A 54,281-nucleotide genomic window follows, 5' to 3' on the forward strand; every position below is an offset into this window, starting at 1 on the left:
AGGAGGTCGGCACGGTGCGGACGGGTGACCGCCCGCACGAGAACGTCTTCAGCCCCGACGGCAAGCACCTGTGGACGATGTCCATCGGCAAGGTGGAGAACGACCACGACGACCCCGACCAGCAGCGCGACGACGTGCTCAAGGGCAAGCGCTACGTGACCGTGACCGATGCCGAGACCTTCGAGCCGGTGCGCACGATCGACATGCGCGACCGCCTGGACGCCGCGGGGCAGGAGGGCCTGTCCGACGCGGTGCGGCCGGTGGCCTTCACGCCGGAGTTCGACAAGGCCTACTTCCAGGTGTCCTACTTCAACGGCTTCCTCGAGTACGACGTGCAGGCCGACCGCATCACCCGCGTGCGCGAGCTGCCGAAGAACCCCGACACCCCCGCCGACCGGGGTGAGTGGGTCAACGACTCGCGGCACCACGGCATCACCATGAAGCCCGACGGCAGCCGGCTGTGCGTGGCCGGCACGATGGACGACTACACGACCGTGGTGGACCGCGAGACCCTGGAGCAGGGGCCGCTGGTGACGACGGACAAGCCGTACTGGGCCACGGTCAGCAACGACGGCGAGCGCTGCATCGTCTCGGAGTCCGGCGCCGACGCGCTGACCGCCATCGACTTCGAGACCGGTGAGAAGAGCGCGAGCATCCCGGTGGGCGACCACCCGCAGCGGGTCCGCCAGGGCGTCGTGCCCGAGGGGTGGGCCGGCCCGCAGGGCTGAGTCAGTCGGCCTGCTCCAGGGCCCGTTCCACCGCCGCGGTGGGCGGGCCCTGGAGCACCTCCATCACCTTGCCGCCGTCGCAGGTGAGCAGGTGCACCGTCACGGTCTCGTCGGTGCGGTGGGCGACGTGCAGGTGGCCGCCTGAGGCGTCCCAGCGCTCCAGGCGGGCGGCGAGCTCGTCGGGGTCGGTCGTCTCCGGGGTCACGTGCGTGCCTCCTGTGTCGGCGTCCCGGCTCACGGGATCCGCCGCGTCCACTCCTCGGTGCGGAACTTCGTCTCCACCAGCTCGCGCGCCGCGGCCAGCTCGTCCTCGCTGTACTCACGGCGGCTCACGTCGTACTGGCCCTCGAAGAAGCGCATGAAGCCGTCGATGATCTCCTCGCGCGGCAGACCGCTCTGCGAACGCATCGGGTCCACGCGCTTCGTGGCCGAGCGGGTGCCCTTGTCAGACATCTTCTCCCTGCCGATGCGCAGCACCTCGAGCATCTTGTCGGCGTCGATGTCGTAGCTCATCGTCACGTGGTGCAGCACCACGCCGCCGGCCAGGCGCCGCTGGGCGGCGCCGCCGATCTTCCCCTGCTCGGAGGCGATGTCGTTGAGCGGCACGTACTTCGCCCGGATGCCGATCTCGGCGAGCGCCCCCATCACCCAGTCGTCGAGGAACTCGTAGGCGCGCTGGAAGCTCAGCCCCTCCACGAGCGACTCGGGCACCACCAGCGAGTAGGTGATGCAGTTGCCGGGCTCCATGAACATGGCCCCGCCGCCGGTGATGCGGCGCACCACGTCGATGCCGTGGCGGGCGCGCCCCTCCTCGTCGATCTCGTTGGCGTACGACTGGAAGCTGCCGATGACCACCAGGGGGCTGTCCCACTCCCAGAAGCGCAGGCTGGGGCCGGCCTCGCCACGGGCCACCCGTCGGGCCAGCACCTCGTCGAGCGCCACGTGCATGCGCGGGTCCATGCTCACCGGGCCGATGAGGTCGAACCGGTGGTCCTCCCAGCTGGTGGCCTTGCCCAGGGCGCGGCGCACGGCGATGCCGACCGCCTCGGGGGAGAAGCCGATCATCGAGACGTCCGCGGCCAGGCGTTGGCGGATGGCGGTGGCCAGGTCGTCCACGGAGGCGTCGGTGGGCAGGCCGGTCAGGGCGCCGTTGATGTCCTCCAGGGCCTCGTCGGGCTCGAGGAAGAAGTCGCCGGAGACGAACGCCCGGCTGATGCGGTCCCCGGTCGCGCCGGGCTCGGTCTCGATCTCGACGGCGACCAGCTTGCCGCCAGGCACCTTGTACTCACCACGCATGCGGCGAGCGTAGACCGCGGGCGTCAGGCTCCGAGGTCCCGGCGCCGTCGCCGGATCACGCGGGCCAGGTCGCGGCGTCGCCGTGGGTCCCAGTGGATGCTGCCGGCCTCGATGTCGTCGGCGACGGAGGCGGTGGCTCGGAGCGCTTCCTCGAGGACGGCGTCCACGGCTCGGGTGGGCAGGCCACCATGGGCTCCGAGGGCGTGGAAGGCCTTGGTGGAGAGGTTGTCCCTCCGCCCCGCCACGGACAGTGCCATCGTCGTGTCCCCGTAGGGAACGGTTGCGGGGATGTCGTAGACGGGCGCCACGCGGCGGTCGTCGTCATCCAGCACCGAGATGTTCTTGGCGTGCAGGTCGCCGTTGCCCGTGAGCCACGCGAAGGCCACCTGCTGCAGCACCGCCCGGACCGCCACGGGGCGTGAACGCGCCACTCGGGCCACGGCCTCGAGGAGGTCCTCCGTGGTGACGCCGTACTTGTCCGCGGGGTGGCGATCGAGCAGCTGGGCCCCGTCCTCCACCGCGAGGCGACGGAGGCCCCGGGGGGTCACGGTCCGGTCGAAGCGGGTGACGAGGAGGCCCGGTCGACCTTCGACGTCGTGGATCACCTCGGCATCGGCCACGTCCATCCTCATGCGCCGCGCGATGCCGAGGAAGTAGGCCTCGTTCGACACCACCTGGGAGAACTCCGGGACCTCGAACTTCAGGAGGTGCGCACGGCCCGCGTGCTCGAGCGGGAGTGTCAGCATGCGGCCCGAAACCTTGTCCTGGACGCCGGCGAGTGCCGAGGGATCCCCGATGCCGCGCCGTTTCAGGAGGGCTGCGAAGTCCAGTTCTGCGAGGTCTGGGACGTCGTGATCGGGTGCCGCCTCGCCCGAAGGCTCGGGGGTGGCGAGCACCTGCACGTCACCGACCGGGTCGGAGCCCACGGCGACGAGGAGCGACAGCTCGTCGTCGGCGCTGGTCTTGGTCGCCCTGCGCAGTGCCGTCAGGCGACGCCCCTCGGGAAGGAGGTTCGCGAAGAAGGCCGGCACCGCGCCGCCCGGGGCGAGGGTTCACGGCGTCTCCCTAGGGGTCAGGGCCAGCTGGAGACCCAGGACGTCGAGCACCGCTTCGAGCTTGTCGAGGCGCAGGGACGACTTGCCGGTCTCCACCTCGCGCACGAACCGTTCGGAGACGTCGGCCAGCAGGGCCACCTCGTGCTGGCTCAGTTTCATGGCCCGGCGTCGTGTGCGGACCTCGTCGGCGAGTGCCATCTGCCCTCCTCGATCCGGCACGATCGTGCCGGCTGGCCCGATGATGGATCTCGAACCCGCGGCGTGCAAGCCAAACCGGCGCGATCGTGCCGGTCAGTGGAGCGTCAGCGGGTCGACCAGCTCGAGGTCGTGCTGGTCGGTGCCCAGGGCCGCTTGCAGTGGTCCCCGGTGGGAGCGGCCGACGAGCGCCAGCACGCGCCCGCCAGGGTATTCGCCGACGACCCGACGGAGATGGCCCGCCATGAGGAGGTTGCGTGCACGCCATCCCCCCAGCTGTCGTCGTGCTGCCGCCTCGGGCTCGGGGGCGTCGGCGCGCCCCAGGTGGGTGCAGCCGCGCACCATCAGGCAGGTGGGGCTGATCATTCAGTCATTGGGCCCCCGCGGAGCGGTTCCCCGAACCGGCTCGGCTCAGCGTCCGAAGCCGGCCAGCACGGCCCGGGCGTCGTCGGGCTCGTCGACGGGCGCGGTCCCCAGGGCGTCGACGGTGCGGCGGGCGATCCCCAGCGCGCTGACCGGCGGGGACGGCGCCCCGGCCGGGAGGTCGAGGTCGAGCTGGTGCACGACGAGCTCCACGGCCCAGGTCGCCAGGAAGTCCCCGGCCGTGAGCACCAGCCCCTGGAAGGCGATGCGGTCATCGGGCAGCGTGGGTGCGTGGCGTGCCCACCCGGTGCACACCTCCTCGAGGTGCTGCAGGGCGTGGCGGGGGCGCGTGTACGCCGCCGCTGTGCGGCGCGTCAGGAGGATGCCGGGCACCGGGTCGTCGTCCTCCTGTGCGGCGAAGGCCGTCCAGTACGACGCGGCGTCGGTGTCCGCTGGGGCCCGCGTGCCGGCGCAGGCCCCGGCGAGCATCTCCTGGAGCCCCGTCCGCACGTGCACGATGCAGTCCAGACGTGACCATCCGTGGGCCCGGCTCGGGGCCAGCAGGGCGAAGTCATCCAGCGAGTCGCACCCGGCCCGGAACGTCTGGAGGGCCTCGAGGAAGGCGCGGCGGCCCTCCTCGAGCGGGATGCTGAGCGGACGGGGCATGCCCGCAGCCTGCCACGCCTGTCGGTCGTCCCCGGGCACACCGCCTCGATGCAGGGGTTCCGACCCCGTGCCTCAGGCCGCCGGGCGGTCCCGCGCGCTGCGCGCCACCAGCACCGCGAGCACGCCGATGCCGGCCAGCCCCGCGTAGGTCCACGCGAGACCGTCGCCGAGGTGCACCTGGGCGGCGCCGCCGAGCGCGAGGGTGGCCGCGACCGCGCAGGCCTCACCCAGCTGGAGGCTCGACCCGACCCGGCCGTGCTCGCGCCGGGGGCTCAGGGCCAGGGCCTGCGAGGAGATCTGCGGGTAGGCCACACCCATGCCCACCCCGGCCAGCGCCACGCCCACCGAGACGGGCCACCACGCCCAGCCGGTCGCGACCACGAGGCCGGTGGACACCGGGCCGCAGAGCACCAGCAGCGCAGCCGGCAGCAGCGACGGCGGGCCGGGCCTCCTCGGGCGCGCCTGCCACCAGGCCCCCACCGCCCAGCCGACCGCCGAGCCGGCCAGCGCCAGGCCGGAGAGCACGATGGACACGCCCCGGTCCCGCTGGAGGAAGAGCGGGACGTAGGTCTCCGTGGTGTAGGCGCAGGCGGCCAGCAGGCTCCGCATCGCGACCAGCCGCGGAACCCCCTGCCGGGCCCGCAGCGCCCCGGGCGGGAGCAACCGCGTCAGGACGGCGAGGACCGCCGCGGTGGAGAGCGCCAGCGCCAGCAGGCTCCACGCACTCCGGTTGCCGCCCGAGAGGCTCATGGCGAGCACCGCGGCCGATGCGGCGACGGCCCAGCCCCACGGGATGCGTACGTTCCCGTCCCCGGCGGGCCGGGTGTCCCGGCCGCGCAGGCCGACCAGCAGGCCGGCCGCCGAGAGCACGGCGACCACCGCCACCGATCCGTAGACCCAGCGCCACCCGAGGTGCTCGGTGAGCAGCCCGGACACCACCGGCCCCGCGAGGGAGGGCACCACCCAGGCCGCGTTGACCACGCCGAAGAGCGCCGGGTGGTGCTCCTGCGGGACGGTCGCCGAGGCGATGGCGTAGATGGTCACGGCGGCCATGCCCACGCCGACGCCCTGCACGAGCCGGCCGAGAACGAACACCGCGATGTGCGGGGCGAGCGCGCACATCAGCACCCCGACGACGAACAGCCCGATCGCGGTGAGCAGGGGCGGCCGTGCCCCGACCCGGTCGCACCACGGCCCGGCCAGCACCATGCCCGTCACGGAGGCAATGAGGGTGCCTGAGAAGGCCGCCGAGTACCAGGCCGGGGCGGACAGCGCGTCGACCACCGAGGGCAGCGAGGTGGTCACCGCGTAGGTCTCGAAGGCGATGGTCGCCTCGAGGCCGGCCAGACCCGCCACCAGCAGGATCCCGACGGTCGCGAGCAGTCCGGGGCGGCGTGCGTCCGTGGTGGTCAAGGGGACCTCCCTCCAGGTGGCTCGGCGGCGGCGTCTCGGCCGCCGACGGTAGCGGTCCGCCGGTGGCCCCGTCCGCACCGCTGCATCCGCCGTGTGGGCCGGGCTTGACCTCATGTCGACTTGAAGCGATGGAGTCCCCCGCATGACTGCTGCCGCACCCGTGCTCCTGACCGACTCCGACCTCACCCGCCTGCGCCCCCGCGCTGCCGTGGACAGGATGGTGGCCGTCCTGGACGGCCGCGTCGCCGGCCGCACGGTCAGTCCACCCCGCGTGTCGGCCGACCTGGGCGAGGGGCGCGCCGTCCTCACCGCAGGGCGTGGCGACGGCTGGTACGGGTACCGCGTCTACGACACCCTGCCCACCACGGTTGCCGACCAGGTGGTGGTGGCCCACGATGCCGACGGCCGTGTGGCGGCGGTGCACGTCGGAGAGCGCCTCGGGGCCCTGCGGACGGGAGCGCTCGGTGGGGTCGCGGCGCGGGTCCTGGGGCCCGCGGGTCCCACCCGGGTGGCAGTTGTGGGGGCGGGCCCGCAGGCGTGGGCCCAGCTCTGGGCCGTCTCCGGGGAGCTCGACGTGACCGCGGTGCGCGTCGCCTCACGGGCCTCAGCCAGTCGTGAGGCCTTCGCGCGGCGGGCTCGTCTGGAGCTGGGCCTGGACGCCGTGGCCGCGCCCTCACCGCGCGAGGCGGTGGAGGGGGCTGGCGTGGTGGTCCTGGCCACCACCTCCCCGACCCCTGTCGTCGATGCCGGGTGGCTGGCCGAGGACGTCCTCGTGCACACCGTGGGGCCCAAACAGGTGGAACGTGCCGAGTTCCCCCTCGACCTGGTGACCGGGGCCGCGCTGGTGGCCACGGACTCCCCGGAGCAGCTGGCCGCCTACGAACCCCCGGCCCTGGTGGCCGCCCGGGGCGATCTGGCGCGGGTCGTCGACCTGGCCGACGTGGTCGGCGGCCGTCACCCCGGTCGTCGGACCCGTCGACGCGTGTACCTCTCCGTGGGGCTCGCCGGCAGCGAGGCGGCGCTGCTGCACCACCTCGCCACCGAGGGCTCCTGAGGTTCAGGCGAACCGGGTCGTCAGGCGCTGCCGGATGCCGTGGGCGTCCAGCCCGTGGGCGGACACGTGCTCGGCCGGCGTGCCGTACCGGCGCAGCTCCTCGCGCCCCACACCGAGGAACTCGAACCGGAGCGGCCGGTCGGACAGCGCCTCCTGCACGGCGTGGGCGGAGGTGCCCCTCAGCCAGGGTTCCACCACCACGACGTCGGTGCCGGTCACCAGCTGGCGCAGACCCACGGCATCGAGGGGGCGGATGCGATGGGTGTAGGCCACGGTGAGGTCCAGTCCCTCGGAGGCGGCCAGCGCGGCATCGAGCACCGGGCCGAGCGCCAGGACAGTGCCGCGCGATCCGCGGCGCACCACGTGCCACGTCGGGGCGGCGGTGACCGGGAAGGACTCGGTATTGGTCTGCTCCACCAGGCGCACGTAGTGAAGGCCCTCGCCCGCGGTGGCCAGGCGGACCGCCGCGTCGGCCTCCTCCACGGTGGACGGCGCGTGCAGGTGGGCGCCCGCCACGGTGTCCATGAGGGCCATGTCACCGGGGGCCTGGTGGGTGCGGCCACCGGAGGAGATGTCGAACGACCCGCCTGCGGAGACCAGGACGCCGCCGACTCCCTGGTGGGGGAAGTCCAGTTTGACCTGCTCGAAGGCACGCTCCACCAGGAAGGAGGCGAAGGTGTGCGCCACAGGGCGGATGCCGGTGAGGGCCAGTCCGGCGGAGGCGCTGACCAGCAGCTGCTCGCGGATGCCCAAGTTGAGCACCCGGTCGGGATGGCGGGCAATGGCATCGGTGAAGAAGCGACCGCCGATCTCGGCGTAGACCAATGCCAGGTCGTCCCGCTCGTCCAGGAGGTGGGCCATGGTGCGTCCGAACTGCTCGCGGGTGCTCATCAGGCGGCCTCCACCCGGGCGATGACGGCGGTGGGGGTCTCGGGCACCCGGTGCGAGAGGGCGGCCTCCAGCTGGACGTGGTCCCTCCCGCTGACGGTGGTGGTGTGCCAGCCGTTGACGGCGAACCGCTCGGCGATGCGGCCACGCACCGCGTAGCTGGAGGAGTGGTTGTCGATGACGACCGCGGTCAGCCCACCGAGCCCGGCGGCGGCCGCGAACTCGATCGCCTCGGTGTTCGAGCCCTCGTCCAGCTCCGCGTCGCCCACGAGTACCACGGTGCGTGCCGCCGTACCCTGCACGCGCAGTCCCAGTGCGGTGCCCACGCCGAGGGGCAGCCCGTGGCCCAGGGATCCCGAGGAGATCTCCACGCCGGGCACCAGGGTGCGGTCGGGATGGTGCCCCAGTGGGGAGTCGAAGGAGGCGAAGTCGTCCAGCCACTCGGTGGGGAAGTACCCGTGGCTGGCGAGCACGGCGTAGTAGGCCATCGGGCCGTGTCCCTTGCTCAGCAGGAAGCGGTCGCGGCCCGGGTGGTCGGGGCGTGCCGGGTCGTGGTGGAGCACGCGGTCGAAGAGCACCTCGAGGACGTCGAGGGTAGAGGTGGCCGAGTGGTCGTGCTTCTCGTCACCGGTGAGGCGGGCCATGAGTCCGCGGCGGTCGGTGGTCCCGGGCGGAGGCGGGGAAGGGCGGCGTGAGGCTGTCGATGGTGTCGTCATGGGCTCAGGCTGTAGGTTGAAGTGAACATGAAGTCAAGGAGGTCGTGGTGGACGAGCTCACCATCGGCGAGGTGGCGCGCCGCTCAGGGGTGGCTGCCTCGGCCCTGCGCTACTACGAGGGCCGCGGCCTCATCAGTGCCGAGCGCACGGCCGGCAATCAGCGACGCTTCCCCCGCGCCGTGCTGCGCCGAGTCGCCTTCATCCGGGCCGCGCAACGGGTGGGGCTCGGCCTGGACGAGATCGAGCAGGCACTGGCCACGCTGCCCGAGGGGCGCACCCCCACCAAGGCCGACTGGCGCCGTCTGAGCCGGTCGTGGCGGGCCCGGCTGGACGACCAGATCACCCGGCTGGAGCGTCTGCGAGACGACCTGGGCGGCTGCATCGGGTGCGGCTGCCTGAGCCTCAAGGCCTGTGCCCTCTACAACCCCGATGACGTGATGGCCGAGCGGGGCACGGGCGCTGTGGCCCTCGAACCCGCCGAGGACTGATGCTGCGGTATTGGTGGTCCGTGGAGCGGCCCGTGGTGGCCGCCCCACGGATGATCAGAGACCGGCCTGGGTGGCTCCGTGGGTGGCTTGGGCGGTGGTGAAGCCGTCGAACTTGAGCTGTTCGATCAGGCCCGAGCGGGAGAACGACGAGTAGTCGAGGTAGTCCTTGGCCTTCTTGGCCGCCTGCTCGTCGTAGTCGACCGAGAGGCTGTCGACGGCGGCGCGGGCCTCCTGTGACGTGAAGCCGTCGAACTTGAGCTGTTCGATCAGACCCGAGCGGGAGAAGGCCGAGTACTCGAGATAGCTCTTGGCCTTCGCCGCCGCCTCGGACCCCTGCTTGATGCCGGAGTTGTCGGCTCCGTAGGTGGCCTGGGCGGTGGTGAAGCCGTCGAACTCGAGCTGCTCGACCAGCCCCGTGCGAGAGAACTCGGAGTACTCGAGGTAGTCCTTGGCCTTCTTGGCTGCCTGCTGGTCGAAGTCGACGGTCAGGCTGTCGACGGCTGCGGTGGCCGAGGCCTTGCTGAAGCCCTCGTACTCGAGCTGCTCGATGAGTCCGCTGCGGGAGAAGGCGCTGTACTCCAGATACTGCTGGGCCTTGCCCACGGCGTTCTCGAACTCCGCTCCGCCCGGTGTGGTCGGTGTGGGGGTGGGCTTCTTGCTCTCGGTGGGCTCCGGGGAGGGTTCCGCGCTCTTGGTTGCTGTGGGGGTGGGCTTCTTCGCCTTGGTGGGCTCCGAGGAGGGCTCCGGAGTCGGAGCGGCCGTCGCCGGCTCCGTCGGAGTGCTCGGCTCGGTGGTGGAGGGGGTGGGTTGCGACGAGGAAGGTGCCTCCTGGGGTGAGCTCGACGTGGTGGCCGGTGCGCTGCTCGCGGTGGGCGAGAGCGTCGAGGTAGTCGGCGACGTCGCCTCGGAGGAGGGGGATGACGCGTCCTCGGACGTGCTGGAGGGGGTCGTGCCCGACGTCGTGGTCGTGGTGCTGCTGGAGGCCGGTGTGGCAGCCTCCCCGTCCGAGCCGCAGGCGGTCAGCAGGGATCCGACGAGGGCGACGGTCAGGATGCGTGAGACGTGCGAGGTGTTCACGGAGAGTCCTTCGTGTGTGTGATGTGACCCTCCGAACCTAGGGCTGGGGTCCGACAACATCCCTCCCTGTGCTGAAGCCTTGCTGCCCCTCACTCCTGCGGCGCCCAGCGCATCCCCATCGAGTGCGGCATGGCGTCCACGAAACCCATCGAGGAATAGAGCCGTCGGCCCGGCCCGTCGCCCATGAGCGTCACGTACGGGCGCTCCGGGGCCTCGGCCGTGATGCGGTCCAGCAGCCGCTGCAGCACCGCGCGCCCCAGGCCGCGCCGCTGGTGGTCGGGGTGGGTGGCCATGTCCGCCACGTGGAAGCACCACCCGCCGTCGCCGATGACGCGACCCATCGCCGCGAGCCGGCCGTCGGGGGCACGCACGGTGGCCCACGCCCACGAGCCGGTGAGGGCCGGGGCGCCCTGCTCCGCCGTCACCGGGGAGAGCCCCGCGGCCGGTCGCATGTCCAGGTACTCCGCCAGGGTGGGCGCCTCGTCGCGGACGGGCCAGGGGGTCGTCATGGCGGCGAGCGTAGAGGGGTCCCGCGGCGCCCCGGCGCGCGGGTGGTCCTAGGACCCCCGGGTGCGGATCTCGGTCCGCGACCGATGGTGCCGCGGCCTGGAGTGCGGCACCGTCGAGGGCGTGGCAGGCAACCGCCCGCCGATCCGCACCCCGCGATCGAGAGGACAGGCCCATGAACACCCACACCCGCTTCACCACCTCGCTGGCCGGACTGGCCGCCTGCAGCGCCCTCGTGCTGGGCGCCGGCGCCCCCACCCAGGCCGCCCCGGCGCAGGCCCCCGCCGCCGAGACCGCCGCCCAGCCGGCCGCCACCGCCTCGCCCTTCTCCGCCGATGCGGCCGCCGGCGAGCTGGTGCCCATCCGCCAGGCCAACAGCCAGGTGAGCACCTGGTACGACTGCGGACCGGTGTCCCTGCTCATGTCCCTGTTCGACCAGGGCGTGACCCCGGAGAAGTGGAGCGGTGACCCCGCCGACCCCACCGAGGCCGTGCGCGACATGCGCGGCGCGATGGGCGCCGCCCCCACCGGCAACACGAACGTCGAGCAGGTCCGCAACGGCTTCGCCGCCTACGGCTTCGACACCCACTGGGTGGCCACCGCCGACGAGGCCGAGGCCGCCGCCCGCGAGGGCAAGACGGTCATGGTCCTCGGCGACGCGCAGGTGGCCGGTCAGTACTGGCAGGAGGACCTCGCGGGTTCGCAGTCCGTCTCCCACTGGGTGGTCCTGGCCGGGTACGACAAGGACTCCGGCAAGTACACCGTCCTCGACCCGCTCTCGGGTCCCGATGCCAACGAGCCCCACTCGGTGGGTGCGGACTGGACCAACCAGTTCCACGACGTCTACGGCTACGGCGCCGTCGTGGTCGACTGACGGCCGGTCCCCGGCGCGGCTGGTCCGTGCCCCCTCCGCTCCGGGCCGCCCCCTCCACCGTCGAGGGGGCGGCCCGGCGCGCTGCGGGGGCTCAGTAGCGTGCCCCCGTGGACGGCGAACCCGGCACCCAGGACGACACCCCGCCCCTCGACGGGGCCACGAGCCGCGCGCTGCGCCGCACCGCCCGACGCCTGGACGTGCTGGGCCCCGACCGCGCACAGGACCGCTACCGGTGCGTGCACCACGCCGTGCGCACCCTCACCCCCACCGACGCCCTCGTCATCGCCTACTTCCACGAGGACCACGTGGTGGCGCCGTTCGTCATCGAGGGCGACCGCCTGGAGGGCCCCGACGTCATGGACTCCCCGCCCGGGTCGGTGACCGAGTGGGTGCGTGACCACGGGCGCCCGTACGTCTTCCGCCAGGACGCCGGGGCCCTGCTGGGGGACGCGCTCCCCTTCGGCGATGCCGGGGAGCCGACCCGCGATGCCGTGTGCGCCCCCATCCTCTCCCCGGAGCGCGAGGTGCTCGGTGTGCTCGCCGCGCACTCCCTGCGGCCGCGGGTGTACACCGACGATCACGTGCGGGTGGTGGAGGCGCTCGCGGTGATGCTGGGCCGGGAGGGCCACGACGCCTCCGACCCGCGGGACACCGAGCTGCACCGCGCCTTCCCCGAGCTGGCCCCTGATCCCCGCGACCTCGTGGACCAGCTCCACGACCTCACCGCCCTGGTGGGCCGGGCGCGCACCGGCCTGGAGGGGCTCGACGGGCTCGTCGAGGGCGAGGTCGCCGAACGGGTGCGGGAGGCCGCGGGGATCTGCGAGCGGGTGGAGGGCCGCCTCGCCACCCTCGTGACCGAGGCGCCGCCCGCCCCGGCCGGCCCCTCGACGCCGTTGACCCCCAGGGAGGCGGAGGTGGCCGACCTCATCGTCCGCGAGCAGCTCACCAACGCGCAGATCGCCGAGCGCCTCGTCATCAGCGAGAAGACGGTCAAGACCCACGTGGGTTCGGTGCTGCGCAAGTGCGGGCAGAGCCAGCGCTCTGGCATCGCGCTGGTGCTGGGCGCGCCCTCCTGACGCGGCGGCCCGTCAGGCGTGCACGTCGACCTCGTGCCCGGCGTGTGCAGGCGGCTCGAACTGCACGGTGGAGTGCGTGATGCCGAAGTCCTCCCGGAGGCACTCCTGCACCCGGTCGAGCAGGCCGGTCATGTGGCCGTCGTGGAAGCAGGACTCGTCGGCCACCACGTGCGCGGTGAGCACCGGGACGCCCGTGGCCACCTGGCTGGCGTGCAGGTCGTGCACCCCGCGGACGTGCGGCAGGGCCTCGATGTGGGCGCGCACCTCGCTCAGGTCCAGACCGCCGGGCGTGGCCTCCAGGAGCACGCGCAGCACCTGCCGCAGCAGCACCAGCGTGCGCGGCACGATGAGGGCCACGATCACCAGCGAGGCCACGGCGTCGGCGCGCTCCCACCCGGTCCACCGCACCGCGAGGGCCGCGGCGAGCACGGCCACCGACCCGAGTGCGTCGTTCAACACCTCCAGGAAGGCAGCCCGGAGATTCAGGTTGGCCTCCCGGGCCCCGGCGAGCACGAGCAGGCCGATGATGTTGCCCACCAGGCCGACGGCGCCGAACACGAGCATCGCCCCGGGGGCCACGGGCTCGGGTGAGACGAGGTGCTGCACGGCCTCGACCAGCACCACCACGCCCACCACGAGCAGCAGCAGGGCCTGCGCGCCGGCGCCGAGCACCTCCGCGCGCAGCCAGCCCCAGGTGCGCTCCGGGGTGGCGGGGCGGCGGGCCAGCTGGGCGGCCACCAGGGCCATGACCAGGCCGGCGAGGTCGGTGAGCGTGTGCCCGGCATCGGCCAGCAGGGCCACCGACCCCGAGACCCAGGCACCCACCAGCTCGGCCACGAGGACCGTGGCGGTGATGCCCAGGACCACGGCGAGCCGCCCACGGTGGGTACCGGCGCCGTGGGGCAGGTGGTCGTGGTGGTGGCTCATCGCCGGCGATCGTAGGGGACCGCGGCGACGCGCTGACTTCATGCCAAGTGCTGACCGTTCCTTGACCCGAGAGGGGTACCCGGCGCGCGTGGTGCGCCTACTGTGACAGCACCCCTCCCCTCCTCACACCACAGGAGCACATATGCGCGCACGCACCCGCCTCACCGCCCTCGCTGCCGGACTCACCCTGGCCCTGGGCGCGCCGGCCGCCACCGCTGCCACCGCGGACCTGGCCCTGCCCTCCGCCAATGCAGCCTCCGAGCACGGCCCGGCGCCGACCAAGGAGTCCATCGGTGTGGACGGCACCTTCGAGGTGGCCAGCAAGAAGGTGCCGGTGGACCTCTCCAAGGGGTTCTACGGCGGCACCATCTACTACCCGTCCAACGGCGCCGAGGGGGAGACCTTCGGTGGCGTGGTGACCATGCCCGGTTTCCTCGAGCCCGGTGCGGTGATGGACCTGGTGGCCAAGCGCCTGGCCTCCCACGGCTACGTGGTGATGATGGCCGAGGCCCTGACTCCCATGAGCCAGCCGGAGTCGCGTGCGCAGGCGACGCTCTCCGCGCAGAAGGTGCTGCACGCCGACGAGACCGTCGCCCCGCTGCTCGATGACGAGCGCACGGCCCTGGTGGGTCACTCGATGGGTGGCGGTGGTGTGCTGCACGCCGCGGCCAAGTCCGAGCAGGACGCCGTCATCCCGATCCACCCCTGGGCCCAGCGCGGCTTCAAGGACGTCACCGAGCCGACCCTGACCATCGGTGGCATGCTCGACAACGTGGCCCCGATGGCGCAGTACACGCTGCCCATCCACGCCTCGATCGGCTCGGAGACCAAGGGCCTGTTCACCGACCTGGCGGGCACCCACTGGGCGGGTCTGGTGGACAACAAGGTCATCCAGGGCCGCATCCTGAGCTTCCTCAAGGTGCACGTGGACGGTGACACGCGCTACGAGCAGTTCGTGTGCGCCCCGGCCGAGCAGGGCTTCGTCTACAAGTCCCCCTGCTGAGCCAGCCACACCAGCGCACGAGGGGCCACCGTCACGCCGACGGTGGCCCCTCGCGGTGTCATTGGTGGTGGGCAGCCCCTGGCGCGCGCCGTGGTGGGACGCCGCTCAGGCCGGGTCCACCGTCCGGCTCACGATCCACGCGTGCTTGCCCACCTGGCGCACGCGCGTGAACCCGAGGTCCTCGAGCAGCTCCACGGTGCCGCTGAACAGGAAGCGTCCCTGCGCCTGACGGCCGTCGGTCACCTCGCTGATCGCCTCCACCAGGCCGCCCCCGGCCTGCCCGATGAGGTCGAGCGCCCCCTCCACGGCGCGCCGCGCCACGCCCTGCCCGCGGTGGCGCCGGTCCACGAAGACGCAGGTCAGCCGCCAGTCCGGCCGTGGCGGGGCGTCCTTCTGGTAGGCGCGCAGGTGCTTGATGCCGGCCAGCTCCTCGGGCGATCCGTACTGTGCCCACCCCTGGGCCACCCCGGCGCCGTCGAGCACCAGAGCGGCGTGCGCGGCATCGGACATCACGCGGGAACGCTTGGTCTCCCGGTGGTCCACGGGCTGCCCGCACTCGGGGTGGTAGCCGATGCACCAGCACCCGCCGTACACGCCGTTGTTGCGCTCCACGAGCTCGGCGAACAGCTCCCACGTGTCGGGCCCCAGGGGCACCACCGACCAGTTCCCGTCCATGCCGCGGACACTAGCGGCGGGCCCGTACAGTCTGGCCATGCGCACCCCGAGGCGATTCCCCAGGACCCTGCCGTCCCGCCGGTCGTGGGGGCTGGCGGCGGTCAGCGTCCTGACCCTCGCCGCCTGCGGGGGGCCGGAGCCCGCCGGGCAGGACGGGTCCGGGGCCGACGGCGAGCCGACCGGCGAGATCACCGTGCTGGCCGCGGCGTCGCTCACCGAGGCGTTCGAGCAGATCGCCGCCGACGTGGAGCGCAACCACCCCGGCTCCGACGTGCGCCTGAGCTTCGGGGGCTCCTCGGCCCTGGCCACGCAGGTCACCCAGGGGGCACCGGCCGACGTTCTCGCCACCGCCTCGACCGCCACCATGGACACCGCGGTGCGGGCTGGGGCGGTGCAGGAACCCTCGGTGGTTGCGCGCAACCGCCTCACCCTCGCCGTGCCCCGGGGCAATCCCGCCGGCATCGACGGTGTGGAGGACCTGGCCCGCGAGGAGGTGCGCCTGGCGACCTGCCTGCCCGAGGTGCCCTGCGGTGCGGCGGCCCAGCAGCTGTCCGACGCCACCGGCACCACGCTCCACCCGGTCACCCAGGAGCGCGACGTCAAGGCGACCCTCGCCAAGGTGCGCCTCGGCGAGGTGGACGCGGGCCTGGTCTACGTGACCGACGCACGCGCCGCCGACGGTGCCGTGGACGAGGTGCCCCTGCCGGAGGCGCCCACCACCGACTACCCCCTGGCGGTGGTGGGCGCCTCCGCCAATCCCGCCCTGGCCCGGGCGTTCGTCGATGCCGTGCAGTCAGACCGCGGCCGCGCCGTGCTGCGCGAGGCGGGGTTCACCACTCCGTGACGACCGACCGTCCCGACCGCGCCCGCCGTCGGCCCCCCGTGGCACTCGCGCTGCCCGCCGCGGTGGGCGCGCTCCTGCTGCTCACCCCCCTCGTGGCGATGGTGGTGCTCGCCCCGTGGCGCGACCTGCCCGCCCTGCTGGCCCGCCCCGCCGTGCTCGACGCGCTGCGCCTCTCCCTGGTGACGGCCAGCGTGTCGACCCTGCTCTGCCTGGCGATGGGGGTGCCGCTGGCGTGGGTGCTCGCCCGGGCCGACGCCCACCCCGGCGGCCCGACGGGCCCCGCGCGTGCCGCCGCCGTGCGCCTGCTGCGCGCCGTGGTGACCCTGCCCATGGTGCTGCCCCCGGTGGTCGGCGGTGTGGCGCTCCTCCTGGCCTACGGCCGCACCGGCCTGGTGGGCCGCTGGCTGTACGAGGCCACCGGCTGGCAGGTGCCCTTCACCGCCACCGCCGTGGTCCTGGCGCAGACCTTCGTGGCGCTGCCCTTCCTGGTGGTCACCGTGGAGGGGGCACTGCGCTCCACCGGCACCGCCCTGGAGGAGGCCGCCGCCACCCTGGGGGCCGGGCCGCTCACCACCTTCCGCCGCGTCACCCTGCCGGCGCTGGGGCCCAGCATCGCGGCCGGGGCCGTGCTCGGGTGGGCCCGGGCGCTGGGGGAGTTCGGCGCCACGGTGACCTTCGCCGGCAATCTCCCGGGCGTCACCCAGACCATGCCGAGCGCCGTCTACCGCGCCTTCGAGACCGACCCGCCCGCCGCCGTGGCCCTGAGCCTCGTGCTGCTGGCGGTGTGCGTGACCGTGCTGGTGCTGCTGCGGGACCGCTGGACGCCGGGGCTGCCCCGATGACGGGCGCCACGCCCGCGCTCGAGGTGGACGCACGCATCCGCCGCGGCACGCTGGACCTGCGCGTGGCCTGCGCCGTGCGGCCCGGGCGCACCTTGGCCGTGCTCGGCCCCAACGGGGTGGGCAAGACCTCGCTGCTGCGGGCCGTCGCCGGGCTCGATGCCGTGGCGTCCGGCCACGTGCGCTGCGCCGGCCGGGTGTGGGACGACGCCGCGACCGGGACCTTCGTGCCGCCGGAGCGCCGCCGGGTGGGGGTGGTCTTCCAGGACCACCGGCTGTTCGGCCACCTCTCCGTGCGGCAGAACGTCGCCTTCGGGCCGAGTGCGCGTGGGGCCGGGCGCCGCGCCGCCGAGGCCCGGGCTGATGCGGTGCTGGCCGCCCTCGGCATCGAGCACCTGGCCGCCCGCCGCCCGGCCGAGTTGTCCGGTGGGCAGTCCCAGCGGGTGGCCGTGGCCCGGGCGCTGGCCACCGACCCCGCTGCCCTCCTGCTCGACGAGCCCCTCTCCGCCCTGGACACCACCGCCCGCGGCGAGGTGCGCACCTGGCTGCGTGCCACCCTCGAGCGCCTGGCCTGCCCGGTGCTCCTGGTGACCCACGACCCGGCCGACGTGGACGCCCTGGCCGACGACGAGCTGCGCCTGCCGGCAACCCGTACGGACTCCTGACCGCTCCTTGACCCGCAGGAGGGGGCCGCGTCACCTGCTCTCCCTAGCGTGGGGGGCTCCCCTCAACAACAGGAGCAGATGATGCGTTCTCTGACCCGCACCACCGTCCTCGCCGCCGGTCTGGCCCTCGGCCTGGCCGCCCCCGCGACCGCCGGCCCGGTCGCGCCGGCCGCGTTCTCGGCCCAGGACGTGCAGCCCGCCGCCGAGCACGGCCCGGCCCCGACCAAGGACTCGGTCGGCGTGGACGGCCCCTACGAGGTGGCCAGCAAGAAGCTGGAGGCCGCCCCGGACGCGGACTTCTACGGCGGCACGGTGTTCCACCCCTCCAACGGCGCCGAGGGGGAGACCTTCGGCGGCGTGGTGACCATGCCCGGGTTCACCGAGCCCGGGTCGGCGATGGAGTTCGTGGCCAAGCGCCTGGCCTCCCACGGGTTCGTGGTGCTCATGGCCGAGGCCCCCACCGTCATGAGCCAGCCGCAGGCCCGTGGCAAGGCGGCGCTGGGTGCGCAGAAGGCGCTCGCGGCGGACGCCGACATGGCCCCGCTGCTCGATGCCGAGCGCACGGCCCTGGTGGGCCACTCGATGGGTGGCGGCGGCGTCCTCTACGCCGCGCAGGAGTCCGAGCAGGACGCTGTGGTGCCGATCCACCCGTGGGCGCAGGAGGGATTCAAGGGCGTGAGCGAGCCGTCGCTCACCATCGCCGGGGGGATCGACAACGTGGCCCCGGCCGGTGAGTACGCGGTGCCGATCCACGAGTCGATCGGCTCGGAGACCAAGGGCCTGTTCACCGACCTGGCGGGCACCCACTGGGCGGGTCTGGTGGACAACAAGGTCATCCAGGGCCGCATCCTCAGCTTCCTCAAGGTGCACGTGGACGGTGACCAGCGCTACGAGCAGTTCGTGTGCGCCCCCGCCGAGCAGGGCTTCGTCTACCGCAGCCCCTGCTGATCCGCCCCTCACCCACAGGGGGCCGCTGCCGGTGTGGCAGCGGCCCCCTGTGGTGTCACACGGTGGGGTGGGTCACTCGCCGGAACCCAGGCCCTCCACGGCCTTGACCACGTTGGGCAGCGGGCCGATGTGCGTGCTGTCGTCCCCGGCCTGCGGGGTGCCGGTCTCCATGAGCAGTGTGCGCATGGCGGCCGGGTCGAGCTCCACACCCTTCTCCTCGGCGATGGAGGAGACCAGGGCCACGGCACCGGTCACGATGGGGGAGGCCGAGGAGGTGCCCGAGAACTGGTCGGTGTACTGCACCGTCTCGTCACCGCCCTGCAGGTCGCCGTAGCCGGCGCTGGCCACCATCTCGCCCCAGCCCTGCACGTTCACGCGCGAGCCGTAGGTGGAGTAGCTCAGGACCTCGCCGGGCGTCCGGCCGCTGCGGGAGCTGGCGCCGGCGCCCACGATGATGGCGCCGGAGTCGCCCTTGCCGTCGGGGAAGCCCTCGCCGCCGTAGCACGAGTCGTCCAGGTCCTGGGCTCCGTTGCCGGCGGCCTCCACCACGTGGATGCCCTTGGCCACGGCGGTCTTGATGGCGTCGTAGGCGGCCGGGTCGATCTCCACCGGGGCGAAGCCACCGCCGCAGCCGGTGAGCTGCTGCTCGAGGAGGATCACGTCGCCGGGCTCGAGCACCTCGGCGGCGCCGGCGATGGCGGCGCCCGGGGTGAAGCCGCCCTCGTTGCTGACGGCGTTGGCCACGTACCCGGTGGCCTCCGGCGCGATGCCGGTGACGCCGAACTCGTTGGCGTCGCCGATGATCTCGCCCATCACGGAGGTGCCGTGCTCGGGGTAGCTGTACGAAGGGGTGCCGTTGGCGATGAGGGCGTCCTCCCGGGCCAGCTGGGTGAGGTCCTCGTGGTCCATGGTCCAGCCGAACTCCACGTCGGCCACGGCCACGTTCTTGCCCTTGCCACCGGGCATCTCGTGCGCCGCCAGGGCCTCGATGCCCTGCTCGGAGGCCGGGCCGCGGTAGGTCTGGCGGTCGGTGAAGTCGGGGGTGGCCAGCGGGTTCACCGGGTCGGTGGCGTCGGTGCGCAGGGCGGCCAGCGGAGTGGTCACGGGTGCGCCGGCGCGCGGCGGCTGCACCGGCAGCGGGGCGGCCATGGCCACCTCCACGGCCGGGTCGGCGTTCAGCTCGTCCAGGGTGGACTGCATCTCGCCCTCGGCCACCTCGGCCACCAGCCACAGCGACATGTCGGCCTGCTCGTCGCCGGAGCGCTGCTCGGCGGTGGCCTTGAGGGCCTTCAACGAGGAGGCGGGGGCGTCCACCATCGGACGCACGTCACGCAGGGTGCCGGAGCGGCCCAGGGCGGCCACGCGGGAGTCGCCCTCGCCGGAGAGCGCGGCGGCGCGCACCGCGGAGGACGAGCCCTCGGCGAGCTTCACCTGGATGCGGGTGGCCGAGCGGCCCTCCGTCTGGTGCAGGGCGGAGGGGGTCGAGTCGGCCGACGCGGCGACGCGCGGCGTGAGCTCGGCCTCGGAACGGTGCTGGGTGGCGCCGGCGGCGACGGGCACGCTCAGCGCGCCGGCCATGGCGGCCGCGACGGCGGTGGTCAGGAAGCGGGACATGGGCTCTCCTCGGGCCAGTGTGTGATCTGAAAGGGGCTCCTCATCGTGGCCGCCGGGCAGTCAGGGACGGACCAAGGAAGCCTGAGGATTGACCCAGTCCTGGTGAGGTGGCCCTGCGCTGAGAGCCGGGCGCCGATGCGGCACACTGGGAGGGTGAACCGTCACGCACGTCTGGTGGGGGGCCTGCTCGCGGCCGCTCTCGCTGCCCCCACCGTGCTCACCTCCGCACCGGCCGCCGAGGCACTGCCTCCCGTCTCCATCTCGCAGATCGTGTACGACTCCTACGGGGCCAAGCGCGACGACTACTCCAACGCCAGCCTCAACGCCGAGTACGTGGTGCTGCGCAACAACACCAGCGTGCGGCGCACCATCACCGGTTACACGGTGCGCGACGCGATGGGCTTCACCTACAGGCTGCCCACCACCGTGGTGCCGGCCAAGGGGACGGTTCGCATCATGACCGGCCGGGGCACCAACACCGCGGGTGTGCGTTCCACCACGCTGCGCTACTGGGGCAAGACCTCCTACGTGTGGAACAACACCGGCGACACGATCACGCTCAAGAGCCCCAAGGGCGCGGTGCTCGACACCTGCACCTACAAGGACCGGAGCACCAAGGGCGACATCAAGTCCGCCGCCTGCTGACCCGACGACCTCCTGGACCCCGGTGCCCCCTGGCGCCGGGGTCCGGTCGTCTCCCCGCCACCGGCTGGCCGCGGACGTGGTCTCGCCCTACGGTGGCCGCATGGCCAAGAACGTCGCGGAACAGCTCGTCGAGCAGCTCGTGGAAGCGGGCGTGCAGAGGATCTACGGGGTCGTGGGGGACAGCCTCAACCCCATCGTCGATGCGGTGCGCCGCACCGGGGGTGCCGCCCGCGGCGGCATCGACTGGGTGCACGTGCGCCACGAGGAGGTGGGGGCCTTCGCCGCCGCCGCCGAGGCCCAGCTGACCGGGAGGCTCGCGGTGTGCGCCGGCTCCTGCGGCCCGGGCAACACCCACCTGGTGAACGGCCTGTACGACGCGCACCGGTCCGGGGCGCCCGTGCTCGCCATCGCCAGCCACGTCCCCAGCAGCCAGATCGGGCAGGGCTACTTCCAGGAGACCCACCCCGACCGCGTGTTCACCGACTGCTCCGACTACTGCGAGCTGGTCTCCACCGCCGAGCAGGCCCCGCGGGTGGTGCACGCCGCCGTGCGCCACGCCGTGCAGAACAAGGGGGTGGCGGTGGTGAGCCTGCCCGGTGACATCGCCGACCTGGACGTGGCCGCCGAGGCGCCCCGGTACGTGCCGGTGCGCCGGGGTGTGGTGGTGCCCACCGTCGAGGCCGTGCAGGAGCTGGCCGACGAGCTCAACCGCGCCGAGAAGGTGGCCCTGTTCTGCGGCGAGGGCGTGCGCGGCGCCCACGCCGAGGTGATGCAGCTGGCCGACACCCTGGCCGCCCCGGTGGGCCACTCGCTGCGCGGCAAGGACGCCATCCAGTTCGACAACCCCTTCGACGTGGGCATGACCGGCCTGCTCGGGTACGGCGCCGCCGCGGCCGGCATCGAGGACGCCGACCTGCTGGTGATGCTCGGCACGGACTTCCCGTACGACCAGTTCCTCCCCGGTACCCGCACCGTGCAGGTGGACACCGACGCCGCCGTCATCGGCCGCCGCACCGACGTGGACCTGCCGGTCCAGGGCGACGTGCGCTCCGTCATCGAGGCCGTCCTCCCGCTGCTGCAGCGCAAGGACGACCGCCGCTTCCTGGAGAGGATGCTCGAGAAGCACGAGCGGCTCATGACCAAGTCCGTGGGGGCCTACACCCACGACGTGCTGGACATGAGGCCTATCCACCCCGAGTACGCCGCCGACCTGCTCGACCAGGCGCTGGACGACGACGCCGTGGTGACCGCCGACACCGGCATGTGCAACGTGTGGTCCGCCCGCTACCTGCGGCCGCTCGGCACGCGGCGCCTCATCGCCTCGTTCCTGCACGGGTCCATGGCCAACGCGCTGCCGCACGCCATCGGTGCCCAGCTCGCCGACCGTGAGCGCCAGGTGGTGGCCATGTGCGGTGACGGCGGCCTCTCGATGCTGCTGGGCGACCTGCTCACGCCGGTGGCCTACGACCTGCCCATGACGGCGGTGGTCTTCAACAACTCCACGCTGGGCATGGTGAAGCTGGAGATGCTCGTGGACGAGCTGCCCAGCTTCGGCACCGACGTGCCCGAGGTGGACTACGCCGCCATCGGCGCCGCGATGGGGTGGCGGACCTGGCGGGTGGAGGACCCGCGCGACCTGGAAGCCGCCTACCGCGAGGCGCTGGCCCACGACGGGCCCACGCTGGTGGACGTGGTGACCGACCCGAACGCGCTCTCCATCCCGCCCAAGGTCACCAGCGACCAGGTCTTCGGGTTCGCCACCGCCATGAGCAAGATCGTGCTCAACGGCGGTGTGGGCGAGGCGGTCTCGATGGCGCGCTCCAACGTTCGGAACATCCCCCGCCGCTGAGGTGCTCCCTCGACCGAACCGGCCGGGCCCCGCGACGCACCGTCGCGGGGCCCGGCCTCGCCGTGCGGACGGGGGTCAGACGATGGTGACCTCCACGGTCGTCTCCGGGCAGGAGGCCGCGAGCTCCTCCATCGTCGCCTTCTCCGTCTCGTCCACGTCCAGGCGCCAGCGCACCTTCATGGCGGACCAGTCGGCCACGTAGGTGCACTCGTCGCGCGGCGGCAGCCACTCCTCGGGACCCTTGGAGCCCTTCTCGGAGTTCAGGGCCGAGGTCTGGGCTGTCAGGAAGCGCTCGTCGCCCAGGTCGTTGGCGTAGGCCTTGCGGCGGGTGTCCTCCCAGTCCCGGGCGCCGGAGCCCCATGCCTCGTGGAGCGGCACCGTGTGGTCGATCTGCGTCTCGGAGGCCTTCTTGTGCTCGACGCCGTCCCAGGTCGTGGTCCACGTGCCGCCGTCGACGGTGCACTCCTCGGGGGTGGTGAAGGTGACCTCGGTGCTGCTCTCCTCGATGAGCACCTCGGCACGGGCGTTCTGGCAGTCGCCGTCCTCGTCGGCCCAGCGGCCGAAGTGCTTGTCGCGGTCGTAGCCGTCGTTCTGCTCGGCCGACACGGGCAGGTCGGCCACCGCCTCGGTGAGCGGGGCGCTGTAGTCGGTGGTGCCGGCGCTGGCGGTCGTGGGGGCCAGCGAGGTCACCAGGGCGGCGGCGGTGGCGACCTGGCCGAGGGTGAGCAGGGGGCGGGTGCGGGCAGCGGTGCGCACGTGTGACTCCGTTCGGGCTGTCTGTGTGTGGGCGCGCGGGGCGCTTCTGGGGACGCTAGGGGCGGGGCTGCCTCGCGACCACCAAGGAACGGTTCGGAGTTGCTCTGCGGGAAGGACTCTCCTGGTAATGAAATGCTTCTCCTGGGTGCGTTCGGGGCTCGCGTGGGGCGGAGTGCGGCCGGACCACGCCCACCGACGAGGTCCTCGCGGGGCAGGTCGTTCGTGGGCATGCTGGCCCTCCGAGGAGTTCAACGAAGGGGGAACCATGCAGCAGCAGGCCACGCCGATCCTGATGGGTGTGTACCGCTACCCGCGGGTCATGACGTCGAGGTCCGAGCCGTGCATCCTGGGCGTCGTGCCCGGGCGGGTCTGGCTGACCGGGCAGGGCGGCGTCTTCTTCGACGCACCTGCCCAGCAGATCCAGGCCAAGGCCAACAAGATGGTCGGCCACGTGACGCTGACCGTGGACGGCACCAAGCACGTGGTGGCCGGCGTCGGCAGCGCCAGCGGGGCCCCGTTCAGCGCGCAGCAGCTGCAGGAGCTGGAGGCCTCCCGGTCGGCGATCGCCGCCGACCCGTCGACGCAGTCGCTGATGGCCGGTCGCGAGCTCTACGTCGGCTCCGCGGGCAAGGCCGACGGCACCTACCAGGGGGCGTTCCGCTCCGTGGGCGCCAACGAGATCGGCCAGCAGCGCAACGCCGGGGAGGCGATGCGGGAGCTGCTCACCGCGGTCGGAGTGCGTCTCTGACGGTGCCGCGCGGTCTGCACCCGTCGAGGAGGTCCGCGGCCCGCCGGGTGCGGTCCGTGCGCTGACCCCGGCGGGCCGCCTCAGGCCACGAGCGCGTCCGCGGCCATCGCCCCGAGCGGCAGCACGGGCCCGATCGAGGTGACGGTGGTCATCGTCTTCAGGCCACCTCGGGGCGTCAGGCCGAGCAGCGAGGTGAACATCCAGAAGAAGTTGCTGTTCATCTGCAGCGTGCACATCGAGCCCGAGGCGATCGCCAGCGCGACGGCCATCCGCGCCACGTCCATGGAACCCATCGCCGGGGCGAACGAGGCGTGATCAGACGCGGTTGACCGTCACCGTGACGTTGGAGCAGCCGGCCGCCAGGCGGGTGAGGGCGGCCTTCTCGGTGGCGTCGACCTTCAGGCGCCAGCGCAGCTTCACGGCCGTCCACTCCTGCACGTAGCGGCAGCGGTTGGTCGGCGGCAGCCACTGCTCCGGGCCACGGGCGCCCTTGGACGAGTTGAGGGCGGAGGTCTGCGCGTTCAGGGAGCGCTTGTCGCCGAGATCGTTGTAGAACGCCTTGCGACGCGTCTGCGTCCACCCCTTGGCGCCGCTGCCCCACGCCTCGTGCACCGGCACGGTGTGGTCGATCTGCACGGTGGTCGGGTAACGGTGGGTGCGGCCGTCCCAGCTGGTCACCCACTTGCCGGCCTTCACGGTGCACCGGCGGCTGGAGTAGGTGGGAGCCACCTTCGTCTCCTGGACGAGCACCTCGTGGCGGGTGTTCTGGCAGTCGCCGTTCGTGTCGCGCCAGTCACCGAAGTAGCGGTCGCGGTCGTAGCCGGAGTTGCTCTCCGCCGCCACGGGCAGGGACTTCACCGCGGTGCGCAGCGGGGCTGAGTAGGTGCTGGCCGTGCCCGCGGAGGCGGTGGTCGGTGCCACCAGGCCGGCCGCCAGGGCCAGACCGGTGGCCATCGAGGTCGCCAGCCGGGTCGCGCGACGGCGGGTGGGCAGGGCAGGGGAGGGGCGACGAGACATCGGGGGAACTCCGCTCACGGAAGGGGCCCGCACGATCGGGGCCGCAGTGAGCTGAATCTAGAGCCGGGTGGTGCTGTCGGGCTGCAAGGACACGAACGAGTTGGTCACGGCGTGTTCCGGCCCGGGCTCCGGCACGATGGGGGCATGAGTTTCCCAAGTGCCCGCCCCCTGGACGACGCCGATCGCGAGCTGGTGGCGGCGGCGACGCGCACCATCGAAGCGCACAGGGACACCACCGAGCCCGAGTCCGACGGGGTGCACACGGTGGGGGCGGCCGTCCGCGACGGCAGCGGGCGGGTGCACGTGGGGGTGAACCTCTACCACTTCACCGGCGGCCCGTGCGCTGAGCTCGTGGCGCTCGGGGCGGCACGCGCCCAAGGTGCCCGGGAGGTCGGCGCCATCGTGGCGGTGGGTGACTTCGGCCGCGGCGTGCTGGCCCCGTGCGGTCGGGACCGGCAGGTGCTCAGCGACTACCACCCGTGGTGCCGGGTGATCGTGCCCGGGCCCGAGGGTGGGGAGCCGGTGTCGGTGGCCGTTGCCGACCTGCTGCCCGGCTCGTACCGGGCCAGTTCCGCCCAGGAGGTCTGATGCCCGTCCTCCCGCACGACGCCACCGCGACGATGCGGAGTCGCGCAGGTGACTGCGGCACCTGACGCGGACAGGTGCGGGTCAACGCGGTGAAGGGTGGGGTGACGCGCCCTCGACGGCGCGTCACTCCACCCTTCACCGAGTCGGCCAGCAGTTGAGCGCGTCGGGTCGGCGGCTGCGGCCCTCGTGGCCTGCCCGCCGCGTGGACGACCCCTGGCACGTGGCCTCCCTTCGTGCCCGGCGCGCAGGCGTGGACTGAACACCCCTTGTCCACGGGCTCCCCCTTGGCGAGGCTGACCGGCATGACCTGCTTCGTGTCGCACACCAGCGTCGACTGCCTCGACGCCTACGCACTCTCCGAGTGGTGGCGCACGCTGCTCGGGTACGAGACGGACCCCGACGACCCGAACGAGCCGGGCCACGAGGAGCGCGCGATCCAGGACCCGGACACCGGGCACGTGATCCTGTTCCTCGAGGTGCCTGACGCCAAGCGGGTGAAGAACCGCCTCCACCTCGACCTCCGCCCGCGTGACGGCGTCACCCGCGACGAGGAGATCCAGCGCGTGCTCGGACTGGGCGCCACGGCGGTCGAGGACCACCGCACCCCGGACGGCCTCGGCTGGCTGGTGCTGGCCGACCCGGAGGGCAACGAGTTCTGCATCCTGCGATCACCCGCCGAGCGCGAGCGGTCCTGACACCCACCGAGAGGAGTTCCCCATGCGCGTCCTGGTCACAGGAGCCGTCGGCACCTTCGTCGTGGAGGGCCTGACCACCCCCGACCCGGGCTTCGCCGTGCTCTACGGCACCAGCGCCAACACGCGTGCCTGGTGGGACCTGGAGCCCGGCCGGGCACTGGGCTACGAGCCACAGGACGACGCGGAGACGTTCGCCGACCGCATCGAGGCCCGGCCCGAGGACGCCGAAGAGGCCGCCCACGTGGGCGGCCCCTTCGCGACCGGGCGGTTCACCCGGCCGGCGTTCGACGGCTGAGCCGCGCTCAGCCCCGGCTCGGTCGGCTCACTCCTGGCCGCCGCCCTCGCCCAGGCTCTCGGCCGCGGCCTTGACGTTGGGCAGCGGGCCGATGTGGGTGCTGGTGTCACCGGCCTGCTCCGTGCCGGTCTCCATGAGCAGCTTGCGCATGGCGGCCGGGTCGAGCTCCACGCCGCGCTCCTCGGCGATGGAGGAGATCTGCGCGACCGCCCCGGTCACGATCGGGGAGGCCGACGAGGTGCCGGAGAACTGGTCGGTGTACTGCACGGTCTCGTCGCCGCCCTGCAGGTCGCCGTACCCGGTGGTGGCCACCATCTCGCCCCAGCCCTGCACGTTCACGCGGGAGCCGAAGGTCGAGTAGTCCAGGCGCGAGCCGGGCTCGTAGCCGCTGCGCGAGCTGGCGCCGGCACCGACGATGATGGCGCCGGAGTCACCCTTGCCATCGGGGAAGCCCTCACCGCCGTAGCAGGAGTCGTCCAGGTTCTGGGCGCCGTTGCCGGCGGCCTCGACCACGTGGATGCCCTTGGCCACGGCCGCCTTGATGGCGTCGTACGCGGCTGCGTCGATCTCCACCGGGGCGAACCCGCCGCCGCAGCCGTTGAGCTGCTGCTCCAGCAGGATGACGTCGCCGGCCTCGAGCCTCTCGGCCGCGGCCGTGATGGCGGCGCCGGGGGTGAAGCCGGCCTCGGCGCTCACCGCGTTGGCGACGTGGGCGGTGGCCTCCGGGGCGATGCCGGTGACGCCGAACTCGTTCTCGTCGCCGACGATCTCGCCCATCACGGCCGTGCCGTGCTCGGGGTAGCTGTAGGAGGGGGTGCCGTTGGGGATCAGGGCGTCCTCGCGGGCCAGCTGGGTCAGGTCCTCGTGCTCGTACGTCCAGCCGAATTCCACGTCGGCGACGGCCACGTTCTTGCCCTTGCCGCCGGGCAGCTCCTGGCCGGCCAGGGCCTCGATGCCCTGCTCGCTGGCCGGGCCGCGGTAGGCCTGGCGGTCGGTGAAGTCCGGGGTGGCCAGCGGGTTCACCGGCGTGCTTGCGTCGCTGCGCAGCCCGGCGGCCGGGTCGGTCACTCCGGCACGCGGCGGCTCCACCGGCAGCGGCTGCGGCATCGCGGCCTCGACGGCGGGGTCGGCCTCGAGCTCGCGGAGCACCTCGTCCATCGAGCCCTCGTCCACGGTGGCGACCAGCCACAGGGACATGTCCGCCTGCTCGGCACCGGAGCGCGCCTGCGCGGTGGTCTTCAGGTCCTTCAGCGTGGAGGCGGGCAGGTCCACCATCGGGCGCACGTCGGTGAGGCGGGAGTCGCGGGCCAGGGCGGCGACGGCGGAGTCACCCTCGGCCGCCAGGGCGCTGGAGCGCGCCTCGGTCGAGGTGCCCTCGGCCAGCTTCACCTGGATGCGGGTGGAGGACTGGCCCTCGGGGGCCATCGCCTCGGAGGAGGCGCTCACGCGGGGCTGGAGGGCGGTGGTGTCGGTGCCGTCCGCGCCGGTGGGGGCGGCGGTGGCCGCCGGGGCGCCGGTGGCGGCCAGGGCGAGGAGGGTGGTGACGGCGAGTGTGCGACGCATGGATCTGCTCCTGTGGAGAGGGCATGTGTGGGGACCCTCTGATGATGATCCGCCGCGCCGCCGGGCGGACCAAGCCCGACTCAGGAGTTGCCCAAGATGTGGGAACGGTCCGGTTTCCCGCCCCGTGGGGCGGAGAACCGGGCCGTCGCGGTGGGCCCTCAGCCGCCGATCTCGAGCAGGCGGGTGATGTCCCCGCCCATCTCCGCCGGGATGGTCTTCGGCGAGTAGCGCTTCACGAGGTTGCCCTCGCCGTCGACGAGGAACTTGGTGAAGTTCCACTCGATGTCCTCGCCGCCGGACTGCTCGCGCAGCCAGGCGAAGAGCGGGTGGGCGTCCTCGCCGTTGACGTCCACCTTGGCGAACATCGGGAAGGTGACGCCGTAGTTCTTCTGGCAGAAGTCGGCGATCTGCTCCTCGCTGCCGGGCTCCTGTGCGCCGAACTGGTTGCAGGGGAAGCCCAGCACCTCGAAGTCGTCGTCCGCGTGCTCGCGGTGGAGCTCCTGGAGGTCCTCGTACTGCGGGGTCAGCCCGCACTCGCTGGCGGTGTTCACCACCAGCACGAGCTGGCCGGCGTAGTCACCCAGGGAGCGCTCCTGCCCGTCGATGGTCGTGGCCGTGAAGTCGTGGAGGGTCGTCATGCCCTCCAGTGTCCTCCAGTCCTGCCGGGACGCACGAGGGGGCCGCTGCCGGGGGGCGGGCAGCGGCCCCCTCGTGGGCGGGAGGGTCAGATCACTCCTGGCCGCCGCCCTCGCCCAGACTGTCGGCCGCGGCCTTGACGTTGGGCAGCGGGCCGATCTTCCCGCTGTCGCCCTCGGGCTGCGGGGTGCCGGTCTCCACGAGCAGGTCGCGCATGGCGGCCGGGTCGAGCTCCACGCCGCGCTCCTCGGCGATGGAGGAGATCTGCGCGACGGCGCCGGTCACGATCGGGGAGGCCGAGGAGGTGCCGGAGAAGCCGTCCGTGTAGTAGGTGGTCTGGTCCGACCCGTGGAGGTCGCCGTACCCGGCGCTGGTCACGGTCTCGCCCCAGGCCTGCACGTTCACGCGGGAGCCGTAGGTGCTGAAGTCCAGCCGCGAGCCGGGCGTGGCGCCCGAGCGCGACCCGGCGCCGGCTCCGACGATGATGGCGCCGGAGTCGCCCTTGCCGTCGGGGAAGCCCTCGCCGCCGTAGCAGCCCGAGTCGAGGTCCTGCGTGCCGTTGCCGGCGGCCTCGACCACGTGGATGCCCTTGGCGGTGGCGGTCTTGATGGCGTCGTAGGAGGCCGGGTCCAACTCGACCGGGGCGTACCCGCCGCCGCAGCCGTTGACCTGCAGCTCCAGCAGGATGACGTCGCCGGCCTCCATCTTCTCCGCGGCCAGCGCGATGGCGGCGCCCGGGGTCCAGCCGTTCTCCAGGCTGATGGCGTTCGACATGAACGGGGTGGCGCTCGGGGCGATGCCGGTGACGCCGAACTCGTTCTCCTGCCCCACGATCTCGCCCATCACGGCGGTGCCGTGCGAGCCGTACTGCGGGTCGGGGGTGCCGGTCTCCAGCAGGGCGCCGTCGCGGGCCAGCGGGGTGAGGTCCTCGTGGTCGCGGTGCCAGTTGTACTCCACGTCGACCACGTTGACGTTCTTGCCCTTGCCGCCGGGCAGCTCGTGGCCGGCCAGGGCCTCGATGCCCTGCTCGCTGGCCGGGCCGCGGTAGGCCTGGCGGTCGGTGAAGTCCGGGGTGGCGAGCGTGTTCACGGGGTCGGCCCCGTCGGCACGCAGCCCCGCCAGGGGCGTGGTGGCCACGGCCTGCTGGTCGACGAGCGGCTCCTGTGCCGGCAGCGGCTGGGCCATCGCGACCTCCACGTCCGGGTCGGCATTCAGGTCGGCGAGCGCCTCGTCCATGTCCGCCGCGTCCACCTCGGCCAGCATCCACAGCGACATGTCCGCCTGCTCGGCGCCGGAGCGCTGCGCGGCGGTGGCCTTCAGCGCGCGCAGGTCGGAGGCGGGGCGGTCCACCATCGGGCGCAGGTCGCGCAGCGTGCCCGCGGCCGCCAGCGAGGAGACGGCGTCGTCACCGGCGGCGGACAGGGTGCCGGACAGCGCCTCGGGGGAGGTGCCCTCGGCCAGCTTCAGCTGGATGCGGGTGCTCGAGCGGTGGTCGTCGGCCAGCCCGCCGTCGGTGGTTGCGGCCACGCGCGGCTGCAGGTCCGCCTGGACGGGGGCGTCGGCGGCGGTGGCGGCCGGGGCGCAGGTGGTGGCCAGGGCGATCAGGGTGGTGAGTGCGAGGGTGCGACGCATGGAGTCCTCCTGAGGAGCGTGTGAGGGGTCACCTGATGGTGACTCCTCACGGCCACGGAGCGGACCACGCGTTGGTCAGGATCTTCCAAGGTGTTGGGCAGCGTCGGGTGTGACCGACCGGGGACTGACCACGGTCGGTCGTGACCGCTAGCGTGGCGAGTGATGGGACCCGGGCCCGCCGCCCCGGGAGCTCGACCACTCCGAGGAGCCGCTGTGACCGCACCCTCCACCTGGCCCGACCGACCCTCCACCCCTCTCGACGCCGCGGAGGCCGAGCGCATCCACCAGTGGTGGCGCGCGGCCAACTACCTCTCTGTGGGGCAGATCTACCTGCTGGACAACCCGCTGCTGCGCGAGCCGCTGCACGAGGACCACGTGAAGTCCCGCCTGCTGGGCCACTGGGGCACCACCCCGGGGCTCAACTTCCTCTACGCCCACGCCAACCGCGCCATCCGCCAGCGCGGGCTGAACGCCTTCTACGTGACCGGCCCCGGTCACGGCGGGCCCGGCCTGGTGGCCTCCTCCTACCTGGAGGGCACCTACAGCGAGATCTACCCCGGCATCACGCAGGACGCCGACGGCATGCAGAAGCTGTTCAAGCAGTTCAGCTTCCCCGGCGGCATCCCCTCGCACGTGTCCCCGGAGGTGCCCGGCTCCATCCACGAGGGTGGTGAGCTGGGCTACTCGCTCTCGCACGCCTACGGCGCCGTGTTCGACAACCCCGACCAGCTGGCGTTCACCGTGGTGGGCGACGGCGAGGCCGAGACCGGCCCCTTGGCCACGGCGTGGCACTCGAACAAGTTCCTCAATCCGCACACCGACGGCGTCGTGCTGCCGGTGCTGCACCTGAACGGCTACAAGATCGCCAACCCGACGGTGCTCGCGCGGATCCCCGACGAGGAGCTGGCCGCCCTCATGAAGGGCTGTGGTCACACGCCGCTGTTCTTCGAGGCGGGCTTCGACGACGAGGACCCGATCAGCGTCCACCAGCGCTTCGCGGCCGTGCTCGACGAGGCGCTGGACATGATCGCGCGCTTCAAGGCCGAGGCCGCCGAGCGCGCCGCGCAGGGCCAGGACGCCGGCGCCGCGGACGGGTCGGTGCCGGAGTCGCACCGCCCGGCCTGGCCGATGATCGTGTTCCGCACCCCGAAGGGCTGGACCGGCCCCAAGGAGGTGGACGGCAAGCAGACCGAGGGGCACTGGCGCGCCCACCAGGTGCCGCTGTCGAACGCCCGGGACACCCCCGAGCACCTGGCTGTCCTGGAGGACTGGCTGCAGTCCTACGGTCCGGAGGAGCTGTTCGACGAGTCCGGCGCACTGCGCCCGGAGATCGCCGGGACCGCCCCCGAGGGCACGCTGCGGATGTCGGCCAACCCGATCACCAACGGCGGCGCCGTGCTGCGCGACCTGCGCCTGCCCGACTTCCGCGACCACGCCGTCGAGGTGCCCGAGCGCGGTGCCGAGGTGGTGGAGCCCACCCGCCGCATGGGCGCCTGGCTGCGTGACGTGATGGCCGCCAACCTGGACAACTTCCGCCTCTTCGGCCCGGACGAGACCGCCTCGAACCGCCTGCAGGACGTGTACGAGGTGACGCAGAAGCAGTGGATGGGCAGCTACCAGGCCAACGACGCCGGCGAGCCGATGGGGCCGTCCGGGCGCGTCATGGAGATGCTCAGCGAGCACCAGTGCCAGGGATGGCTGGAGGGCTATCTGCTCACCGGCCGCCACGGGCTCATGAGCAGCTACGAGGCGTTCATCCACATCGTCGACTCGATGTTCAACCAGCACGCCAAGTGGCTGAAGGTCACCAACGACATCGAGTGGCGGAGGCCGCTGGCCTCGCTGACCTACCTGCTCAGCTCGCACGTGTGGCGGCAGGACCACAACGGGTTCTCCCACCAGGACCCGGGCTTCATCGACCACGTGGTGAACAAGAAGTCCGAGATCATCCGGGTGTACCTGCCGCCGGACGCCAACACCCTGCTCTCGACGATGGACCACTGCCTGCGCTCGCGGCAGTACGTCAACGTCGTGGTCGCCGGCAAGCAGCCCACCCCCACGTGGCTGTCCATGGAGGAGGCCATCGCGCACTGCACCCGCGGCATCGGCACCTGGGAGTGGGCCGGCTCGGTGGAGGACGGCGAGCTGCCCGACGTGGTGCTCGCCAGCGCCGGTGACATCCCCACCATCGAGGTGCTGGCCGCCGCCCAGCTGCTGCAGGAGGAGCTGCCGGAGCTGAAGGTGCGGGTGGTGAACGTGGTGGACCTGATGCGCCTGCAGGACGAGAGCGAACACCCCCACGGGCTCTCGGCGGAGGCCTTCCGGGCCCTGTTCCCGCAGGGCACGCCGGTGGTCTTCGCGTACCACGGCTACCCGTGGCTCATCCACCGGCTGGTCTACCGCAACGACACCACCGAGGACTTCCACGTGCGCGGCTACGTCGAGGAGGGCACCACCACCACGCCCTTCGACATGCTCATGCGCAACGACCTCGACCGGTACCACCTGGTGATGGACGTGCTGGACCACGTGCCGGGCCTGCGCGCCCGGTACGGCGGGCTGCGTCAGCGGCTGGAGGACAAGCGCCTGCAGGCCCGCGCGCACGCCTACGAGCACGGGGTGGACCTGCCCGAGGTCGCCGGCTGGCAGTGGGCCGACGTCCAGGACGAGGCGGACGTCGACGCCAACGCGGCCCGGATGGACGACACCGGTGGTGACAACGACTGACGCGTCACACCCACCACGAGGCCGCTCCCACCCGGGGGCGGCCTCGTGCCACGCTGGGGCGATGACCGACATCACCGTCCGCGACAACACCGCCGAGCAGCGCTTCGAGGGGCTGATCGGCGACGAGCTCGCCGGCTTCACCGAGTACGAGATCACCGACGGCGTCCAGGTGATGCCGCACACCGTCACGCTGTCGGACTTCCGCGGCCGGGGCGTGGCGCGGGTCGTCGTCGAGGCGGGCCTGCAGGCCGCCCGGGAGGCCGGCCGCACCGTGCGCCCGGACTGCTCCTACGTCCGCAGGGTGGTGGAGGAGGACCCCCGGTACTCCGACCTGCTGGTCGGCTGAACCGGTGCCGGGCCGCGGATGCGGGGCAGCGCCGCGGTGGCCGGTAAGTTCCTCCCCATGAGTGCACAGGCCCCCTCGAGCGTCATCCTGATCCGCGCGCTGAACTTCACGCCCAACCCCTCCACCGCGGCGGACAACGCCTTCCAGTCCGAGGTCGCCGCGGGCACCGAGGCCTCGGCGGTGTCGCAGCAGGCCATCGCCGAGATGGACGCCCTGGCCGCCGCGCTGCGGGAGGCGGGCGTGACCGTCCACGTCTTCGAGGACGACGAGCAGACCCGCCCCGACAGCGTCTTCCCGAACAACTGGGTCTCCACGCACGCCGGTGGCTACGTCGCGGTCTACCCGATGTACGCCTCCAACCGCCGCCTCGAGCGCCGCACGGACGTGCTGGAGATGCTCAAGAGCACCTACCGCGTGCAGACGATCGTGGACTACTCGGGCCTGGAGCCCGACGGCATCTTCCTCGAGGGCACCGGCGCGATGGTGCTGGACCACGTCTCCCGCGTGGCCTACACCGCTCGTAGCCACCGCGCCGACGAGATGGTGCTGGAGCGCTTCTGCGCCGACTTCAACTACGAGCCCATGGCCTTCGACGCCGTCGACTCCGCGGGCGTCCCCGTCTACCACACCAACGTCATGGCCGCGATCGGCACGGACGTGGCCCTGTTCGCCATGGACATGATCCCCGACGAAAGGCGCCGCTGGGCCGTGGGTGAGCGCCTCACGGTGAACGGCCGCAGGATCGTCGAGATCACCGAGGAGCAGGTGCGCGAGTTCGCGGGCAACGCGATCGAGCTGATGGGTCGCGACGCCGAGGGTCGGCCGCAGCGGATCATGGCGATGTCGGGCCGCGCCCGCCGCTCGCTGAGCGACGCGCAGGTGGAGGCCATCGAGGAGTCCTGCAGGATCGTGGCGGTGGACATCCCCACCATCGAGCTGGCCGGTGGGTCGGTGCGGTGCATGATCGCCGGCATCCACCTGGACCGCCGTCGCGACGTGGAGCAGGAGTTCACCGAGGCCGTCCGCGCCATCGACGAGTTCCCGACCACCCAGGACGGCCAGGACGTCGACGGTCCCCAGGCGTGAGCGGGGCCGGAGCCGCCGCCGAGAGGGAGGGGGGTCAGCACGCTGAGGCCCTCACCGTCGACGAGCGCATCCGGATGGGGCTGGGGGAACTCAGCGCCGGTGAACGCAAGGTGGGGCGTGCGTTGTTGTCGCTCTACCCGACGGCCGGTCTCGAGACGGTGGCCGCGCTCGCCTCTAGGGCGGGGGTCAGTGCTCCCACGGTGGTGCGCTTCGTCGGGCGCCTTGGTTTCGCGGGGTATGCGGACTTCCAGAACGCGCTCATGCGGGAGGTCCAGGACCGTATGGGCTCCCCTGTGGAGCAGTATGCGCAGGGGAGGGAGGTGCCCAGGGGAGACGATCTCCTGCCCTTCGTGGCAGGCGCATACACCGCTCGTCTCGAGGAGACCTTCCGGGCGTTGCCGCCGAGTGAGTTCGAGCGGGCGGTCGAGATGTTGTGCTCCCCGGAGATGAGGGTGCATGTGGTCGGTGGACGTTTCAGCCACGTGCTGAGCGACTATCTCGTGGCGCACCTGCGCTGGCTGCGCCCCGGGGTCCGTGCCGTGCCCGGCGACGAGTTCTCGAGGGTGGCCCTCGTAGGGGACGCCACCGATCAGGACCTGCTGGTCGTGTTCGACTTCCGGCGCCACGACCCGAGTACGGTGCGCCTGGCTGAGCAGGCTGCCGCAGGTGGAGCGCGCATCGTTCTGTTCACCGACCCCTGGCTCTCGCCGGTGGCCGAGATGGCCGAGGTGGTGCTTCCCACCCGCGTCGAGTCGCCGTCCCCATTCGACTCCCTGGTGCCGGGCATGGCGTTGGTCGAGGCGGTGATCACCGCGGTCACGGAGAGCCTCGGTGACCGAGGCCGTCACCGGGTGGAGGAGCTGGAGGCCCTGCGGGAGCAACTGGACCCCCAATCACCGTCGGCCATGTCTCCGGAGGGTGGGCCCGGAGAGCAGGCTGCGCCGGGTCGGGAGCCCCCGAGCCCGAAGTAATAAACGTTTCGTAACGGACCATTGACCCAGCGGATGTTGGATCTGTTTCATGTGGTCATGAACACATCCAGCGATCCAGCTCGGACCGCGAGGACCGTCGAGGAGACTCAGCTCGGGGCCACCGGCCGCGGACTGGGTGTCTGGGAGGTCTCCGCCCTGTCCGTCGGCTTCATGGGTCCGGTCATGGCGATGTCGCTCAACGGCATCGGCATCGCGGGGCTCGTGGGCACTGCGGTCCCGTTCACCTTCCTGGTGTCCTTTCTGGGCACGATGCTGGTGGCCTACGCCTTCGTGCGCCTGACTCGCTACTTCACCCACGTCGGGAGTGTCTACGCACTGGCCGGCGTCACCCTCGGTCCGCGCGCCGGCTTCTTCGGCGGGTTCGCGCTGCTGGGTACTTACCTCTTCTTCGCCGCCTGCATCGCCGGCGCGTGCGCGGTCTTCTTCGAGGCGATGATGCAGCAGGTCAGCGTCGCCATGCCGGACCGGGCTTGGCTGCTCGTGCCGGTCGTGGTGGCCCTGCTGACCCTCCTCCTGAACCTGCGTGAGTCCACCGTCACCACGCGGACCCTCTTGGTGATCGGCATGGCCGGCATCCTGGCGATGCTGGCACTCGCCCTCGTGATCGTCACCAAGGTGGCATCCGGGGCCGCACCCGTCTCCAACGGTGTGGACCTGTCCACCCTGACCCCCGGGGAGAACTCGTGGAACGCGGTCATAACGGCCTCGGTCTTCGGATTCCTCTCCTGGGCCGGGTTCGAGTCGGGCACCTCGCTGGCCGAGGAGTCCCGGGAGCCCAAGCGCACCATCCCGCGGGCCCTGCTCATCGCCGTCGTGCTCGCCGGGGTGCTCTACACCTTCGTGATGTTCGCGCAGACCATCGGTTACGGCACCGACGCCGCCGGGCAGGAGGCCTTCGCCGGAGCGAGCTCGACGCTCACCGAACTCGGGGCCACCTACATCGGGCGCTGGTTCGCGATCCTCATCTCGGTGGTGGCCTTCCTCGTGGCCTTGGCCTCGCTGTTGAGCTCGACGGCGGCCGCCGCTCGGCTGCTCTTCGCCCTGGCACGGGACGGCTTCGGACCCGCTGCGCTGGCCCGTGCCGGTGTGCGAACCGGGGTGCCGACCACGGCGACGGTCACCGTGGTCGGGCTGACCCTGGCCCTGGTTTTCCTGCTCGCGCTCCTGGGCGGTGGCTCGGTGGAGGTCTACTACTGGTACGCCACCATCGCCACCCTCTGCATGGTCGTGGCCTACGGGATGACCTCCGTGGGTGTGTTGCGCCACACCTTCCGCCCAGGTTCACCGATCCGGCGCTGGGAGGCCGTCGCTCCCGTCCTCGGCCTCGTCTATCTGGCCTACGTGTACCTCGTGCAGGTCACCGGGCAAGAGGCCCCCTACACCTACTTCCCCTGGCTCGCAGGGGTCTGGTGCCTCCTGGGTGCCGTCGTCATCTTCGTCAAGCCCCGTCTGGCAGAGCGCATCGGCGCTCGCCTGACGGTTGAGGACCTGGAGTGAGAACCGTGAACGAGAACCCGTCAACAGATGCCCTGACCCCACTCACCTTCGTTGCCACCAGCGATCTCACCGCCATCACCAAGGGTCGTGCCCTCCCCACTGACCAGCTCAGGCCGGGCGAGACCACCGGCTGGGTACCGGCCAACATCGGCATCGGGACCGGTGGCCACATCGCAGAGAAGATCCCCTTCGGTTCGACCGGAGACCTCCGGCTCCGGCCGGATTCCACGGCCAGCTACCCGATCACCGGGGTCTCCGGGAAGCCCGACACCACGGTGGTGTTCGCGGATGTCATCACCACCGGTGGTGATCCGTGGGACTGCTGCCCCCGGACCTTCCTCCGCGACACGGTGAAGGCGCTGCAGGCGGAGCTTGGCGTGACTGTGAAGGCCTCCTTCGAGCACGAGTTCATGGATCGAGACGCCAATGACACCCACCACCCCTTCTCCTGGAGGAGTCACCGGGCCGCGGAGCCACTCGGCTCCCGGGTGGTCACCTCGATGCAGGCCGCCGGCCTGGAACCGGAGAACTGGTTGCCGGAGTACGGTCTGCACCAGTACGAGGTGACGATGCGACCGACCGACCCCGTCAGTGCCGCCGACCGGGCGATCGTGGTGCGGGATCTCGTGCGCGACGTGTTCGCCTCGGCCGGTCACCGAGCATCGTTCACGCCCATGCTCATCCCCGGTGAGTCGGGCAACGGCGTGCACGTGCACTTCAGCCTGAGCGACGCCGACGGTCGGAACGTCTTCTTCGACGACTCCCGTCCCGGACGCCTCTCGGAGACGGGTGGTCAGTTCGCGGCGGGCATCCTGCAGCGGGCCCGTTCATTGGCGGCGCTCTTCGCCCCGCTTTCCGCGTCCTACCTGCGGCTGCGGCCCAACCAATGGGCATCGGCCGGCATCTTCGTGGGGCTGCACAACAGGGAGGCCCTGTTGAGACTGTGCCCCACCGTCGAGATCGGAGGCCGCGACCCGGAGCCACAACTGCACCTCGAGTTTCGCGGTGGTGACGCCGGCGCCAACCCGTGGTTGCTGCTGGGCATCGTCCTGCGCGCCGGGCTCGAGGGAGTGCGCCAGGGAGTCGAACCGGCCCTGGTGCGGGAAGGGGAGGTGGACCTTTCCGACTCCTCGGCCGGAATCCCTGACTTCCCCCACTCCCTGGAGGAAGCACTGGAGCTGTTCGCCGGTGACGAGGAGGTCCGTGGGTGGTTCGCCCCGGACCTCGTGGAGACCTTCCTGACCATCAAGCGAGAGGAGCTGGCCGAAGTGGCATCGCTGAGTGACTCCGAGACCTGTGAGTGGTACGCCCGTGTCTACTGAGCAGCTGATGACCCTGGACCTGGTGGATCACCATTGCCACGGCGTGGTGACCGTCTCCCCGGACCGGGCGGGCCTGGAGGACCTGCTCACCGAGTCGGATGCCCCGGCGCCGCCGGGGACCAGCTTCTTCGACACCCAATTGGGTTTCGCCGTGCGCCGCGAGTGCGCGCCGGTGCTGGACCTGCCTCCCTTCGCTGCGCCGGAGGAGTACGTGGCACGCCGCGGGGGGTTGGGGCCCCAGGAGGTCAACCGTCGTCTGCTGCGGGCGGCACGGATCGGCAACTACATCATCGAGACCGGACACCGCTCGGACGACATCCTCTCCCCGGCGCAGATGGGAAAACTGGCCGGAGCAGGCTTCGCCGAGGTCACTCGACTGGAAGTGCTCGCCGAACAGGTCGCCGGCCGGGCCGGGGCCGAGGACTACCCGGCCGCCTTTCGGTCGGCGCTGGACCGGGCCCTGCGGACCTCCGTCGGCGTCAAGACGATCGCCGCCTACCGGGCCGGTCTGGACCTGGACCCGGAACGCCCGGACGAGGCCGAGGTGGTCCGGGCCGTGCAGGAGTGGACCGCTGACGGGAACCGGGGGCTCCGGTTGGAGGACCCGGTGGTCATCCGCTTCGGACTCTGGGAGGCCATCGACCGGGGTGTGCCGATCCAGGTGCACGTCGGCTACGGCGACCCGGATGTCGACCTCCACCGCTGCAACCCCCTGCTCATGACCGAGCTGCTGCGTCGCAGTCGGGGCAGCGGGGCACTGTGGACCCTCCTGCACTGCTACCCGTACCACCGGGAGGCCGGCTACCTGGCCCACGTCTTCGAGCACGTGTACTGCGACGTCGGCCTGGCCGTGAACTTCACCGGGGCGCAGTCGGCGCAGGTCATCGCCGAGTCGCTTGAGCTGACGCCCTTCCACAAGGCGCTCTTCTCCTCTGACGCCTTCGGGGCGGCGGAGCTCTACCACCTCGGGGCCCTGCTCTTCCGGCGTGGACTGGCTGCGGCCCTGCAGTCCTGGGGCGAGCGTGCGGGATGGCCCGTCGACGAGCAGCTCCGGGTGGCTCGGATGATCGGGTCCGAGAACGCCCGGCGCGTCTACGAGCTGGACCGGGTGGCCACCATCACCCGGGTCGGGGAAGCATGAGGGGCGTCCGCACGACCGACCTCGCCGAGTTGCAGACCCGGTGGTTGACGGCGGTGGACGGTGAGCTCGAGGCGGCGCTCCGGTTGCGGCGCGAGGTCCATGCCGACCCGCGGCTCTCGGGCAACGAGGAGGACACCGCGGCCCGGGTGGAGAAGGCCCTCGGCCTGACGATGGAACGCGTCGCCGAGACCGGCCGGGTCGGCCGCATCGGGCCGGCCACGGGGCCCTCGGTGCTCGTGCGGGGTGAGCTCGACGCCCTGCCGGTGGTCGAGGAGACCGGGGCCGACTGTGCCGCGACGAACGGTGCGATGCACGCCTGCGGGCACGACGTGCACCTGGCGGCCCTCATCGCGGTGGTGCGCGCCGCCGCCGGGCTGGACCTGCCGCTGGGGTTGGTTCCGCTGCTGCAGCCGCGGGAGGAGACCTATCCCTCCGGGGCCCGGGACGCCGTCGAGGAGGGGGCCCTGAGCCGTTGGCAGGTCGGCGCGGCCGTCGGCGCCCACGTGCACCCGGCGGTCCCCCCGGGTGCGGTGGCCACGGGGGGTGGGGTGGTCAACGCCGCTGCCGACGAGATCCGGATCGAACTCTCCGGCAGGGGTGGCCACGGCGCCTACCCCCACCGGGCAGCCGACACCGTGGCCGCGCTGGCCCACAGTGTGCTGGCCCTGCAGGAGGTGGTCCGCCGACACGTCTCGCCGATGCGACCGGCGACCCTCTCCGTCGGCCACGTGAGCGCCGGGGCGCAGAGCGCGAACGTCCTGCCCGAACGGGCCCTCGCCCTGGCCACCCTGCGCACGACCGACGCCACGGACCGGGAGGTCGTCCTCCGGGAGGTCCGACGGGCGGTGGAGAGCCAGGCCCGGGTCTTCGGCGTGACGGCCGAGGTGGACGTCGTCGCGGGGGAACCGGTGCTCGAGAACGATCCGGGCCTGGTCGAGTGCATGGACCGTTGGTTGGTCAGGTCGGGGGCTGAGCCCACCGAGCCGATGCGCTCACTGGGGGCCGACGACTTCTCCTACTTCTGCGAGCAGGTGCCCTCGGTCATGGCCTTCGTGGGCGTGACGGTGGCCGGCCACGTCGAGCCCCCGCAGTTGCACACCGCCACCTTCCTGCCCACCGACGACGCGGTGCGGGACGTGGCCCGGGCGATGGTCGCGGGGTACCTGGGTGCGGTGGAACGTCTGGTGCCACCGGAGACGTGATCGTGGGACCCGCTGACCGGAGGAGCAACTGATGACCGAGCCGTGGCAGGAGCCGAGGACCGACGCCCGGTGGTACGCCGCCGACGAGGAACTCCTCGCCGGGGTGGAGAAGCTCCGTTTCTTCCCCCAGGTGGCCGAACACGGGAAGGGGTCTGTGCTCACGACGCCCGAAGGTCGGGAGGTGCTCGACCTCAGCGCCAGCTGGACGGCGACGGGTCTGGGCCTGGGGCACCCCGACGTGGTGGAGGCCGTGAGCCGGGCAGCAGCGCACCCGCCGGGCGGGTCCCTGCTCTCAGGAGCCCACCCGGGCGCGGTCGGCCTCGCCCGGGACCTGCTCGACCTCGTGCCCACGCGCGGTGACGATCGGCAGGTGTACCTCGGTCACGCCGGCTCGGACGCGAACGACGTCGCTGTCGCCGCGACCCGTCACGCCACCGGGCGACGACGGATCGTCGCCTTCAAGGGCGGGTACCACGGCGGGATCGGTCGGTCCCGGGGAGTTTCCGGCGTCCACGTGGAGGCAGGCGTGGAGGCGGAGGAGGGCCTGACACTCGTGCCCTACCCCGATCCCTACCGGCCCTGGTGCCCTGGCGACCTGCTCGAGCGCAGCCTTGCGGTCGTCGCGGATGCGCTCGCAGCGGGGGACGTGGCTGCGCTCATGGTGGAACCGGTGCAGTGCGACGGTGGCGTGGTGCTTCCGCCGGACGGGTTCCTCACCGGTCTGCGTGACCTGGCCGACGAGTACGGCGCACTGCTGGTCGTCGACGAGGTGAAGGCCGGCCTCGGGCGGACCGGGCACCTCCTGGCCCACCAGCACGAGGACGTCGTGCCGGACCTGGTCACCCTCGGCAAGGCGCTCGGGAACGGCCTCCCCCTCTCCGCGGCGGTCGGGCCGACGAGCACGCTGGGGGAGCCGGTGGCCAGTGCCCTCATGACGACGGTCGGCAACCCCGTCTGCTGCGCTGCGGGCCGGGCGGTGCTGGGCCTCCTGCGCGACGGGGCCATCACGGAGCGGGCCGTGCACGCCGGGGAGCGGGTGCGTGATCTGCTGCGGGAGCACGCAGGCTCGGGACGGCCGGGCGCTGGTGCCGTGGGTGACGTCCGGGGGCGGGGGTTGCTCATCGGTCTCGAGCTGGTGGTGCCCGGCACCACCGAGCCCGATCCGGAACTGGCGGCAGCGACCAGTTACGCAGGGTGGCAGCACGGGGTGGTGGCCTACCCGGTGCGGGGCAACGTCCTGGAGATCACACCCGCCCTCACGATGACGGCCGACGAGCTGGAGCGCGCGGTCGGTCGCCTGCTGGACGCCCTTGACTCGGCGGCTCGTGGTGAGGTCGACCCGGCCGTCCTGCGGGCATACTCCGGGTGGTGAACACGGCCCCATCCCCGATCACTGTGCCACCGGCCCCTCAGGGTCGGACTGGTGCCTCGACCACCCGAGGAGTCCCACCGATGCACCCCGACCACGCGTCTGGCCAACACGACCACCACGAGTGCGTGAATCACTTCGACGAACGCGCGGCCGACTGGGACGAGAAGCCCGGCAAGCGGGAGGAGTCGGTCCGCATCGCCGAGGCGGTGGCCTCCGCCCTCCCGCTGCAGGGCGACGAGCGCCTGCTGGAGTACGGCGCGGGCACCGGGTTGGTGGCCACGGCGCTCGCGGACCGGGTCGGTCCGGTGACGCTGGCCGACGCCTCCACCGGCATGGTCGAGGTGATGCGGCAGAAGGCCGCCGCCGGGCAGCTGCCGGGCGGTGCGCGCGTGTGGCAGCTCGACCTCACGCGGGAGGAGTCGCCGGCCGAGCAGTTCGACCTGGTGGTGTGCAGCCTGGTGCTGCACCACCTGCCGGACGTGCCGCCGGTGCTCACGGCCCTGCGCGGTCTGCTGGCCGCCGACGGCCAGCTGGCGGTGCTGGACCTGGACAGCGACCCGGACGGGTCGTTCCACGCCCACCTGGACGACTTCGACGGTCACCACGGGTTCGACCGCGAGCAGCTGGCCGTGTGGTTGGCCGATGCCGGCTTCGTCGACGTGGACGTGCGCGACGGCACGACCATCAGCAGGCCCGACGGCGACTACCCCGCCTTCCTGGCCACCGCCCGCCGGGAGGACTGAGCCCGATCAGGCGATGAGCTGCACGCCGGCGGCGGCGAGCAGTCCGAAGGCGGTACCCCACAGCGTGATGCTCACGCACTGCCAGACGATGACCGCCCGGCGGTCGGCGCCGAGGCCCACCATGAGCGCCGAGGTGATCTGGCTGGGCAGCATCGTCTGCCCGAGCAGGGAGACCCCGGGGACGCCCCAGCGGTCGAAGGCCCGGCGGAACCGGGCCCGGCGCGGGCTCTCGTCGGCCGCGTCCGCCGCCACCAGGTCACGGCCCTTGCCGGCCAGGCTGACGATCACCACCATCGAGAGCGCGTTGCCCACGATCGCCACCGGGATGGCCGCCGCGGGGTGCAGGCCGGCCATGACGCCGATGACCGAGCCGAAGTAGCTCTCGACGAACGGGATGGCGCTGACCAGGGCGACGCCGGCCCACTGCAGCGCGGGCGGCAGTCCTTCGGTGAAGCTCTGCAGGCTCTCCAGCACGGTGACCTCCGGGGGAGTCGGGATGGTGCCCCCAGCCTCACCCCGCGCCGGCCGTGCGGGTGGTGAGCGAGGGCACTCGTCGCACCCCGGCTCCTCACGGGTGACAGGTGACGGATGTCAGGCGCTGCGGCCGTGCGGCCGGGCTCACCGGGGCCGTGCAAGGTCGACGCGCTCAGATCCACCCCTTGGTGCGGGCGACCCGGGCGGCCTCGTGCCGGTTGGAGGTGCCCGTCTTGGCGACGGCCGCCGAGAGGTAGTTGCGCACCGTGCCCTGCGACAGGTGGGCGCGCTGGGCGATCTCCTCCACCGGCGCCGCGTCCGCCGAGAGCTCCAGCACGTCGGCCTCGCGGGCACTCAGCGGGGAGGCCCCGGCGGCCAGGGCGTCGGCCGCGAGCTCCTGGTCCACGTACCGGCCGCCCTCGGCCAGCGTGCGCACGGCCTCCACCAGCGAGCGCCGCCCCACGGTCTTGGGCAGGAACCCGCGCACCCCGTTCTCCAGGGCGCGCTTGAGGTACCCGGGCCGCCCGTGGCTGGTGATGATCAGGCTGGCGGCGTCCGGCTGCTCCTGCGCCAGGTGCACGGCCAGGTCGATGCCGTTGCCGTCGGGCAGCTGCAGGTCCAGCAGGGCGACGTCCACCTGCGTGCTGCGCAGCACCGCGTGGGCCTCGGTGACGGAGCCCGCCCGCGCCACCACCTCGAGGTCGTCCTCCAGGGACAGCAGCGAGGCCAGCGCCTCGCGGATGAGGGTCTCGTCCTCCACCAGCAGCACGCGGATCGTGTCGCCGGGGGAGTGCTCGTCGGTCGTGCGGCGCGGGGTCATCGGGCCTCCAGGGTGGGCAGCTCCGCGGTGAGGGTGAAGCGGTCGGCGGCGCGGTCGGTGGTCACCCGGCCACCCGCCCGGGTCACGCGCTCGCGCAGCCCGGTCAGTCCGGTCCCGGCCCCACCGTGCCCGGCGCCGGTGGAGTCACCGCGGGGGCGGTCGTTCGTCAGGTCCAGCCGCACGGCAGCCTCCTGCGGGCTCACGGCGAGTGTCACCTGTCGGGCGTCGGAGTGGCGCAGGATGTTGGTGACGCCCTCGCGCAGCACCCAGCCGACGGCCTCGGCGGTGGCGGCGGGCCAGTCCTCGTGCGGCCCGAGGCGCTCCTCACCGTCGACCCGGACCTCGGCCCCGGAGGACCGGAGCAGGGCCACTGCACCGGTGAGCTCGGTGGTCGGGTCCATCTGACGGTACCCGCGCACCACCCCGCGCAGGTCGCTCAGGGCGTCGTGGGTGACGCCGCGCACGGCGTCCATCTCACGGGCAGCGGCCTCCCCGTCCCCGCGCCGGGCGAGCTCGGCGGCCAGCTCGCTCTTGAGGGAGACCACCGAGAGGGTGCGGCCCAGCACGTCGTGGAGGTCGCGGCTGAAGCGCAGTCGTTCCTCGGCCACCGCCAGGTCCGCCGCCACCTGGTGGTGTTGGCCCTGCCGGCGCACCACGTCCATGCTCCACGCGCTGAAGTAGCCGATCACCAGCCCCAGGGTCGTCATCAGCGCGGACAGCGCCATGAGCGGACCGAGGAGGTCCGGGTGGGCCAGCGAGGCCAGCAGGGCCCCCGCCACCGGCACCAGGCTCAGGGGCGCGCTCCAGCGCCAGTGCACGGCCAGCCCCAGCACCGTGGCCAGCACCAGGAGGACGTAGCCGAGCACGGGCAGCCCCTGTCCGGGGTCCTGGCCCCAGGCCGGAGCCACCGCCAGGACCAGGGAGGCTGCCACGGCGCCGACGACCGGAGCCCAGGACGCGCCGGTCGTGCGCCGCTCCTCGCGCAACGGGAGGGCGTCCCGGGTCAGCCAGACCGAGCACGCCAGCAGCACCCCCAGCCCCGGGAGGACCACCCAGCGCACGGTGGGCAGGGTGGCCCAGGCCATGAACGCCGCGATGCCCAGGAAGAACACCAGCACGCACGCCATCGAGACCCGCGAGTACAGGGCGAACTGGCGCACGGCCCGGTCGGTGGCCGTCCGGAAGCGAGGGGTGGGAGCGCGCCGGGTCAGCATGGGCACATCCTGCCTGCCGGGCTCACCCGGCCGACGCCCCACCCGGCTGAGGAACAGGCTCACGGGCCCTGACGTTCTCCTCCGGGGTCCGCTGCGAGCGCGGGCCCGTGCCCGGCCTGCAGGAGGCGTCCATCAGCATCCCCACCGCACCGGGCGCCACCCCCGGCGGCCCACCGCCCGGTCGCGGCGCCCGCCGCATCAGCGCGACCGACCGCGCCCAGCTGCGTGAGCGCCCGGTCGACCACCGTCGCGTCGCCGTGCTCTTCCGCCCGCACCGGCGCGCCCTGGCGCTCGTCACCCTGCTCATCGTGGCTGCCTCCGTGGTCTCCATGGCGCAGCCCTTCCTCGTGCGCGAGGCGGTGGACGTCGCCATCCCACGGCAGGACGTCCCGCTGCTGCTCGCGGTGGTCGGCGGCATGGTCGGGGTCGCTGCGGTCACGGCGCTGCTCGGCGTGGTGCAGACCTGGGTGGCCTCGCGGGTGGGCCAGGAGGTCATGCACCACCTGCGCACACGGCTGTTCACCCACCTGCAGCGCCAGTCGTTCGCGTTCTTCACCCGGTCCCGGGCGGGAGAGGTGCAGTCGCGCCTCATCAACGACGTCGGTGGCATGCAGGGCGTCGTGACGACCACGGCCACGTCGATCGCCAGCAACCTCACCACCGCCGTGGCCACGCTGGTGGCGATGTTCGCGCTCTCCTGGCGGCTGGCGCTCATCTCGCTGGTGGTCGTGCCGCCCGCGGCGTGGCTGACGCGCACCGTGGCGCTGCTGAGGCGGAGGATCACGGCCCAGCAGCAGGCGGGGCTGGCCGAGTTGCACCACCGCATCGAGGAGGGGCTGAGCGTCAGCGGCATCCGGTTGGCCAAGACACTGGGCACCACCCGCCGTGACGCCGAACGCTTCGAGGAGGTGAGCCACGGCCTCATCGACCTGGAGATGCGCAGCCAGCTGGCGGGGCGCTGGCGCATGGCCAGCATGCAGATCGTCTTCGCGGCCGTGCCCGCCGCCATCTACCTGGCAGCCGGGCTGCCGGCCACCTCCGGGGGCATGACCATCGGCACCCTCATCGCCTTCACCACGCTGCAGGCCGGCATCTTCCGGCCGCTCATGGGCCTCATGAACGTCGGCGCGCAGGTGGTCAGCTCGATGGCGCTGTTCAGCCGCATCTTCGAGTACCTCGACCTGGAGCCCGAGGTGGCGGCCCCTGCCGACCCGGTGGAGCTCGACCCCGCGTCCGTGCGCGGCGACCTGCGGCTGGAGGCGGTGAGCTTCCGCTACGAGGGCGGAGACCGCGACGCCGTGCACGAGCTCGCCCTCACGGTCCCGGCCGGTCGGTCGGTGGCGCTCGTGGGGCACACCGGGTCCGGCAAGTCGACCGTGGCCTCGCTGGTGGCGCGGCTGCACGACCCGACCTCCGGGCGCGTCACCCTCGACGGGGTGGACCTGCGCGACCTGGACCCCGAGGCCCTCGCGGCGGTCGTCGGCGTGGTGAGCCAGGAGACCTACATGGTGCACGCCAGCATCCGGGAGAACCTGCTGCGGGCCGCCCCCGACGCCACCGAGGCCGAGCTCTGGCGGGCGCTCGCGGCCGCCCAGGTGGCCGACCTCGTCGCGTCCCTGCCCGACGGCCTGGACACCCTCGTGGGCTCCCGCGGCTACCGGTTCAGCGGCGGGGAGCAGCAGCGCATCGCCATCGCCCGCACCGTCCTGCGCGACCCGCCCGTGCTGGTGCTCGACGAGGCGACCAGCGCGCTGGACAACGAGACGGAGCGGGCCCTGCAGACCGCGCTGGACGGCCTGGCGCAGGGGCGCACGACCCTCACGATCGCGCACCGGCTCTCGACGGTGGAGCAGGCCGACGAGATCGTCGTGCTCGACGAGGGGCGGGTCGTCGAGCGCGGGACGCACGCCGAGCTGCTGGCCCGCGGGGGCGTCTACGCCGAGCTCGCCCTGGCGGGCTGACGGCTCAGAGGGGAGTCGCGCCTCCGGTCGGGGCGTCGGGGCGCTGCCACTGCGGGTCGCGGCCGATGAAGGCCATCAGCCGGTCGACCGGGTCCTCGCTGCCGGTCTCCACCGCGGGGCCGTACTGGCCGGACTGGCGCAGCATCCCGTCGATCGGCTGCATGCCCTCCAGCAGCTGCTCGGCGTAGTCGGGCTCCAGGTCCGCCTTCGCGCCGGTGGCCCGGGCGAGGTCCCAGGTGTGCATGTAGATGTCGGAGACGTAGAGGTCGCCGGTCATCTCGGCGATCGTCTGCCCCGCGAACGGCCCGTCACCCAGCACGATGGTGGAGCGCTCGCTGTCGTCCAGCAGCTCCTGCACGTCGTCGGAGCGCTGGCGCCACGCGGTGGCCGGGTCGGCGTCCGGGTCCCGGTCGGGCAGGTCCACGTCCACCCAGTTCTCCAGCACGGACTCGTACCAGTCGATGAGGTGCTCCACGATGTCGCGGGCCCTCCACTCCTTGACGGGGGTGGGCACGTCCCAGTCGGTCACCTGGTCGGCCACCTCCGCGAAGGCTCGCGAGAAGCGGGCGTGCAGGCCGGATTCGAGACTCATCATGACCTCCGGGTCGTCGGGGCTCGCTCGTGTGGGTCCCCATGATGCCGTGTCCCGATGCTCCGTCGCGTGTCGCCTCCGGTGGCGTGAGCAGGAGCCACCGGGACTGCGCGACCGTCGTCCACGGCACGCCCGGCGTTCATCCCGCCCTCACCGTGCGGTCACACCGTGTTGCTTCACTCCGCGCGTACATCCCTCTCTCCCCCTGGAGTACGTCATGCGACCCCTGTGTCCCGCCCTCCTCGTCTGCGCGACCGCCCTGACCGTCACCGCCCCTGCACCCGCGGTGGCCGCACCCGGGGGTGGCTCGACGTCGACGACCGCCCCCGCACCGGTGATGGGCCAGGCACCCCTGCCCCTGGGTGCACCCGGTCTGACCGAGCACCGTGACGTCCGGCAGCTGGCGCCCGGTGTCACCCAGACCGTCATCGAGCGCGGGGAGGAGGACGCTCCGCAGCAGTGGGTCGTCGAGCTCGCCATCCCAGTGGGGCAGGAGACCCGCCCCGTGTCCAGCCGCGCATACGCTGACGCAGTAGTCGCCGACCTGGCGGCGCACGGCATCGACGCCGAGGCCCAGCTGGTGCGTCAGCAGGGGGCGGTCGACGTGCCCGACGGCCCCCTCGGCTACCGCGTCCGTCTTACCGACGTCGTGGACACGGAGGCGCAGGCCGAGTCGGCGCTCGCCGAGGTCGAGGCGACCGGTCACGAGGGGCGTGTGTGGAACGCGGGGTGGGACGGCGGGACGGCCACGAGGGGCCACTGGACGGTGCGTGTCCTCACCATCGACCCCCGTACCTTCACCGGTGACCTGGAGGCCACCTTCGGAGCCGACCTGCAGCGTCGTGAGAAGACCTCCGAGCTGGCCGCGGGGGCCACGGCGGCCGTGAACGGTGGGTACTTCGTGTTCGACCGGGCCCACGGAGCCGAGGGCGACCCGGCTGGTGTCGGCCAGTACGACGGCGAGGTGCTCAGCGAGCCGGTGGGGGAGCGCCCGTCGATCTCCTTCGATGCCGATGCCAGCGAGGTCTCCGTGGAGCGTCCCCGGTGGGGCGGTACGGCGACCGTGGCCGGTCAGCCGCTGTTGCTCGACGGGGTCAACCGGGTGCCGGGCACGGTGCGGAACTGCGGCGGCCACGGAGACCGGCCGACCGATCTGCCGGTGCACGACACGACCTGCACCGACGAGGACGAGCTCGTCGTCTTCACCGAGCAGTGGGGCGGTTCCACGCCTCGCGGAGCGGGGCGCGAGGTGGTCCTCGATGCCGCATCCGGTGAGGTGCTCGCGGTGAGGGACGGCCGGGGAGCCACGCCCCGGCCCGGTCAGTACGTCGTCCAGGCCACCGGTGATCGGGTGGGCGAGCTGGCCGGGGTGTCCGTGGGGGACCGGCTGCCTGTGAGCACCGGCCTGCTGGGCGCGCCCGGCATGGCGCGTGACGGTGCCATGGCGCTCTCGGGCGGGCCGGAGCTGGTCCGTGACGGGCGGGTGCACGTGACCCTGGCGCAGGACGGCTTCGTGCACGCCGGCAATCCCTCGTTCCAGTACGGCTGGGTGCTCCAGCGCAACCCGCGCACACTCGCCGGTGAGGACTCCGAAGGGCGTCTGCATCTCATCACCATCGACGGGCGCCAGCCCGATGAGCTGGGTGCCTCCATCCCGGAGGCGGCTGCAGTTGCCCGGTCCCTGGGGCTCCAGAGTGCGGTGAATCTGGACGGTGGCGGTTCGACCACGATGGTGGTGGACGGCAAGGTGGCCAACGAGCCGTCCGACGAGGAAGGGGAGCGCGCCGTCGGCGATGCACTCGTCATCACGGCGCCCGAGGGCGGACCCATCGTCGACACGGGCCGCATGCCGGCTGACCGCCGCGTGGAGCTCGGTGCCGTCGGCACCGGCCTGATGCTCGCGGGGGCTGCCACGCTGCGGGTGGCCAGGACGCGTCGCGAGGCCTGAAACAGCCGAGGTCCGTCTCCTCGCTGTGGCCACTGTCCCTTCGCGGCAGTGGCCACAGTGTCGTCGTGGCGGCTGTCGGGATGACCTACGGTGGGCGCCGACGCGGGGTGCCCTGTCCGGGCTGAGATCACACCCGTGGAACCTGATCTCGTTGACACGAGCGGAGGGACGTCATCGTGCAGAACCCACCCGGCCCCGCGGACCCGCGGAGCGCGCCGACGGCACCCAGTGGGGCGGAGGTTGACGGCCGGCCCGCGCCGACTGCCGACGAGCTGGCCACCACCTGGGAGGACGTGCGCACCCGTTCACCGCTGGTGCAGTGCGCGACCAACCGGGTGGCCATGACCCTGAGCGCCAACGTGCTTCTGGCCGCGGGGGCCTCCCCGGCGATGGTGGACACGCCCCGCGAGGCACGGCACTTCGCCGGAGTGGCCGACGCCCTGCTGGTGAACCTGGGCACCCCCACCGAGGAGTCGGTGCTGGGCATCCAGCAGGCCGTGCGCGGCGCCCGGGAGGCCGGCACGCCGTGGGTGCTGGACCCCATCGGCGCCGGTGGGCTGCCCTGGCGCAGTGGTGTGGCACAGCGTCTGCTGGAGCAGGGGCCGACCGTCATCCGGAGCAACGCCTCGGAGGTCATCGGCCTGGCCGGGGGGACCGGTGGCCGGGGTGCGGACAGCACCGCTCGCCCGGAGGACGCGGTCCCGGCCGCGCAGGAGCTGGCCGGGCGGACCGGCGGCGCCGTCGCGGTCAGCGGGGCGGTGGACCACCTGGTCGACCCCGCCCGGCTGCTGCGGCTGCCCCACGGTGACGAGATGCTGACCCGCGTCACGGGCGCCGGCTGTGCCCTCGGTGCCCTGGTGGCCGCATGCACCGCCTGCACCGATGACCCGCTGCGTGCCGCCGCGACCGCGACGGCCGCCTACGGCCTGGCCGCCGAGCGTGCCGCCGGCGCCTCCCGCGGACCGGGCACCTTCGCGGCCGCCCTGCTCGACGAGATCTGGAACCTGACGCCCCAGGAGGTGGCTGACGATGTCTCCCTCTGAGACCGCCGCGGGAACCGAACGCCCCGCGCTCGACCTGACCCTGTACCTCGTCACCGACACGGCCCGCTGCGGTGAGCGTGGCGTGCCGGCGGTGGTGCGCGAGGCGGTGGCCGGCGGCGTCACCTGCGTGCAGCTGCGTGACAAGGAGCTGGACGACGAGGCCTTCGTGCACCTCGGGCTGGAGGTGCGCGAGGCCCTGGCCGGCACCGGCGTGCCACTGCTGCTGGACGACCGCGTGCACCTGGTGCACCGCGTCGGCGCCGACGGCGTCCACATCGGGCAAGAGGACATGCCGCCGGTCATGGCACGGCGCGAGCTGGGGCCGAACGCGCTCATCGGGCTGTCCACCCACTCGGTCGAGGAGGTGCGGGCCGCCAACGAGCTCCCCGAGGGCACGCTGGACTACATCGGCATCGGGCCGGTCTGGCCCACGCCCACCAAGGCGGCGCACGCCCCGGCCATCGGGCCCGAGGGCGCGCGGGCGATGCGCGCCGCGAGTCGCCACCCGGGCGTCGCCATCGGCGGGATCTCGCTGGACAGCCTCGCCGAGCTGCGGGACACCGGCGCCGAGGGCATCGCCGTCGTGCGGGCCCTCTGCACGGCCCCGGACGTGCGCGTGGCCACCAGCGCCTTCCGGGAGGCGTGGCGGTGAGCGCGCCGACCGTGCTGTCCGTCGCCGGGTCGGATCCCTCGGGCGGCGCCGGCATCCAGGCCGACCTCAAGACCTTCAGCGCCCTGGGTGCCTACGGGTGCGCGGCCATGACGGCGCTGACGGCGCAGTCCACGCAGGGGGTCACCGGCATCCACGCGGTGCCTCCGGAGTTCGTGCGCCAGCAGGTGACCACGCTGGTCGACGACGTGCGGCTCGATGCGGTGAAGATCGGCATGCTCGGCACGGTGGAGGTGGCCGAGGCGGTCGCCGGGCTGGTGCGTGAGGTGCTCCGGTGCCCGGTGGTGCTGGACCCGGTGATGGTCTCCACGGCCGGTTCGCGGCTGCTGGACGCCTCCGCCGTCGAAGCGGTGTGCGCCCTGGCGCCGCACGTGGACGTGGTGACGCCGAACGGGCCCGAGGCTGCCGTGATGCTGGGGGTCGACGGGGCGCGGGACGTGGACGAGCAGGTGCGGCAGGCCGTCGAGCTGCAGTGCCGCCTCGGGACGCGGGTGCTGCTCAAGGGCGGTCACCTGCCCGGCGACCCGGTGGTGGACGTCTGGGTCGACGAGGGGCAGGTGCACACCCTCGACGCGCCGCGGGTGCACACGGGGAACACCCACGGCACCGGGTGCACGCTCTCCTCGGCGATCGCGGCGCTGTACCCGCAGCGCGACGGGTGGCTCGAGGCCGTGACCGACGCCAAGGCCTGGCTCACCGAGGCGCTCCGCCACGCGGACGAGCTGCAGGTCGGGCACGGGGCCGGGCCGGTGCACCACTTCCACACGATGTGGTGAGGGGCGCGTGGTCCTGCCCGGCCACGGGCTCGGCCGGGTGAGCCGGCGCCCGTTCGTCTTCCGCTCGGTCTGGCACGAGGCCCGCGATCCCGACGAGGTCTGTGCCCGGTGGGCGGACCCCGTCGCGTACCCCGACTGGTGGGTGGGCGCGCGCTCGGTGTGGCTCACGGGGGAGGGCCGTGGGGAACTCGTCGTGCGCGGCCTGCTGCCGATCTCGTGATCCGCCAGGGCGCCAGGCGCTGTCGCCTCCTGGGTCGAACCTCCCGTGCCGGCCGCCGATCCCGGCCGATTCAGCGTGTCCCATCCAGAGCCCCGGATTGACGCCACCCCCGTTCCATGGTTCATTACTCAAGTAACTAACCAAGGAGGTGTGCGGTGGAGTCGTTCGACGACCGCACGCCCATCTACCTGCAGATCGCCGAGCGCATCCGCCGTGATGTGGCCGCGGGCGAGTTGGGGGAAGGGGACCAGGTGATGTCGACCACGCAATACGCAACGACCCACCGCATCAACCCCGCGACGGCCGGCAAGGCGCTGTCCCTGCTGGTGGACGAGGGTGTGCTGGAGAAGCGCCGCGGGGTGGGCATGTTCGTCACCGCCGGCGCCCGCGACCGGGTGCTGGCCACCCGCCGCGAGGCCTTCTGGGGCGAGGTGTTCGACCCGGCCCTGGCTGAGGCGCGGACACTCGGCATCGACGCCGAGGCGCTCGTCGCGCGCATCGCGGACCGGCTGGGGGACAAGCCGTGAGCGCCGGCTGGCAGGTCGACCTGCGTGGCGTCACCCAGCGCCCCGGTGGGAACACCGTGCTTGACGGCGTGGACGTCACCTTCCGTCCCGGCGTGATCACCGGTCTGATCGGGCGCAATGGGGCGGGCAAGTCCTCGCTGCTGCGCCTCGTGGCCGGGCTCCGCCGCCCGGAGTCCGGGCAGGTCCTCGTCGACGACGCCCCGGTCTGGGAGGACGCGACGCGCACCCGTGACGTGCTCTACGCCGACGCCCTCAGCCCTCTCATGGGTGGCGAGAAGTCCGGTCCCTCGCTCTCCATGGTGCGCATGCTGCGCCCCGGGTGGCACGAGCCGACCTTCACGCGCATCACCGAGCGCTTCGGTGTGCCCCTGAACCGGCGGCCCGACAAGCTCTCCACCGGCCAGCGGGCCGCGCTCTCGCTCGCGGTCGCCCTGGCCTCCCGTACTGAGGTCACCCTGCTGGACGAGGTCCACACCGGCCTCGATGCCGTGGCCCGCCGGTGGCTGGTGGAGGAGCTCCTCGCCGAGTACACGGAGCGCCCCCGCACCATCGTGCTGTGCAGCCACCTGCTGGACGAGGTCGAGGACCTGCTCGAGGACGTGGTGGTCCTGCACGGCGGTCGGGTGGCCGCGGCCGGGTCGGTCGACGACCTGCGTGCCGCCCACACCCCCGAGGGCGGCCGGCTGGCCTCCCTCACTGACGCCCTCGCCGACCTGACCGGAGACGACCGATGAGTACTTCCACAGCACCCGTCCCGCGTGGGGCCAGCTCGCCCCGCCCAGCCGACGGCGCACGTTCCGGCCGCCCGCAGTGGCTCGACGTCTCCCTGTGGTGGGTCCGCCGGACCCTCCTGGACTGGGCCCTGGGGTTCCTGCTGATCATGGCGGCCGCGGTCCTCATCGTGGTGGCCATGGAGGTGAGGGGGCACTTCGACACCGAGCCCCTCTACTGGTTCCTGTTCGCGTGCCTCACGGTGGGTGCCGTGGCTGCGGTGATCGGAGCGCTCGCCACCCGGTCCAAGCCGCTGGTGCGGGCCGGTGCGACGCGGGGGTCGGTCATCGCCGGCCACTGGGCGATCGTGCTGGTGGCAGTGTTCCTGTGGGGCGTGCTGATCGGGCTTGCCGTGCTGGCCGAGCCGCGGCTGCCGGAGGAGGCCATCGGCGCGCTCGACCCGCTCCGGAACTGGCTCGGGGCGCTGCCCCTGTTCCTGACGCTGGCGGTGGCCGTGGCGGTCGTGCTCCGGTTCGGCTGGGGTGGTGGTGTGCCGGTGCTG

Annotated in this window: 60 protein-coding genes and 1 riboswitch (2 of these 61 only partly in view); of the genes, 36 read left to right on the forward strand and 24 right to left on the reverse strand. The window is 72.7% G+C overall.

Features of this window, described 5'->3' with window-relative positions; translation table 11 throughout:
• Positions 1-728, forward strand: partial view of a YncE family protein gene (locus tag ACY8FT_RS11010; RefSeq protein WP_462418930.1) — the 3' portion only. 586 nt of this gene lie to the left of the window's left edge; the window shows 728 of its 1,314 coding nt (coding positions 587-1,314); the start codon falls outside the window, past its left edge; it ends in the stop codon at positions 726-728.
• Position 729: 1 nt separating this feature from the next.
• Here the strand turns inward: ACY8FT_RS11010 and ACY8FT_RS11015 are convergent, their stop codons facing one another.
• The 7 genes from ACY8FT_RS11015 to ACY8FT_RS11045 all read right to left on the reverse strand — a co-directional run bounded on the left by ACY8FT_RS11015 (position 730) and on the right by ACY8FT_RS11045 (position 5,716).
• Entirely contained in the window at positions 730-933 is a 204-nt protein-coding gene (locus ACY8FT_RS11015) for a hypothetical protein (protein WP_462418931.1), read from the reverse strand.
• 29 nt (positions 934-962) lie between these two features.
• Entirely contained in the window at positions 963-2,024 is a 1,062-nt protein-coding gene (locus ACY8FT_RS11020) for a lipoate--protein ligase family protein (RefSeq protein WP_462418932.1), read from the reverse strand.
• 23 nt (positions 2,025-2,047) lie between these two features.
• Positions 2,048-3,055 carry a type II toxin-antitoxin system HipA family toxin gene (locus ACY8FT_RS11025; protein ID WP_462418933.1) on the reverse strand — a complete coding sequence of 336 codons (1,008 nt, stop codon included), beginning with the start codon at positions 3,053-3,055 and terminating at the stop codon, positions 2,048-2,050.
• 21 nt (positions 3,056-3,076) lie between these two features.
• Entirely contained in the window at positions 3,077-3,277 is a 201-nt protein-coding gene (locus ACY8FT_RS11030; RefSeq protein WP_462418934.1) for a type II toxin-antitoxin system Y4mF family antitoxin, read from the reverse strand.
• Positions 3,278-3,370: 93 nt separating this feature from the next.
• Positions 3,371-3,640, reverse strand: coding sequence for a hypothetical protein (locus ACY8FT_RS11035; protein WP_462418935.1), 270 nt, complete (start codon positions 3,638-3,640; stop codon positions 3,371-3,373).
• Between the two features lie 45 nt (positions 3,641-3,685).
• The gene (locus ACY8FT_RS11040) at positions 3,686-4,303 is read right to left on the reverse strand and encodes a maleylpyruvate isomerase N-terminal domain-containing protein (RefSeq protein WP_462418936.1); all 618 of its coding nucleotides are present in this window, start codon (positions 4,301-4,303) and stop codon (positions 3,686-3,688) included.
• Between the two features lie 72 nt (positions 4,304-4,375).
• Entirely contained in the window at positions 4,376-5,716 is a 1,341-nt protein-coding gene (locus ACY8FT_RS11045) for an MFS transporter (protein WP_462418937.1), read from the reverse strand.
• 142 nt (positions 5,717-5,858) lie between these two features.
• On the opposite strand from ACY8FT_RS11045, the gene ACY8FT_RS11050 reads away from it, so the two are divergent.
• Positions 5,859-6,770 (forward strand): hypothetical protein, encoded by a 912-nt coding sequence (locus ACY8FT_RS11050; protein ID WP_462418938.1) that lies wholly within the window; start codon positions 5,859-5,861, stop codon positions 6,768-6,770.
• 3 nt (positions 6,771-6,773) lie between these two features.
• Here ACY8FT_RS11050 and ACY8FT_RS11055 read toward each other — a convergent pair whose 3' ends face one another.
• Together ACY8FT_RS11055 and ACY8FT_RS11060 are read right to left on the reverse strand one after the other, a co-directional pair.
• Complete coding sequence (locus ACY8FT_RS11055; RefSeq protein ID WP_462418939.1) at positions 6,774-7,661, reverse strand: transketolase family protein; 888 nt, start codon at positions 7,659-7,661, stop codon at positions 6,774-6,776.
• Positions 7,661-8,302 carry a transketolase gene (locus ACY8FT_RS11060; protein ID WP_462418940.1) on the reverse strand — a complete coding sequence of 214 codons (642 nt, stop codon included), beginning with the start codon at positions 8,300-8,302 and terminating at the stop codon, positions 7,661-7,663. Before ACY8FT_RS11060 ends, ACY8FT_RS11055 begins: the two co-directional genes overlap by 1 nt.
• A gap of 116 nt (positions 8,303-8,418) precedes the next feature.
• Between ACY8FT_RS11060 and soxR the strand changes: the two genes are divergently transcribed.
• Positions 8,419-8,862, forward strand: coding sequence for a redox-sensitive transcriptional activator SoxR (soxR, locus tag ACY8FT_RS11065; RefSeq protein ID WP_462418941.1), 444 nt, complete (start codon positions 8,419-8,421; stop codon positions 8,860-8,862).
• Between the two features lie 54 nt (positions 8,863-8,916).
• On the opposite strand, the gene ACY8FT_RS11070 is transcribed toward soxR, so the two are convergent.
• Positions 8,917-9,465 carry an Ltp family lipoprotein gene (locus tag ACY8FT_RS11070; RefSeq protein ID WP_462418942.1) on the reverse strand — a complete coding sequence of 183 codons (549 nt, stop codon included), beginning with the start codon at positions 9,463-9,465 and terminating at the stop codon, positions 8,917-8,919.
• Between ACY8FT_RS11070 and ACY8FT_RS11075 the strand changes: the two genes are divergently transcribed.
• The gene (locus tag ACY8FT_RS11075) at positions 9,458-9,961 is read left to right on the forward strand and encodes a hypothetical protein (RefSeq protein ID WP_462418943.1); all 504 of its coding nucleotides are present in this window, start codon (positions 9,458-9,460) and stop codon (positions 9,959-9,961) included. The genes ACY8FT_RS11070 and ACY8FT_RS11075 overlap by 8 nt on opposite strands.
• 67 nt (positions 9,962-10,028) lie before the next feature.
• Here the strand turns inward: ACY8FT_RS11075 and ACY8FT_RS11080 are convergent, their stop codons facing one another.
• Positions 10,029-10,448 (reverse strand): GNAT family N-acetyltransferase, encoded by a 420-nt coding sequence (locus tag ACY8FT_RS11080; protein ID WP_462418944.1) that lies wholly within the window; start codon positions 10,446-10,448, stop codon positions 10,029-10,031.
• Positions 10,449-10,621: 173 nt separating this feature from the next.
• Between ACY8FT_RS11080 and ACY8FT_RS11085 the strand changes: the two genes are divergently transcribed.
• A complete protein-coding gene (locus tag ACY8FT_RS11085; RefSeq protein ID WP_462418945.1) occupies positions 10,622-11,320 on the forward strand; it encodes a hypothetical protein in 699 nt (232 codons plus the stop codon).
• Between the two features lie 107 nt (positions 11,321-11,427).
• Entirely contained in the window at positions 11,428-12,396 is a 969-nt protein-coding gene (locus ACY8FT_RS11090; protein WP_462418946.1) for a LuxR C-terminal-related transcriptional regulator, read from the forward strand.
• A gap of 12 nt (positions 12,397-12,408) precedes the next feature.
• Here ACY8FT_RS11090 and ACY8FT_RS11095 read toward each other — a convergent pair whose 3' ends face one another.
• Positions 12,409-13,323 (reverse strand): cation diffusion facilitator family transporter, encoded by a 915-nt coding sequence (locus ACY8FT_RS11095; RefSeq protein WP_462418947.1) that lies wholly within the window; start codon positions 13,321-13,323, stop codon positions 12,409-12,411.
• A 142-nt stretch (positions 13,324-13,465) separates the two neighbouring features.
• Here ACY8FT_RS11095 and ACY8FT_RS11100 point away from each other — a divergent pair, with 142 nt between their 5' ends.
• The gene (locus ACY8FT_RS11100) at positions 13,466-14,326 is read left to right on the forward strand and encodes a dienelactone hydrolase family protein (protein WP_462418948.1); all 861 of its coding nucleotides are present in this window, start codon (positions 13,466-13,468) and stop codon (positions 14,324-14,326) included.
• A gap of 105 nt (positions 14,327-14,431) precedes the next feature.
• On the opposite strand, the gene ACY8FT_RS11105 is transcribed toward ACY8FT_RS11100, so the two are convergent.
• Positions 14,432-15,001, reverse strand: a complete 570-nt coding sequence (locus tag ACY8FT_RS11105) for an N-acetyltransferase family protein (RefSeq protein WP_462418949.1) — start codon at positions 14,999-15,001, stop codon at positions 14,432-14,434.
• Positions 15,002-15,038: 37 nt separating this feature from the next.
• Between ACY8FT_RS11105 and modA the strand changes: the two genes are divergently transcribed.
• The 4 genes from modA (at position 15,039) to ACY8FT_RS11125 (ending at position 18,297) form a co-directional block, all read left to right on the forward strand.
• Positions 15,039-15,845, forward strand: coding sequence for a molybdate ABC transporter substrate-binding protein (gene modA / locus ACY8FT_RS11110; protein WP_462418950.1), 807 nt, complete (start codon positions 15,039-15,041; stop codon positions 15,843-15,845).
• The gene (locus ACY8FT_RS11115; RefSeq protein ID WP_462418951.1) at positions 15,842-16,687 is read left to right on the forward strand and encodes an ABC transporter permease; all 846 of its coding nucleotides are present in this window, start codon (positions 15,842-15,844) and stop codon (positions 16,685-16,687) included. The genes modA and ACY8FT_RS11115 overlap by 4 nt, the downstream gene beginning before the upstream one ends.
• Positions 16,684-17,349, forward strand: coding sequence for an ATP-binding cassette domain-containing protein (locus ACY8FT_RS11120; RefSeq protein WP_462418952.1), 666 nt, complete (start codon positions 16,684-16,686; stop codon positions 17,347-17,349). Before ACY8FT_RS11115 ends, ACY8FT_RS11120 begins: the two co-directional genes overlap by 4 nt.
• A gap of 81 nt (positions 17,350-17,430) precedes the next feature.
• Complete coding sequence (locus ACY8FT_RS11125) at positions 17,431-18,297, forward strand: dienelactone hydrolase family protein (RefSeq protein WP_462418953.1); 867 nt, start codon at positions 17,431-17,433, stop codon at positions 18,295-18,297.
• Positions 18,298-18,369: 72 nt separating this feature from the next.
• On the opposite strand, the gene ACY8FT_RS11130 is transcribed toward ACY8FT_RS11125, so the two are convergent.
• Positions 18,370-19,911: a S8 family serine peptidase gene (locus ACY8FT_RS11130; protein WP_462418954.1), complete on the reverse strand. Its 1,542-nt coding sequence runs from the start codon at positions 19,909-19,911 to the stop codon at positions 18,370-18,372.
• Between the two features lie 153 nt (positions 19,912-20,064).
• Here ACY8FT_RS11130 and ACY8FT_RS11135 point away from each other — a divergent pair, with 153 nt between their 5' ends.
• Positions 20,065-20,556: a lamin tail domain-containing protein gene (locus tag ACY8FT_RS11135; RefSeq protein WP_462418955.1), complete on the forward strand. Its 492-nt coding sequence runs from the start codon at positions 20,065-20,067 to the stop codon at positions 20,554-20,556.
• A gap of 100 nt (positions 20,557-20,656) precedes the next feature.
• A complete protein-coding gene (locus tag ACY8FT_RS11140) occupies positions 20,657-22,405 on the forward strand; it encodes a pyruvate dehydrogenase (protein ID WP_462418956.1) in 1,749 nt (582 codons plus the stop codon).
• Positions 22,406-22,480: 75 nt separating this feature from the next.
• Here ACY8FT_RS11140 and ACY8FT_RS11145 read toward each other — a convergent pair whose 3' ends face one another.
• Positions 22,481-23,161: an HNH endonuclease family protein gene (locus ACY8FT_RS11145; protein ID WP_462418957.1), complete on the reverse strand. Its 681-nt coding sequence runs from the start codon at positions 23,159-23,161 to the stop codon at positions 22,481-22,483.
• A 265-nt stretch (positions 23,162-23,426) separates the two neighbouring features.
• Between ACY8FT_RS11145 and ACY8FT_RS11150 the strand changes: the two genes are divergently transcribed.
• Positions 23,427-23,909: a hypothetical protein gene (locus ACY8FT_RS11150; RefSeq protein ID WP_462418958.1), complete on the forward strand. Its 483-nt coding sequence runs from the start codon at positions 23,427-23,429 to the stop codon at positions 23,907-23,909.
• A gap of 80 nt (positions 23,910-23,989) precedes the next feature.
• Here ACY8FT_RS11150 and ACY8FT_RS11155 read toward each other — a convergent pair whose 3' ends face one another.
• Positions 23,990-24,202 carry a GntT/GntP/DsdX family permease gene (locus tag ACY8FT_RS11155; protein ID WP_462418959.1) on the reverse strand — a complete coding sequence of 71 codons (213 nt, stop codon included), beginning with the start codon at positions 24,200-24,202 and terminating at the stop codon, positions 23,990-23,992.
• Positions 24,203-24,224: 22 nt separating this feature from the next.
• On the reverse strand, positions 24,225-24,926 hold the full coding sequence (locus tag ACY8FT_RS11160; RefSeq protein WP_462418960.1) for an HNH endonuclease family protein: 702 nt from the start codon (positions 24,924-24,926) through the stop codon (positions 24,225-24,227).
• Positions 24,927-25,070: 144 nt separating this feature from the next.
• On the opposite strand from ACY8FT_RS11160, the gene ACY8FT_RS11165 reads away from it, so the two are divergent.
• The 3 genes from ACY8FT_RS11165 to ACY8FT_RS11175 all read left to right on the forward strand — a co-directional run bounded on the left by ACY8FT_RS11165 (position 25,071) and on the right by ACY8FT_RS11175 (position 26,504).
• Positions 25,071-25,514 (forward strand): cytidine deaminase family protein, encoded by a 444-nt coding sequence (locus ACY8FT_RS11165; RefSeq protein WP_462418961.1) that lies wholly within the window; start codon positions 25,071-25,073, stop codon positions 25,512-25,514.
• A 302-nt stretch (positions 25,515-25,816) separates the two neighbouring features.
• On the forward strand, positions 25,817-26,209 hold the full coding sequence (locus tag ACY8FT_RS11170; RefSeq protein WP_462418962.1) for a VOC family protein: 393 nt from the start codon (positions 25,817-25,819) through the stop codon (positions 26,207-26,209).
• 22 nt (positions 26,210-26,231) lie between these two features.
• Positions 26,232-26,504 (forward strand): hypothetical protein, encoded by a 273-nt coding sequence (locus ACY8FT_RS11175; protein WP_462418963.1) that lies wholly within the window; start codon positions 26,232-26,234, stop codon positions 26,502-26,504.
• A gap of 27 nt (positions 26,505-26,531) precedes the next feature.
• On the opposite strand, the gene ACY8FT_RS11180 is transcribed toward ACY8FT_RS11175, so the two are convergent.
• From ACY8FT_RS11180 to ACY8FT_RS11190, 3 genes are all read right to left on the reverse strand, one after another.
• Positions 26,532-28,067: a S8 family serine peptidase gene (locus tag ACY8FT_RS11180; RefSeq protein WP_462418964.1), complete on the reverse strand. Its 1,536-nt coding sequence runs from the start codon at positions 28,065-28,067 to the stop codon at positions 26,532-26,534.
• Between the two features lie 158 nt (positions 28,068-28,225).
• The gene (locus tag ACY8FT_RS11185; protein WP_462418965.1) at positions 28,226-28,705 is read right to left on the reverse strand and encodes a glutathione peroxidase; all 480 of its coding nucleotides are present in this window, start codon (positions 28,703-28,705) and stop codon (positions 28,226-28,228) included.
• Positions 28,706-28,796: 91 nt separating this feature from the next.
• Positions 28,797-30,335 (reverse strand): S8 family serine peptidase, encoded by a 1,539-nt coding sequence (locus ACY8FT_RS11190; RefSeq protein ID WP_462418966.1) that lies wholly within the window; start codon positions 30,333-30,335, stop codon positions 28,797-28,799.
• A 213-nt stretch (positions 30,336-30,548) separates the two neighbouring features.
• Between ACY8FT_RS11190 and ACY8FT_RS11195 the strand changes: the two genes are divergently transcribed.
• From ACY8FT_RS11195 to ACY8FT_RS11240, 10 genes are all read left to right on the forward strand, one after another.
• The gene (locus tag ACY8FT_RS11195) at positions 30,549-33,062 is read left to right on the forward strand and encodes a phosphoketolase family protein (protein ID WP_462418967.1); all 2,514 of its coding nucleotides are present in this window, start codon (positions 30,549-30,551) and stop codon (positions 33,060-33,062) included.
• A gap of 61 nt (positions 33,063-33,123) precedes the next feature.
• The gene (locus ACY8FT_RS11200; protein ID WP_462418968.1) at positions 33,124-33,408 is read left to right on the forward strand and encodes a GNAT family N-acetyltransferase; all 285 of its coding nucleotides are present in this window, start codon (positions 33,124-33,126) and stop codon (positions 33,406-33,408) included.
• 57 nt (positions 33,409-33,465) lie between these two features.
• Entirely contained in the window at positions 33,466-34,494 is a 1,029-nt protein-coding gene (ctlX, locus tag ACY8FT_RS11205; protein ID WP_462418969.1) for a citrulline utilization hydrolase CtlX, read from the forward strand.
• Positions 34,491-35,465 (forward strand): MurR/RpiR family transcriptional regulator, encoded by a 975-nt coding sequence (locus ACY8FT_RS11210; protein WP_462418970.1) that lies wholly within the window; start codon positions 34,491-34,493, stop codon positions 35,463-35,465. Before ctlX ends, ACY8FT_RS11210 begins: the two co-directional genes overlap by 4 nt.
• Before the next feature lie 57 nt (positions 35,466-35,522).
• Complete coding sequence (locus ACY8FT_RS11215) at positions 35,523-36,983, forward strand: APC family permease (protein WP_462418971.1); 1,461 nt, start codon at positions 35,523-35,525, stop codon at positions 36,981-36,983.
• 5 nt (positions 36,984-36,988) lie between these two features.
• Complete coding sequence (locus tag ACY8FT_RS11220) at positions 36,989-38,305, forward strand: type I glutamate--ammonia ligase (protein WP_462418972.1); 1,317 nt, start codon at positions 36,989-36,991, stop codon at positions 38,303-38,305.
• A gap of 7 nt (positions 38,306-38,312) precedes the next feature.
• Positions 38,313-39,446: an amidohydrolase family protein gene (locus ACY8FT_RS11225; RefSeq protein ID WP_462418973.1), complete on the forward strand. Its 1,134-nt coding sequence runs from the start codon at positions 38,313-38,315 to the stop codon at positions 39,444-39,446.
• Positions 39,443-40,648: a M20 metallopeptidase family protein gene (locus ACY8FT_RS11230; protein WP_462418974.1), complete on the forward strand. Its 1,206-nt coding sequence runs from the start codon at positions 39,443-39,445 to the stop codon at positions 40,646-40,648. The genes ACY8FT_RS11225 and ACY8FT_RS11230 overlap by 4 nt, the downstream gene beginning before the upstream one ends.
• 31 nt (positions 40,649-40,679) lie before the next feature.
• Positions 40,680-42,020 carry an aspartate aminotransferase family protein gene (locus tag ACY8FT_RS11235; protein ID WP_462418975.1) on the forward strand — a complete coding sequence of 447 codons (1,341 nt, stop codon included), beginning with the start codon at positions 40,680-40,682 and terminating at the stop codon, positions 42,018-42,020.
• Positions 42,021-42,145: 125 nt separating this feature from the next.
• Positions 42,146-42,763, forward strand: a complete 618-nt coding sequence (locus ACY8FT_RS11240) for a class I SAM-dependent DNA methyltransferase (protein ID WP_462418976.1) — start codon at positions 42,146-42,148, stop codon at positions 42,761-42,763.
• A gap of 6 nt (positions 42,764-42,769) precedes the next feature.
• Here the strand turns inward: ACY8FT_RS11240 and ACY8FT_RS11245 are convergent, their stop codons facing one another.
• The 3 genes from ACY8FT_RS11245 to ACY8FT_RS11255 form a co-directional block, all read right to left on the reverse strand.
• Positions 42,770-43,237 (reverse strand): hypothetical protein, encoded by a 468-nt coding sequence (locus ACY8FT_RS11245; protein WP_462418977.1) that lies wholly within the window; start codon positions 43,235-43,237, stop codon positions 42,770-42,772.
• Between the two features lie 172 nt (positions 43,238-43,409).
• A complete protein-coding gene (locus tag ACY8FT_RS11250) occupies positions 43,410-44,057 on the reverse strand; it encodes a response regulator transcription factor (protein ID WP_462418978.1) in 648 nt (215 codons plus the stop codon).
• Positions 44,054-45,271: a sensor histidine kinase gene (locus ACY8FT_RS11255; RefSeq protein ID WP_462418979.1), complete on the reverse strand. Its 1,218-nt coding sequence runs from the start codon at positions 45,269-45,271 to the stop codon at positions 44,054-44,056. Before ACY8FT_RS11255 ends, ACY8FT_RS11250 begins: the two co-directional genes overlap by 4 nt.
• A gap of 107 nt (positions 45,272-45,378) precedes the next feature.
• On the opposite strand from ACY8FT_RS11255, the gene ACY8FT_RS11260 reads away from it, so the two are divergent.
• Entirely contained in the window at positions 45,379-47,232 is a 1,854-nt protein-coding gene (locus ACY8FT_RS11260) for an ABC transporter ATP-binding protein (protein ID WP_462418980.1), read from the forward strand.
• 4 nt (positions 47,233-47,236) lie between these two features.
• Here ACY8FT_RS11260 and ACY8FT_RS11265 read toward each other — a convergent pair whose 3' ends face one another.
• Positions 47,237-47,824: a maleylpyruvate isomerase family mycothiol-dependent enzyme gene (locus tag ACY8FT_RS11265; protein ID WP_462418981.1), complete on the reverse strand. Its 588-nt coding sequence runs from the start codon at positions 47,822-47,824 to the stop codon at positions 47,237-47,239.
• Between the two features lie 217 nt (positions 47,825-48,041).
• On the opposite strand from ACY8FT_RS11265, the gene ACY8FT_RS11270 reads away from it, so the two are divergent.
• From ACY8FT_RS11270 to ACY8FT_RS11305, 8 genes are all read left to right on the forward strand, one after another.
• A complete protein-coding gene (locus ACY8FT_RS11270) occupies positions 48,042-49,772 on the forward strand; it encodes a phosphodiester glycosidase family protein (protein ID WP_462418982.1) in 1,731 nt (576 codons plus the stop codon).
• Positions 49,773-49,865: 93 nt separating this feature from the next.
• A riboswitch (TPP riboswitch) is annotated at positions 49,866-49,958 on the forward strand.
• Positions 49,949-50,815 (forward strand): hydroxyethylthiazole kinase, encoded by an 867-nt coding sequence (gene thiM / locus ACY8FT_RS11275; protein ID WP_462418983.1) that lies wholly within the window; start codon positions 49,949-49,951, stop codon positions 50,813-50,815. (Overlaps the previous riboswitch by 10 nt.)
• Positions 50,802-51,467 carry a thiamine phosphate synthase gene (gene thiE / locus ACY8FT_RS11280; protein WP_462418984.1) on the forward strand — a complete coding sequence of 222 codons (666 nt, stop codon included), beginning with the start codon at positions 50,802-50,804 and terminating at the stop codon, positions 51,465-51,467. The genes thiM and thiE overlap by 14 nt, the downstream gene beginning before the upstream one ends.
• The gene (gene thiD / locus ACY8FT_RS11285; RefSeq protein ID WP_462418985.1) at positions 51,464-52,261 is read left to right on the forward strand and encodes a bifunctional hydroxymethylpyrimidine kinase/phosphomethylpyrimidine kinase; all 798 of its coding nucleotides are present in this window, start codon (positions 51,464-51,466) and stop codon (positions 52,259-52,261) included. The genes thiE and thiD overlap by 4 nt, the downstream gene beginning before the upstream one ends.
• 7 nt (positions 52,262-52,268) lie before the next feature.
• Positions 52,269-52,481 carry an SRPBCC family protein gene (locus ACY8FT_RS11290; RefSeq protein WP_462418986.1) on the forward strand — a complete coding sequence of 71 codons (213 nt, stop codon included), beginning with the start codon at positions 52,269-52,271 and terminating at the stop codon, positions 52,479-52,481.
• A 155-nt stretch (positions 52,482-52,636) separates the two neighbouring features.
• The gene (locus ACY8FT_RS11295; protein ID WP_462418987.1) at positions 52,637-53,008 is read left to right on the forward strand and encodes a GntR family transcriptional regulator; all 372 of its coding nucleotides are present in this window, start codon (positions 52,637-52,639) and stop codon (positions 53,006-53,008) included.
• Positions 53,005-53,742, forward strand: a complete 738-nt coding sequence (locus ACY8FT_RS11300) for an ATP-binding cassette domain-containing protein (RefSeq protein WP_462418988.1) — start codon at positions 53,005-53,007, stop codon at positions 53,740-53,742. Before ACY8FT_RS11295 ends, ACY8FT_RS11300 begins: the two co-directional genes overlap by 4 nt.
• Positions 53,739-54,281 carry the 5' portion of a hypothetical protein gene (locus ACY8FT_RS11305; protein ID WP_462418989.1) on the forward strand. It continues 219 nt past the right edge of the window, so only the first 543 of its 762 coding nucleotides appear in the window; it begins with the start codon at positions 53,739-53,741; the stop codon falls past the right edge of the window. Before ACY8FT_RS11300 ends, ACY8FT_RS11305 begins: the two co-directional genes overlap by 4 nt.

The sequence above is a fragment of the Kytococcus sp. Marseille-QA3725 genome, assembly GCF_054950055.1.

What these genes read in the sequence shown, in the direction of transcription:
- ACY8FT_RS11020 (WP_462418932.1), bottom strand. Translation starts at nt 2,024, where the DNA reads ATGCGTGGTGAGTACAAGGTGCCTGGCGGCAAGCTGGTCGCCGTCGAG.
- ACY8FT_RS11030 (WP_462418934.1), bottom strand. Translation starts at nt 3,277, where the DNA reads ATGGCACTCGCCGACGAGGTCCGCACACGACGCCGGGCCATGAAACTG.
- ACY8FT_RS11035 (WP_462418935.1), bottom strand. Translation starts at nt 3,640, where the DNA reads ATGATCAGCCCCACCTGCCTGATGGTGCGCGGCTGCACCCACCTGGGG.
- ACY8FT_RS11040 (WP_462418936.1), bottom strand. Translation starts at nt 4,303, where the DNA reads ATGCCCCGTCCGCTCAGCATCCCGCTCGAGGAGGGCCGCCGCGCCTTC.
- ACY8FT_RS11050 (WP_462418938.1), top strand. Translation starts at nt 5,859, where the DNA reads ATGACTGCTGCCGCACCCGTGCTCCTGACCGACTCCGACCTCACCCGC.
- ACY8FT_RS11055 (WP_462418939.1), bottom strand. Translation starts at nt 7,661, where the DNA reads ATGAGCACCCGCGAGCAGTTCGGACGCACCATGGCCCACCTCCTGGAC.
- ACY8FT_RS11060 (WP_462418940.1), bottom strand. Translation starts at nt 8,302, where the DNA reads ATGGCCCGCCTCACCGGTGACGAGAAGCACGACCACTCGGCCACCTCT.
- ACY8FT_RS11080 (WP_462418944.1), bottom strand. Translation starts at nt 10,448, where the DNA reads ATGACGACCCCCTGGCCCGTCCGCGACGAGGCGCCCACCCTGGCGGAG.
- ACY8FT_RS11085 (WP_462418945.1), top strand. Translation starts at nt 10,622, where the DNA reads ATGAACACCCACACCCGCTTCACCACCTCGCTGGCCGGACTGGCCGCC.
- ACY8FT_RS11095 (WP_462418947.1), bottom strand. Translation starts at nt 13,323, where the DNA reads ATGAGCCACCACCACGACCACCTGCCCCACGGCGCCGGTACCCACCGT.
- ACY8FT_RS11100 (WP_462418948.1), top strand. Translation starts at nt 13,466, where the DNA reads ATGCGCGCACGCACCCGCCTCACCGCCCTCGCTGCCGGACTCACCCTG.
- ACY8FT_RS11105 (WP_462418949.1), bottom strand. Translation starts at nt 15,001, where the DNA reads ATGGACGGGAACTGGTCGGTGGTGCCCCTGGGGCCCGACACGTGGGAG.
- modA (WP_462418950.1), top strand. Translation starts at nt 15,039, where the DNA reads ATGCGCACCCCGAGGCGATTCCCCAGGACCCTGCCGTCCCGCCGGTCG.
- ACY8FT_RS11120 (WP_462418952.1), top strand. Translation starts at nt 16,684, where the DNA reads ATGACGGGCGCCACGCCCGCGCTCGAGGTGGACGCACGCATCCGCCGC.
- ACY8FT_RS11125 (WP_462418953.1), top strand. Translation starts at nt 17,431, where the DNA reads ATGCGTTCTCTGACCCGCACCACCGTCCTCGCCGCCGGTCTGGCCCTC.
- ACY8FT_RS11130 (WP_462418954.1), bottom strand. Translation starts at nt 19,911, where the DNA reads ATGTCCCGCTTCCTGACCACCGCCGTCGCGGCCGCCATGGCCGGCGCG.
- ACY8FT_RS11140 (WP_462418956.1), top strand. Translation starts at nt 20,657, where the DNA reads ATGGCCAAGAACGTCGCGGAACAGCTCGTCGAGCAGCTCGTGGAAGCG.
- ACY8FT_RS11150 (WP_462418958.1), top strand. Translation starts at nt 23,427, where the DNA reads ATGCAGCAGCAGGCCACGCCGATCCTGATGGGTGTGTACCGCTACCCG.
- ACY8FT_RS11155 (WP_462418959.1), bottom strand. Translation starts at nt 24,202, where the DNA reads ATGGGTTCCATGGACGTGGCGCGGATGGCCGTCGCGCTGGCGATCGCC.
- ACY8FT_RS11160 (WP_462418960.1), bottom strand. Translation starts at nt 24,926, where the DNA reads ATGTCTCGTCGCCCCTCCCCTGCCCTGCCCACCCGCCGTCGCGCGACC.
- ACY8FT_RS11165 (WP_462418961.1), top strand. Translation starts at nt 25,071, where the DNA reads ATGAGTTTCCCAAGTGCCCGCCCCCTGGACGACGCCGATCGCGAGCTG.
- ACY8FT_RS11170 (WP_462418962.1), top strand. Translation starts at nt 25,817, where the DNA reads ATGACCTGCTTCGTGTCGCACACCAGCGTCGACTGCCTCGACGCCTAC.
- ACY8FT_RS11175 (WP_462418963.1), top strand. Translation starts at nt 26,232, where the DNA reads ATGCGCGTCCTGGTCACAGGAGCCGTCGGCACCTTCGTCGTGGAGGGC.
- ACY8FT_RS11180 (WP_462418964.1), bottom strand. Translation starts at nt 28,067, where the DNA reads ATGCGTCGCACACTCGCCGTCACCACCCTCCTCGCCCTGGCCGCCACC.
- ACY8FT_RS11185 (WP_462418965.1), bottom strand. Translation starts at nt 28,705, where the DNA reads ATGACGACCCTCCACGACTTCACGGCCACGACCATCGACGGGCAGGAG.
- ACY8FT_RS11190 (WP_462418966.1), bottom strand. Translation starts at nt 30,335, where the DNA reads ATGCGTCGCACCCTCGCACTCACCACCCTGATCGCCCTGGCCACCACC.
- ACY8FT_RS11200 (WP_462418968.1), top strand. Translation starts at nt 33,124, where the DNA reads ATGACCGACATCACCGTCCGCGACAACACCGCCGAGCAGCGCTTCGAG.
- ctlX (WP_462418969.1), top strand. Translation starts at nt 33,466, where the DNA reads ATGAGTGCACAGGCCCCCTCGAGCGTCATCCTGATCCGCGCGCTGAAC.
- ACY8FT_RS11215 (WP_462418971.1), top strand. Translation starts at nt 35,523, where the DNA reads ATGAACACATCCAGCGATCCAGCTCGGACCGCGAGGACCGTCGAGGAG.
- ACY8FT_RS11225 (WP_462418973.1), top strand. Translation starts at nt 38,313, where the DNA reads ATGACCCTGGACCTGGTGGATCACCATTGCCACGGCGTGGTGACCGTC.
- ACY8FT_RS11230 (WP_462418974.1), top strand. Translation starts at nt 39,443, where the DNA reads ATGAGGGGCGTCCGCACGACCGACCTCGCCGAGTTGCAGACCCGGTGG.
- ACY8FT_RS11235 (WP_462418975.1), top strand. Translation starts at nt 40,680, where the DNA reads ATGACCGAGCCGTGGCAGGAGCCGAGGACCGACGCCCGGTGGTACGCC.
- ACY8FT_RS11250 (WP_462418978.1), bottom strand. Translation starts at nt 44,057, where the DNA reads ATGACCCCGCGCCGCACGACCGACGAGCACTCCCCCGGCGACACGATC.
- ACY8FT_RS11255 (WP_462418979.1), bottom strand. Translation starts at nt 45,271, where the DNA reads ATGCTGACCCGGCGCGCTCCCACCCCTCGCTTCCGGACGGCCACCGAC.
- ACY8FT_RS11265 (WP_462418981.1), bottom strand. Translation starts at nt 47,824, where the DNA reads ATGAGTCTCGAATCCGGCCTGCACGCCCGCTTCTCGCGAGCCTTCGCG.
- ACY8FT_RS11270 (WP_462418982.1), top strand. Translation starts at nt 48,042, where the DNA reads ATGCGACCCCTGTGTCCCGCCCTCCTCGTCTGCGCGACCGCCCTGACC.
- thiE (WP_462418984.1), top strand. Translation starts at nt 50,802, where the DNA reads ATGTCTCCCTCTGAGACCGCCGCGGGAACCGAACGCCCCGCGCTCGAC.